Annotated in this window: 48 protein-coding genes and 1 tRNA gene (1 of these 49 running past the window's edge); 37 read left to right on the forward strand and 12 right to left on the reverse strand. The window is 68.9% G+C overall.

What is annotated here, in order from left to right:
- Both JCR33_RS08050 and JCR33_RS08055 read right to left on the reverse strand, forming a co-directional pair.
- Positions 1 to 532 (reverse strand): ABC transporter ATP-binding protein (locus tag JCR33_RS08050; protein WP_198881539.1); only part of this gene is annotated, 532 nt, incomplete at its 3' end.
- Entirely contained in the window at positions 525 to 1,616 is a 1,092-nt protein-coding gene (locus tag JCR33_RS08055) for an ABC transporter substrate-binding protein (RefSeq protein ID WP_198881540.1), read from the reverse strand. The genes JCR33_RS08055 and JCR33_RS08050, both read right to left, overlap by 8 nt.
- 277 nt (positions 1,617 to 1,893) lie before the next feature.
- Here JCR33_RS08055 and JCR33_RS08060 point away from each other — a divergent pair, with 277 nt between their 5' ends.
- Both JCR33_RS08060 and JCR33_RS08065 read left to right on the forward strand, forming a co-directional pair.
- Complete coding sequence (locus JCR33_RS08060) at positions 1,894 to 2,637, forward strand: GntR family transcriptional regulator (protein ID WP_269751158.1); 744 nt, start codon at positions 1,894 to 1,896, stop codon at positions 2,635 to 2,637.
- Positions 2,638 to 2,767: 130 nt separating this feature from the next.
- Positions 2,768 to 3,688 (forward strand): ABC transporter substrate-binding protein, encoded by a 921-nt coding sequence (locus JCR33_RS08065; RefSeq protein WP_198881542.1) that lies wholly within the window; start codon positions 2,768 to 2,770, stop codon positions 3,686 to 3,688.
- Positions 3,689 to 3,711: 23 nt separating this feature from the next.
- Here JCR33_RS08065 and JCR33_RS08070 read toward each other — a convergent pair whose 3' ends face one another.
- Together JCR33_RS08070 and JCR33_RS08075 are read right to left on the reverse strand one after the other, a co-directional pair.
- A complete protein-coding gene (locus tag JCR33_RS08070; RefSeq protein ID WP_198881543.1) occupies positions 3,712 to 4,491 on the reverse strand; it encodes an SDR family oxidoreductase in 780 nt (259 codons plus the stop codon).
- Positions 4,492 to 4,605: 114 nt separating this feature from the next.
- The gene (locus JCR33_RS08075) at positions 4,606 to 5,382 is read right to left on the reverse strand and encodes an IclR family transcriptional regulator (protein ID WP_198881544.1); all 777 of its coding nucleotides are present in this window, start codon (positions 5,380 to 5,382) and stop codon (positions 4,606 to 4,608) included.
- A gap of 195 nt (positions 5,383 to 5,577) precedes the next feature.
- Here JCR33_RS08075 and JCR33_RS08080 point away from each other — a divergent pair, with 195 nt between their 5' ends.
- The 13 genes from JCR33_RS08080 to JCR33_RS08140 all read left to right on the forward strand — a co-directional run bounded on the left by JCR33_RS08080 (position 5,578) and on the right by JCR33_RS08140 (position 19,936).
- Entirely contained in the window at positions 5,578 to 6,813 is a 1,236-nt protein-coding gene (locus tag JCR33_RS08080; RefSeq protein ID WP_198881545.1) for a pyridoxal phosphate-dependent aminotransferase, read from the forward strand.
- Positions 6,814 to 6,959: 146 nt separating this feature from the next.
- Complete coding sequence (locus JCR33_RS08085; RefSeq protein WP_198881546.1) at positions 6,960 to 8,015, forward strand: LLM class flavin-dependent oxidoreductase; 1,056 nt, start codon at positions 6,960 to 6,962, stop codon at positions 8,013 to 8,015.
- 13 nt (positions 8,016 to 8,028) lie between these two features.
- On the forward strand, positions 8,029 to 9,177 hold the full coding sequence (locus tag JCR33_RS08090) for an NAD(P)/FAD-dependent oxidoreductase (protein ID WP_211110157.1): 1,149 nt from the start codon (positions 8,029 to 8,031) through the stop codon (positions 9,175 to 9,177).
- Positions 9,161 to 9,448, forward strand: coding sequence for a (2Fe-2S)-binding protein (locus JCR33_RS08095; RefSeq protein ID WP_198881548.1), 288 nt, complete (start codon positions 9,161 to 9,163; stop codon positions 9,446 to 9,448). Before JCR33_RS08090 ends, JCR33_RS08095 begins: the two co-directional genes overlap by 17 nt.
- Entirely contained in the window at positions 9,445 to 10,827 is a 1,383-nt protein-coding gene (locus JCR33_RS08100) for an FAD/NAD(P)-dependent oxidoreductase (protein ID WP_198881549.1), read from the forward strand. The genes JCR33_RS08095 and JCR33_RS08100 overlap by 4 nt, the downstream gene beginning before the upstream one ends.
- 8 nt (positions 10,828 to 10,835) lie before the next feature.
- Positions 10,836 to 11,129, forward strand: coding sequence for a hypothetical protein (locus JCR33_RS08105; RefSeq protein ID WP_198881550.1), 294 nt, complete (start codon positions 10,836 to 10,838; stop codon positions 11,127 to 11,129).
- A complete protein-coding gene (locus JCR33_RS08110; RefSeq protein ID WP_198881551.1) occupies positions 11,126 to 11,839 on the forward strand; it encodes an aspartate/glutamate racemase family protein in 714 nt (237 codons plus the stop codon). The genes JCR33_RS08105 and JCR33_RS08110 overlap by 4 nt, the downstream gene beginning before the upstream one ends.
- 71 nt (positions 11,840 to 11,910) lie before the next feature.
- On the forward strand, positions 11,911 to 13,989 hold the full coding sequence (locus JCR33_RS08115; RefSeq protein ID WP_232372441.1) for a hydantoinase/oxoprolinase family protein: 2,079 nt from the start codon (positions 11,911 to 11,913) through the stop codon (positions 13,987 to 13,989).
- On the forward strand, positions 13,986 to 15,527 hold the full coding sequence (locus JCR33_RS08120; RefSeq protein ID WP_198881553.1) for a hydantoinase B/oxoprolinase family protein: 1,542 nt from the start codon (positions 13,986 to 13,988) through the stop codon (positions 15,525 to 15,527). Before JCR33_RS08115 ends, JCR33_RS08120 begins: the two co-directional genes overlap by 4 nt.
- 392 nt (positions 15,528 to 15,919) lie before the next feature.
- The gene (locus tag JCR33_RS08125; RefSeq protein WP_198881554.1) at positions 15,920 to 17,083 is read left to right on the forward strand and encodes an ABC transporter ATP-binding protein; all 1,164 of its coding nucleotides are present in this window, start codon (positions 15,920 to 15,922) and stop codon (positions 17,081 to 17,083) included.
- 8 nt (positions 17,084 to 17,091) lie between these two features.
- Entirely contained in the window at positions 17,092 to 18,018 is a 927-nt protein-coding gene (locus JCR33_RS08130; protein WP_211110158.1) for an ABC transporter permease, read from the forward strand.
- Between the two features lie 9 nt (positions 18,019 to 18,027).
- On the forward strand, positions 18,028 to 18,804 hold the full coding sequence (locus tag JCR33_RS08135) for an ABC transporter permease (RefSeq protein ID WP_198881556.1): 777 nt from the start codon (positions 18,028 to 18,030) through the stop codon (positions 18,802 to 18,804).
- A 55-nt stretch (positions 18,805 to 18,859) separates the two neighbouring features.
- A complete protein-coding gene (locus JCR33_RS08140) occupies positions 18,860 to 19,936 on the forward strand; it encodes an extracellular solute-binding protein (RefSeq protein WP_198881557.1) in 1,077 nt (358 codons plus the stop codon).
- A 102-nt stretch (positions 19,937 to 20,038) separates the two neighbouring features.
- Here the strand turns inward: JCR33_RS08140 and JCR33_RS08145 are convergent, their stop codons facing one another.
- A complete protein-coding gene (locus JCR33_RS08145) occupies positions 20,039 to 21,373 on the reverse strand; it encodes an adenylate/guanylate cyclase domain-containing protein (RefSeq protein ID WP_198881558.1) in 1,335 nt (444 codons plus the stop codon).
- A gap of 370 nt (positions 21,374 to 21,743) precedes the next feature.
- Between JCR33_RS08145 and JCR33_RS08150 the strand changes: the two genes are divergently transcribed.
- The 6 genes from JCR33_RS08150 (at position 21,744) to JCR33_RS08175 (ending at position 30,266) form a co-directional block, all read left to right on the forward strand.
- Entirely contained in the window at positions 21,744 to 22,478 is a 735-nt protein-coding gene (locus tag JCR33_RS08150; RefSeq protein ID WP_332461145.1) for a response regulator transcription factor, read from the forward strand.
- A gap of 178 nt (positions 22,479 to 22,656) precedes the next feature.
- Positions 22,657 to 23,520, forward strand: coding sequence for a MipA/OmpV family protein (locus tag JCR33_RS08155; RefSeq protein ID WP_198881559.1), 864 nt, complete (start codon positions 22,657 to 22,659; stop codon positions 23,518 to 23,520).
- Between the two features lie 95 nt (positions 23,521 to 23,615).
- A complete protein-coding gene (locus JCR33_RS08160; RefSeq protein ID WP_198881560.1) occupies positions 23,616 to 24,851 on the forward strand; it encodes an efflux RND transporter periplasmic adaptor subunit in 1,236 nt (411 codons plus the stop codon).
- A 2-nt stretch (positions 24,852 to 24,853) separates the two neighbouring features.
- Entirely contained in the window at positions 24,854 to 27,949 is a 3,096-nt protein-coding gene (locus JCR33_RS08165; RefSeq protein WP_198881561.1) for an efflux RND transporter permease subunit, read from the forward strand.
- A complete protein-coding gene (locus JCR33_RS08170) occupies positions 27,946 to 29,313 on the forward strand; it encodes an ATP-binding protein (RefSeq protein ID WP_198881562.1) in 1,368 nt (455 codons plus the stop codon). Before JCR33_RS08165 ends, JCR33_RS08170 begins: the two co-directional genes overlap by 4 nt.
- A 173-nt stretch (positions 29,314 to 29,486) precedes the next feature.
- Positions 29,487 to 30,266 (forward strand): AraC family transcriptional regulator, encoded by a 780-nt coding sequence (locus tag JCR33_RS08175; protein ID WP_198881563.1) that lies wholly within the window; start codon positions 29,487 to 29,489, stop codon positions 30,264 to 30,266.
- A 25-nt stretch (positions 30,267 to 30,291) separates the two neighbouring features.
- On the opposite strand, the gene JCR33_RS08180 is transcribed toward JCR33_RS08175, so the two are convergent.
- The gene (locus JCR33_RS08180) at positions 30,292 to 31,185 is read right to left on the reverse strand and encodes an NAD(P)-dependent oxidoreductase (protein WP_198881564.1); all 894 of its coding nucleotides are present in this window, start codon (positions 31,183 to 31,185) and stop codon (positions 30,292 to 30,294) included.
- 823 nt (positions 31,186 to 32,008) lie between these two features.
- Between JCR33_RS08180 and JCR33_RS08185 the strand changes: the two genes are divergently transcribed.
- Positions 32,009 to 32,569, forward strand: a complete 561-nt coding sequence (locus JCR33_RS08185; protein WP_198881565.1) for a carboxymuconolactone decarboxylase family protein — start codon at positions 32,009 to 32,011, stop codon at positions 32,567 to 32,569.
- Positions 32,570 to 32,612: 43 nt separating this feature from the next.
- Here the strand turns inward: JCR33_RS08185 and JCR33_RS08190 are convergent, their stop codons facing one another.
- Positions 32,613 to 33,356 (reverse strand): SDR family NAD(P)-dependent oxidoreductase, encoded by a 744-nt coding sequence (locus JCR33_RS08190; protein WP_198881566.1) that lies wholly within the window; start codon positions 33,354 to 33,356, stop codon positions 32,613 to 32,615.
- Between the two features lie 101 nt (positions 33,357 to 33,457).
- On the opposite strand from JCR33_RS08190, the gene JCR33_RS08195 reads away from it, so the two are divergent.
- From JCR33_RS08195 to JCR33_RS08210, 4 genes are all read left to right on the forward strand, one after another.
- Positions 33,458 to 33,838 carry a winged helix-turn-helix transcriptional regulator gene (locus tag JCR33_RS08195; protein ID WP_198881567.1) on the forward strand — a complete coding sequence of 127 codons (381 nt, stop codon included), beginning with the start codon at positions 33,458 to 33,460 and terminating at the stop codon, positions 33,836 to 33,838.
- A 491-nt stretch (positions 33,839 to 34,329) separates the two neighbouring features.
- On the forward strand, positions 34,330 to 35,628 hold the full coding sequence (locus JCR33_RS08200) for an MFS transporter (protein WP_198881568.1): 1,299 nt from the start codon (positions 34,330 to 34,332) through the stop codon (positions 35,626 to 35,628).
- 12 nt (positions 35,629 to 35,640) lie between these two features.
- Positions 35,641 to 36,549 (forward strand): AEC family transporter, encoded by a 909-nt coding sequence (locus JCR33_RS08205; RefSeq protein ID WP_332461146.1) that lies wholly within the window; start codon positions 35,641 to 35,643, stop codon positions 36,547 to 36,549.
- A 231-nt stretch (positions 36,550 to 36,780) separates the two neighbouring features.
- Positions 36,781 to 37,479 carry a response regulator gene (locus tag JCR33_RS08210; RefSeq protein ID WP_198881569.1) on the forward strand — a complete coding sequence of 233 codons (699 nt, stop codon included), beginning with the start codon at positions 36,781 to 36,783 and terminating at the stop codon, positions 37,477 to 37,479.
- Between the two features lie 6 nt (positions 37,480 to 37,485).
- On the opposite strand, the gene JCR33_RS08215 is transcribed toward JCR33_RS08210, so the two are convergent.
- A complete protein-coding gene (locus JCR33_RS08215; protein ID WP_198881570.1) occupies positions 37,486 to 39,024 on the reverse strand; it encodes a sensor histidine kinase in 1,539 nt (512 codons plus the stop codon).
- A gap of 646 nt (positions 39,025 to 39,670) precedes the next feature.
- On the opposite strand from JCR33_RS08215, the gene JCR33_RS08220 reads away from it, so the two are divergent.
- The 3 genes from JCR33_RS08220 to JCR33_RS08230 all read left to right on the forward strand — a co-directional run bounded on the left by JCR33_RS08220 (position 39,671) and on the right by JCR33_RS08230 (position 44,498).
- A complete protein-coding gene (locus JCR33_RS08220) occupies positions 39,671 to 41,968 on the forward strand; it encodes a phage/plasmid primase, P4 family (protein ID WP_198881571.1) in 2,298 nt (765 codons plus the stop codon).
- Positions 41,969 to 42,235: 267 nt separating this feature from the next.
- Positions 42,236 to 42,739 carry a terminase small subunit gene (locus JCR33_RS08225; protein ID WP_198881572.1) on the forward strand — a complete coding sequence of 168 codons (504 nt, stop codon included), beginning with the start codon at positions 42,236 to 42,238 and terminating at the stop codon, positions 42,737 to 42,739.
- Positions 42,729 to 44,498, forward strand: a complete 1,770-nt coding sequence (locus JCR33_RS08230; protein ID WP_198881573.1) for a phage terminase large subunit family protein — start codon at positions 42,729 to 42,731, stop codon at positions 44,496 to 44,498. Before JCR33_RS08225 ends, JCR33_RS08230 begins: the two co-directional genes overlap by 11 nt.
- On the opposite strand, the gene JCR33_RS08235 is transcribed toward JCR33_RS08230, so the two are convergent.
- Positions 44,473 to 44,772: a hypothetical protein gene (locus tag JCR33_RS08235; protein WP_198881574.1), complete on the reverse strand. Its 300-nt coding sequence runs from the start codon at positions 44,770 to 44,772 to the stop codon at positions 44,473 to 44,475. The genes JCR33_RS08230 and JCR33_RS08235 overlap by 26 nt on opposite strands.
- A gap of 430 nt (positions 44,773 to 45,202) precedes the next feature.
- On the opposite strand from JCR33_RS08235, the gene JCR33_RS08240 reads away from it, so the two are divergent.
- The 6 genes from JCR33_RS08240 (at position 45,203) to JCR33_RS08265 (ending at position 50,812) form a co-directional block, all read left to right on the forward strand.
- Positions 45,203 to 45,748: a hypothetical protein gene (locus JCR33_RS08240; RefSeq protein WP_198881575.1), complete on the forward strand. Its 546-nt coding sequence runs from the start codon at positions 45,203 to 45,205 to the stop codon at positions 45,746 to 45,748.
- Positions 45,749 to 45,813: 65 nt separating this feature from the next.
- On the forward strand, positions 45,814 to 47,139 hold the full coding sequence (locus JCR33_RS08245) for a phage portal protein (RefSeq protein WP_232372442.1): 1,326 nt from the start codon (positions 45,814 to 45,816) through the stop codon (positions 47,137 to 47,139).
- Positions 47,129 to 48,916 (forward strand): prohead protease/major capsid protein fusion protein, encoded by a 1,788-nt coding sequence (locus tag JCR33_RS08250; RefSeq protein WP_198881577.1) that lies wholly within the window; start codon positions 47,129 to 47,131, stop codon positions 48,914 to 48,916. The genes JCR33_RS08245 and JCR33_RS08250 overlap by 11 nt, the downstream gene beginning before the upstream one ends.
- Before the next feature lie 2 nt (positions 48,917 to 48,918).
- Complete coding sequence (gene gpW / locus JCR33_RS08255) at positions 48,919 to 49,149, forward strand: gpW family head-tail joining protein (protein WP_198881578.1); 231 nt, start codon at positions 48,919 to 48,921, stop codon at positions 49,147 to 49,149.
- A 1-nt stretch (position 49,150) separates the two neighbouring features.
- Complete coding sequence (locus JCR33_RS08260) at positions 49,151 to 49,480, forward strand: DUF2190 family protein (protein WP_198881579.1); 330 nt, start codon at positions 49,151 to 49,153, stop codon at positions 49,478 to 49,480.
- A 267-nt stretch (positions 49,481 to 49,747) separates the two neighbouring features.
- On the forward strand, positions 49,748 to 50,812 hold the full coding sequence (locus JCR33_RS08265) for a tyrosine-type recombinase/integrase (RefSeq protein WP_198881580.1): 1,065 nt from the start codon (positions 49,748 to 49,750) through the stop codon (positions 50,810 to 50,812).
- Positions 50,813 to 50,902: 90 nt separating this feature from the next.
- On the opposite strand, the gene JCR33_RS08270 is transcribed toward JCR33_RS08265, so the two are convergent.
- Together JCR33_RS08270 and JCR33_RS25280 are read right to left on the reverse strand one after the other, a co-directional pair.
- A tRNA-Phe gene (locus tag JCR33_RS08270) sits at positions 50,903 to 50,978 on the reverse strand.
- Positions 50,979 to 51,091: 113 nt separating this feature from the next.
- The gene (locus tag JCR33_RS25280; RefSeq protein WP_198881581.1) at positions 51,092 to 53,578 is read right to left on the reverse strand and encodes a cation:proton antiporter; all 2,487 of its coding nucleotides are present in this window, start codon (positions 53,576 to 53,578) and stop codon (positions 51,092 to 51,094) included.
- Positions 53,579 to 54,212: 634 nt separating this feature from the next.
- Here JCR33_RS25280 and JCR33_RS08280 point away from each other — a divergent pair.
- The gene (locus JCR33_RS08280; protein ID WP_198881582.1) at positions 54,213 to 55,337 is read left to right on the forward strand and encodes a type III PLP-dependent enzyme; all 1,125 of its coding nucleotides are present in this window, start codon (positions 54,213 to 54,215) and stop codon (positions 55,335 to 55,337) included.
- Positions 55,338 to 55,611: 274 nt separating this feature from the next.
- A complete protein-coding gene (locus tag JCR33_RS08285) occupies positions 55,612 to 56,700 on the forward strand; it encodes an energy transducer TonB (RefSeq protein WP_198881583.1) in 1,089 nt (362 codons plus the stop codon).
- Between the two features lie 85 nt (positions 56,701 to 56,785).
- Here JCR33_RS08285 and JCR33_RS08290 read toward each other — a convergent pair whose 3' ends face one another.
- Positions 56,786 to 57,671 carry the 3' portion of a methyl-accepting chemotaxis protein gene (locus tag JCR33_RS08290; RefSeq protein WP_211110159.1) on the reverse strand. It continues 1,112 nt past the right edge of the window, so 886 of the gene's 1,998 nt are visible here — the last part of the coding sequence; its start codon lies off the right edge, out of view — the gene reads right to left on this strand; it ends in the stop codon at positions 56,786 to 56,788.

The raw sequence follows: 57,671 nt of genomic DNA on the forward strand, positions 1-57,671 counted from the left end.
ACAGAATGTCGGGATCGTAGACGAGCGCGCGGCAGATCGCGACGCGCTGGCGCATGCCGCCGGAGAGCTGGTGCGGCCGGGCGTTCTCGAAGCCCGCAAGGCCGGTGAGCTCGATGAGCTGGCGGGCGCGCTCGCGATATTCGCCGACCGGGCGCTTCAGGATGCGGATGGGGAAGAGGATGTTCTCCATCACCGTCTTCCACGGCAGCAGCGAGGCGTCCTGGAACATGATCCCGATGGTCTCGCGCGGTCCCATCATCGGCGTGCCGTCGACGGTGATGGTGCCGGAGGAGGCGGGCTCGAGCCCGCCCGCCATCATCAGCAGCGTGCTCTTGCCGCAGCCGCTCGGCCCGAGGATCGCGACGAACTCACCCCGCGGCACGTCGAAGGTGACGCCGCTCACCGCCTCGACGGGCACGCGGCCGCCATAGACCTTGCGGACGTCGTCGACGGTGATCGCGGCCCCGGCGGAATGCCGGGCCACGACCGTCTCCTTGGCGGCGGCCGGGGTGATGAGGGCCGCCTCAGCCACCCAGCATCTCGCGATACGTGGCGCACGAATCCCAGGCGGTCTGGAACTCGTCGGCGGTGAGCGATACGTCGCCCACATACTGCGAATCGAGCACCGCCTCGACGGTCGGGCGCGTGTCGCCCTCGGCCGAGAGGGTGGAGTAGACGAGCTCGATCATCGATTCGAAGTCGTCCGGGTTCGAGTAGCCGATCGCGTTGGTCTTCAAGGGCTCCTGCACCAGCGACTGGGAGAAGATGCCCATGCCGGCCTCCACCTGCTGGCGGCCGGTGGCGCTGAGGCCGGCCTCGGGCACCGCCTTGAAGAACAGCGACAGCGACTCCTCGGGATTGAGGAGCACGAACTTCATCGCCTTCTGCAGCCCGTCGGCCATGGCGGCGCAGGTTTCCGGATCGCTCTCGATGCGATCGGCCTGGGTCATCAGGCTGTTGTTGTAGAACTTCATCCCGTAGTGGTTGAACAGGAAGAAGCGCGTCTTGACGTTGTTGGCGAGGAACACCGGCAGGAACGAGATCGCGAAGCCGCAGATCGACTGCACCTGGCGCTCCACGAGCACGCGCTGGCGCACCGCCGGGTCGACCTGGATCACCTCGATCGAATCCCAGTCGAACCCGGCCCGCTCGGCGAACGCCGGCAGGAAGGGGAACTCGCCGGAGGTCGTGGTGGCGCCCATCTTGGTGCCGTCGAGGCCGGAGGGCTCGGTGATGCCGGAATCGGCGAGGGTGCACACGCCCATCGTCGCGTCGTAGCCGCACGAGGTGATCTGGACGACGGGCAGGCCCTTCATCGCCTGCTGCAGGCCGGCGGTCGCCGCGGCGCAGCCGAAGTCGAACTGGCCGGCGCCGATCGCCTGGGCCGCGGCGGTGGAGCCGTAGCCCCGCGAGATGGTGACGTCGAGGTCGTGCTCGGCCCAGAAGCCCTTCTCCTTGGCGACGAAGCAATAGAGATTGCTGCCTTCCGCGACCCAAGGGAGGGTGAAGTTGACCGCCTTGGTCTGCGCCCGCGCCACGTGCGGTGCGAAGACGCCCGCCGTCGCGGCGGCCCCCAGTCCCTTCAGCACCGTGCGGCGCCCAACATTCATCGCCATGCTCATCATCCCTCGTGTCATGCCGTCGTCGGCGATAGTCGGCCCGTCGCGCACTGCGCCGACTCACACTGCACACAATCATGCAGGCCTCATGCCAAAAATTATTCCAACTTCCGACAGACCACTTTTTGGGCCGAAATTCATAATTGTTTTTAGTATGTTATGTATATGAATTGACTGCGTTTTCGCGATGGACCTCGGTCAATGGCTCTGCTAGATTCTTTAGATATCAAAGAGATGAGATCATCATCGGATGCAATTTTGCGTTTCGATCCGAATGGTGTCATCTAGCGCAAAGCAAAGGGAGGCCAGGGTGGCGTCGCAGCAGGCAACCGAGGCGCGAATCCGAGAGCGCATCATGGATGCGATCTACGGCTGCCGCCTCGAGCCGGGTGCCCGGCTGACGGAGGAAGCCCTTGCCGATCTCTTCGGCGTCAGCCGCACCATCGTGCGCCAGGCGCTCGCCCGACTGGCGCAGGACGGCATCGTGGTGCACCGGCCCAATCGCGGCACTCAGGTCGCCACCCCGACGCGCAAGGATGCGCAGCAGACCTTCGCCGTCCGCCGGATGGTGGAGCCGGAGATCGTGAGCCTTCTCGCCCAGCGTAGCGACGCCGCCCTCGTGCGCCGGCTGGAGCGCCATCTCGACACCGAAAACAAGGCGCGCGAGACGGGGGCGGACACACGCCTCCTGCGTCTCACCGGCCGCTTCCACATGATGCTCGCCGAGGCGACGGGGTTTCCCGTGCTCGCCCGTCTCGTCGCCGAGCTTCAGGCCTTCACCTGCCTCTCCGTCATGCTCTACAGCCGCAGCGCGGACGACGCGAGCCCGCCGTGCGAGCACGAGGCCATCGTCGCCGCGATCGCAGGCGGCGAGGCGGAGCGGGCCGCCGAACTCATGCGCCACCATCTGACCCACGTGGAGGCGCGGCTCAATCTGTCGGCGCCGGTGGACGAGGTGGATACGCTCGCGAAGGCGCTCGGCATGCCGCCTGCCGGAGCTCTCGCCATGCGCCGCTGAGCGCACCCCCGCCGCCGTCGGAGCATCCTGCGCCCCGTCGCGCAGAAGGGATGCTCCGCCCGTTGAATGCCAGCACCCGCGTTCAAGCGATTCCCGCTCGAGCAGCGGTGCTCCAGCCAGGATCTCTTCCGTGAAGCTTGTCGTTCCGGACGTGGTGTCCCCGTCCTACTTCCCGGCGCTCGCCGCGGAGGCGCTCGGCCACTACCGCCGAGAGGGGGTGGACATCGAGGTCGGTCTCCTCGCCCCCGTCGAGGACGCCTATGCGGCGATGCGGGCGGGCGACGTCGCCTTCGTGGCGGGCTCGGCTCACTCCGCGCTGTCGGCCTTTCCCGAGTGGGAGGGGGCGAGCCTCGTCTGTGCCCAGTCGCAGGGGCTCTACTGGTTCCTCGTTCTCCACGCCGACTTCGGGGCGGCGCCCGGCGACTTCATGGCGGTCGCGGGCAAGCGGATCGGCGCCGCGCCTTGGGTGGGCAAGGCGTTCTCCGGCCTGCTCCTCGAAGCGGGCATCGACCTCGCCGCGACCGGCACGCGGATCGTGCCCGTTCCGGCGGGCCACGGCACCAATTTCGGCCTCGCCGCCGCCGACGCGTTGCGCCGGGGCGAGATCGACGGCTTCTGGGCGAACGGCATGGGCGCGACGCTCGCCGTGAAGGGCGGCTACGGCACCATCGTCTACGACGCGCGACGGGCGGCGGGTCCGCCGAACGGCTTCGACTTCACCATGGCGACGGTGGCGGCGAGCGACGCGCTGATCGCGGCGGAGCCGGAGGCGGTGGCGGCCGTCGTCCGCGCCATCGTCGCCGCTCAAAAGGACCTCAGGCGCGATCCGGCGCTCGCCACCGAGGTCTCCCGAGCCTACTTCCCCGACGACGCCGTCGATCTCATCGCCGAGCGCATCGCCGCCGACGCTCCCTTCTACGACGCGAGCCTCTCGCCTCGCTTCGTCGCGGGCATGAACGCGTTCTGCCGTCGGATCGGCATCCTCGACGGCGACCCCGCCTACGACACGGTGGTCGCCACCCGGTTCGCCCCGCTGTGGCGGACCGCCTGACCGGCATGCCGGCCGGGTTCTCCTCAGACGAGGTTCACCGCGCCGCCGTCGATGAGGATGTTCTGGCCGACGATGAAGCCCGCCTGGGCGGAGCAGAGGTAGGCGCATAGGGCGCCCACCTCGCTCGGGTCGCCGAAGCGGTGCGCGGGAACCTGGGCGGTGCGCTCCTCAGTGAACTCGGCGAGATCGCGGTCGGCGAGGGCAGCGAGGCGCTGAAGCCCCTTGGCCTGCGTGGCGGTCGCGAACGGGCCGGGGAGGAGGTTGTTGATCGCCACGTTGTCCTTTGCAACCTTGCGCGAGACGGTGGCGACGAAGCCGGTCAGTCCCGCCCGCGGCGCATTGCCGAGCGTCATGTACTCCATCGGCGCGCGGATCGCGCGGGAGGTGATGTTCACGACCCGGCCGAAGCGCCGCTCGCTCATGCCGGCCACATAGTGGCGGATCAGCATGATCGGAGCGATCATGTGGTGATAGGTCGCCCTCTCCCAGGCGGCGGCGTCCCACTCGAGCTCTTCGCCCTTCGGCGAATGGCCGGAGTTGGTGACGAGGATGTCGGCTTGCGGCCGGCCCGCGATGATCGTCTCGACGCCGGCGAGCGTGCCGACGTCGGCCGGAAGGGTGGTGACGGTCGTCGAGGGGGCGGCCGCGGCGATCGCTTCGGCGGCGCTCTCAAGAGTTTCCGGCGTGCGGGCGACGAGGGTGACGTCGACCCCTTCGCGGGCGAGAGCCTCGGCGCAGGCCCGCCCGAGCCCCTTGCTCGCCCCGCAGACGATGGCCGTCCGGCCCGCCAATCCGAGATCCATTCGCCCATCTCCCTGCTTCGAGCCGGGAAGGGCGCGAGAAGGCCCGCCCCGGCATCGCTGTCGGGTGACGATCGTTACACTAGGCGGACCTCTGTAACAAGATTGAAGCGAATGTCAGATCTCGCTGCTCTGCGCGTCGACCAGGCGGGGGCGGCGGCCGAGGCGCTCGCGCGGCCCGCCGAGCATCGTCGACAGGCGGTCGGCGGCCTCGCTGAGGAGAGGGAGCAGGCGCTTCTTCTCCTTCACCGTGAAGCGGTTGACCGGGCCGGTGAGGGCGATGGCGCCGGCGCATCCGCCGCCCGCCGTCAGCACCGCCGTCGCCATCGAGGCAGTCTGCGCGTTGCGCACGCCGGCGGAGCTGAAGACCGTCCGCACACTGTTGTCCTGCCCCTCGTCGGCGCCCGACAGGATCATCCCCATCGAGGAGTCGTCGATCGGGAAGGCGATGGCGAGGTCCACGAAGTCGCGCACCGACTGGGGCGATTCGATGCGGAAGAGGCAGAGCCGCTTGTCGTGCTCGCGCACGTGGAAGGAGGCGCTCTCGCCGCTCGACTGGGCGAGCTCGCGCAGGATGGGCACGGCATAGTCGTCGAGGCGGAAGCTCGCGCGGTAGGTGCGCCCGAGCTGCATCACCTTGGCGCCCAGCACATAGCCGCCGCTCGGGCTGCGCACCACGTAGCCCATGTGCTCGAGCGAGACGAGGCAGCGCAGCACGGTCGGCTTGACGAGGCCGCTCGCCTTGCTGAGCTCGGCAAGGCTCTTCGGACCCTCGCTCGCGATGAACAGATCCAGGATGCCGAGCGCGCGCTCGACCGCATTGATGCCGGCTCGCCGCGACGGCTCGGCGGCTCCGGCTGCGGGGTCGAGGTCAGATACGTCGCTCTTGGACACGCGCCATGGCCTTCGCTGCTGTGGTGTTCCAGTCGCGGACGTCTAGCATTTCCGTTGTCGGGGTCAATCTGCGGATTGACATGGCATCATGCTCGTTTCACGATGCGTATCATCGTTTCAAAATAACGATCCCATCGTGGCACTTCTCCCCTCCCACATCCTGGCCCATCCATGTCAGCCCGGAAGGATGACTGCATGAACCTGTCCGCAGGCCTCGTCGCCGACGAGGCGAGCGCCTTCGCCGCCCGCACCCGGCGGATCAGCCCGTCGGCGAGCAACGTCGCTTCCCAAAAGGCGCGCGAGGCGAGCGCTGCGGGCCGCAGCATCCTCAACCTGACGGTGGGCGAGCCGGATTTCGAGACGCCGGACCACATCAAGCAGGCGGCGACGGACGCGATCTGGGCCGGCCAGACCCGCTATACGCGGGCCGACGGGACGCCGGAGATGAAGGATGCGGTGGCGCAGAAGTTCCGCCGCGAGAACGGCCTCGTGTTTGCGGCCAACGAGATCACCGTCGGCTGCGGGGCGAAGCACACCATCTTCAACGCCTTCCTCGCGACCGTCGACGACGGCGACGAGGTGGTGATTCCCTCGCCCTATTGGGGCACCTATCCGGAGATGGTGCGGCTCGCGGGCGGGATGCCCGTAATCGTGCCGACGGACGAGGCGAGCGGCTTCAAGATCACCCCGGCGCAGCTCGAAGAGGCGCTCACGGAGCGCACGCGCTGGCTCGTCATCAACTCCCCCGGCAACCCGGCGGGCGGGACCTACAGCAAGGCCGAGCTCGAAGCGCTCGCCGACGTCCTCGAGCGCTTCCCGAGGGCGTGGGTGCTGAGCGACGACATCTACGAGCACATCCTCTACGACGGGCGCCCGTTCGCGACCTTCGCCGCCGACGTGCCGGCCTTCGCCCATCGCACCTACACGGTGAACGGCGTGTCGAAGGCCTATTGCATGACCGGCTGGCGGATCGGCTTCGGCGCGGGGCCGCGGGCGCTCATCACCGAGATCGCCAAGATCCAGTCGCAGAGCACCTCCAATCCCTGCACCATCAGCCAGGCCGCCGCGATCGCGGCGCTCAACGGGCCGCAGGACCACGTCTTCGCCCACCGCGACGAGTTCGCCCGGCGCCGGACGCTGATGCTCGAGGGCCTCTCCGGGATCCCCGGCCTCAGCGTCGCCGCACCGGAGGGGGCCTTCTACGTGTTCCCCGGCGTCGCCGCGCTGCTGGGGCGCTCGGCGCCGGGCGGCGGGACCATTGCGAACGACGTCGACGTGGTCGCCCATTTCCTCGACCACGGCGTTGCGAGCGTGCCGGGATCGGCCTATGGCGCGCCCGACCACGTGCGCCTCTCCTTCGCCGCCTCGGACGAGACGTTGCGGGAGGGATGTCGCCGGATCGCGGCCGCCTGCGAGGCGCTTTCCGGCTGACGAACGTCGCGAATTTGCCCTAATTTTGGGCAATTCGGCAAGCTGTCGTGATTGACAGCAATTCGCGCGCATTTCACAATGCGTACCGTTGTTACGATATTGGGCGGTCTTCTCGAGCCGCACCGCAGCAAAGGACGGAGGGCGCTGTGAAGTTCGGAAACTTCCTGTTCCCCGAAAGCCGCGAGCCCGATCAGGACGCGGCCCGGATCACGGAAACTCTCGCGGAGGCGAAGCTCAGCGAAGCCCTCGGCATGGACGCCTTGTGGCTCGGCGAGCACCACTTCGACGGCGGCTGCGCCTATGTCGATCCGGTCACCTTCGCCGCGTCCCTCGCGACCGCCACCGAGCGCGTGCGGATCGGCTTCTCGGTGATCCAGACCTCGCTGCATCACCCGGTCCGCCTCGCAGAACAGCTCTCGCTGATCGACATCGTCAGCAACGGGCGGCTGATCGTCGGCCTCGGCCGCGGCACCAACATCAACATCTACGAATATCTCGGCTACGGCATTGCGCCCGAGGAGGCGCAGCCGCGCTACGAGGAGGCCGACGCGATCATCAACCGTCTGTGGACCGAGGAGCGCGTCCAGCACGAGGGCGACTTCTGGACCATCGACGTGCCCGTCCTGCGGCCGCGGCCGATGACGCGGCCGCATCCCTTCGTGATCCGCGCCGCCTCCGGCGAAGCCTCGATGCAGGGGCTCGCCTCGCGCGGTCTGCCCTTCCTCATGAACGTGCAGTCCAACGCCACGACGGCGGACCGCATCGCCCTCTACCGCGACACCATGCGCAAGGCCGGCTACTCGGAAGAGGAGACGCAGCGCAACGTCGGCGAATGCTGGGTCTGGCGGAACGTCTTCGTGGCGGAGACCGACGCGGAGGCCGAGAAGATCGCGCTTCCCGCCTTCGAGGCCATGCGCGAGCATCGCGCGGCGATGCGCACCCGCGTCTACAAGGAGCGCGGCCTCGCGATGAGCCACGCCGGCAACGAGGGCGCGCCGCCCAAGGTCGCCCCCGAGGACGCGATCGTCTACGGCTCGCCCGCCACCGTTGCGGAGAAGCTGTCGGGGGTCGAGGCGACGGGCGTCGGCGGTGTTATCATGACGATGCGGCTCGGTCCGATGCCGCATGAGGTGGCCTGCTCCAGCATGGACCTCTTCATGAACAAGGTCGCCCCGGCCCTCGACCGACGGGCCGCAGCCTGAGAGAGCGCCCCCGATGCCGTCCCGCCAGCCTCCGACCTCCTTGCCGTCCGAACGGTTCGCGGTGGATGTTGCGGTGGTCGGCGGCGGCCTCGTCGGCAGCGCCATCGCGTGGGGCGCGCTCGAGGCGGGCGCCACGGTCGCGCTGCTCGATGAGGGGGACGTCGCCCACCGGGCCTCGCGCGGCAATTTCGGGCAGATCTGGGTTCAGGGGAAGGGCGAGGGCCATCCGCCCTATGCGCGCCTCACCCAGCGGTCCGCGACGCTGTGGCCGGAGTTCTCCGCCCGCCTCGGCGTGCGCACCGGCATCGATGTCGGCTTCAGCCAGCCCGGCGGGCTGACCCTCTGCCTCAGCGAGGAGGAGCTTGCGACGCGCGCGGCGATCGCGAGCCGCCTCGATGCGGAGGGCGGCTCGGCCGGAATGGCGATCCTCGACCGCGACGCGGTGGCGCGCATGACGCCGCTGCCGCTCGGCGACAGCGTGCGGGGCGCCTCCTTCTGCCCGGCCGATGCCCACGCCAATCCGCTCGCCCTGTTGCGCGCCTTCCATCTCGACATTCAAGCGCAAGGCGGCGCCTTCATCCCCCACACGAGCGTCGAAGCGGTGAGGGCGGTGCGGGGCGGCTTCGCGATCGCGACGTCCGCGGGCGAGATCGTGGCCGGCAAGGTCGTGGTGGCGGCCGGGCTCGGCAGCGCGGGGCTCGCCGCCTCGCTCGGCCTCGACATGCCCGTGCGCCCGGTGCGCGGGCAGGTGATGGTGACCGAGCGCGCCGCCCCGCTCGGCGACTTCCTCTTCACCGGCCTGCGCCAGACGCGGGAAGGGAGCTTGATGATCGGCGGCACGCAGGAGGAGGTGGGCTTCGACGACGGCACCGCCAACGTCGCGATGCGCACGATGTCGCGCCGCGCGGTCGCCTCCTTCCCCGACATCGCCCGTCTCGACGTGGTGCGCTGCTGGGGTGCCCTGCGGATCATGACGCCGGATGGGCGGCCGATCTATCAGCAGTCCCGGCGCTATCCCGGCGCCTTCGCCGCGACCTGCCATAGCGGCGTCACCCTCGCCGCGGCGCATGCCCTGGTGGTCGCGCCGTCGATCGTGGCGGGCGACCTGCCGCACGAGCTCGCCACCTTCAGCGCGGATCGCTTCCATGTTCAAGCGGCTTGAGCGCGGCGGACCGACGGTCCGCTTCCGCTTCGAGGACGAGGAGATCGAGGCGGTGGAAGGGGAGAGCGTCGCCGCCGCCCTTCTCGCCGCCGGCATCGATACTTTTCGGACGAGCCCGCTCGGCCCCGCCCGGGCGCCCTATTGCATGATCGGGATGTGCTTCGACTGCCTCGTGAGCATCGACGGGGTGGAGAACCGCCGGGCCTGCCAGGTCGCCGTGGCGCCGGGCCTCTCGGTGCGTCGCCAGAGCGGGGCGAGGCGGGTCGGATGAGGAAGGTCGACGTCATCGTGATCGGCGCTGGGCCTGCCGGCATGGCGGCCGCGACGCACCTTGCCGAGCGAGGGCGGGACGTGGTCGTGGTCGACGATCAGCGCACCCCCGGCGGGCAGATCTATCGCGGGGCGGAGCGCAATGCCGCCTCGCCGGCGCGGGCGCGCATTCTGGGTGCCGACGCGGCGCGCGGGGCCGCGCTGATCGCCGCCTTCCGTGCGAGCGGCGCGCGCTATTGGCCCGAAAGCCGCGTCTGGCGTGTGACGGCTGAGCGCGAGGTTTCGCTGACCCGAAACGGGCGGAGCGAGACCCTCGGCACACCCGTCGTCATCGCCGCGACCGGGGCGATGGAGCGGCCCGTTCCCGTGCCCGGCTGGACGCTCCCCGGGGTGATGACCGCCGGCGCGCTGCAGACGCTTCTGAAGGGCGACGGCCTCGTACCGGCCGAGCCGCCGGTGCTCGTCGGCAGTGGGCCGCTGCTTCTCCTCCTCGCCAACCAGCTCATCGCGGCGGGGGTGGCGCCGGCGGCGATCGTCGAGACCTCGGTTCGGCCATGGGCGGCGCGCGGCGAGCTCTCGCTGGTGCTCGAGCCCGTCGCGCGACGCGACCTGTGGCGCGGCCTCGCAATGCTCGCGAAGCTGCGGCGCGCGCGCGTTCCGCACTACCGGAACGCCACGGAGATCCGCATCGAGGGCAGCCGCCGCGCCGAGGCGGTGTCGTTCGTCGCGGGTGGACGGCGCCAGCGGATCGCGGCATCGCTCTTTGCCCTCCACGAGGGGGTGATCCCGGCCCAGCAGCTCAGCCGCTCGCTCGGCATCGCCCATGATTTCGACGAGCGTCACCATGCCTTCGGTCCGCGCGTCGACGGGCGCGGCGAGAGCCCCATCCCCGGCATCCTCTTCGCCGGTGACTGCGTGCGGATCGCCGGCGCCGCCGCCGCCGAGCATGCCGGGCGCATCGCCGCGATCTCGGCGTTGCGGATGCTGACGGCGGACCCCGCGCTCGACGCCGCGGCGCTCGCGGACGAACAGCGCCAGTTGCAGGCGCACGCGCGGATCCAGTCGCTCGTCGACGCCGTCTACCCGCCGCCCGCGATGCTCGCGGCGACGCCCGACGAAACGGTGATCTGCCGCTGCGAGAACGTGACGGCGGGCGAGCTGCGGGCGGCGGTTGCCGCCGGCTGCGCGGGTCCCAATCAAGCGAAGAGCTTTCTGCGCGTCGGGATGGGGCCGTGCCAGGGCCGGCTCTGCGGGCCGACCGTCGCCGGCCTCATCGCCGAGATGCAGCACCGCTCCGTGGGCGACGTCGGCTACTTCCGCATCCGCGCTCCCCTCCAACCCGTAACGGTCGGCGAGCTCGCCGACATGCAGGACGCATGATCATTGTCGTGACATCCGATCTTCGGCTGACGCTTGAGGATCCCGAGGATTTTCGCCGCTTCAAGGTCAAGGTCGACGCCGCCGCGGAGCCCGAGACCGTCGCCGCGGCGCTCGCCCCGCTCGCCGGGCTGGAGGATCGCGACACGGCCTGGGTCGACGAAGCCGCCTTGCGCCGCCTCGGCCCGGAGGGCGACGCGTGGCAGGCGGGCCTTTCCAAGATGATCGCCGCCGCCGCGCCGCACGGCTGGGTGCACCCGCAGACCGGCGCGATCCGCGCCCACGTCGAGTGGACGGCGGCGTGAGCGAGCGCCACCGCACGGTCCACGGGGTGACGGTGGGCATCCTGATGCTCGACACCGGCTTCGAGCGGTTGCCGGGGGATATCGGCAACGCGGTGACCTTCCACTTTCCCGTGCAGTACGCCGTGGTGCGGGGCGCGACGTCGGCGCGCGTCGTGTCGCGCCGGCCGGACGCGGAGCTGTTGCCTCTCTTCATCGAGGCTGCGCGGGGGCTCGTCGCCCTCGGCGTCGACGGGATCGCCACGAGTTGCGGCTTTCTCTCGCTGTTTCACCCGGAGCTGAAGGCCGCGCTGCCGGTCCCGGTGGCGACGTCGAGCCTCCTGCAGGTTGCGCTCGTCGACCAGGTGCTCCCCGCCGGCCGCCGCGCCGGGGTTCTCACCATGGATGCCGAGGCGTTGACGGCGGACCACCTGCGCGCCGTCGGCGCGCCCGTCGACGTGCCGGTCGCCGGGATCGCACCGGATTCGAAGTTCCGCCGCGGCCAGCGCGGCAACGCGACGTCGGTGTCGTTCGCCGACCACGAGGCCGACACGATCGCTGCCGCCGAGCGCCTCCTCGCCAGCCATCCCGAGGTCGGCGCGCTGGTGCTCGAATGCACCAACATGCCCCCCTACGCACGCTCGCTCGCCCGGCGCTTCGACATGCCGGTGTTCGACGTCGCGACCCTCATCAACTGGTTTCACGCCGGGCTGCGGCCCCGCGTCTACGACTGATCCGCCGGACACGAAGAGATAGCTCGATGAATGCGCCCGCTTCCCTACCCGCAGCAGGCACCGCGCCCCGGTTGAGGATCGCGGTCGATATCGGCGGCACCTTCACCGACGGGATCGCCGAGGAGAGCGGCACCGGCCGCATCTGGGTGGGCAAGTGCCTCACCACCCCGGCCGACCCCGGCGAGGGGGTGTCGGAGGTGATCGCCCAGCTCCTCGACAAGATGGCCGCCGACGGCGAGCGGGTGGAGGAGGTGGTGCACGGCACGACGCTCGTCACCAACACGCTCATCGAGCGGCGCGGCGCGCCGACCGGCCTCGTCGTCACCAAAGGCACGCGCGACACGCTCGATATCGCCCGTGAGGTCCGCTACGACCTCTACGATCTGCGCCTGGAGCTGCCCGAGCCGCTGGTGCCCGGCGAGGCGCGCGCCGAGGTGGGGGCGCGGATGGACCGCACCGGCGCCGAGATCACCCCGCTCGACGAGGCGATGGTGGAGGCGGTCGCCGACGCGATCGGCGCGATGGGGGTGAGCGCCGTCGCGGTGTGCCTCCTCCACGCCTACGTCAACGAGGCGCACGAGGAGGCGCTGGGTAAGGCTCTCGCGGCCCGCTTCCCCGACCTCGCGATCAGCCTCTCCTCGCGCGTCGCGCGCGAGATCCGCGAATATGAGCGGATGTCGACGACGAGCGCCAACGCCTACGTGCAGCCGCTGGTGCGCGACTATCTCAACGCGCTCGGCGAGCGGATCGGCGGGGCGGGCATTGCCGGGCTTCTGCGCATCATGCTGTCGAGCGGCGGCTTCACCTCGGCGGAGGCGGCGGCCGACACGCCCATCCTTCTCCTCGAATCGGGGCCGGCCGCGGGGGTGATCAGCGCGCTCAACACCGGGATCGAGGCGGGGTTCGACACGATCCTCGCCTTCGACATGGGCGGCACCACGGCGAAGGCGTGCGTCGCGACGGGCGGGGCGCCGGACATCGCCCACACCTTCGAGGCGGCCCGCGTCAAGCGCTTCAAGAAGGGGAGCGGCCTGCCGATCCTCATCCCGAGCATCGATCTCATCGAGATCGGCGCCGGGGGCGGCAGCATCGCCACCATCGACGCGCTGGGGCTTCTGAAGGTCGGGCCGCGCAGCGCCGGATCGGTGCCGGGTCCCGCCGCCTACGGGCGCGGCGGCGAGGAGGCGACGGTGACCGACGCCGACCTCGTGCTCGGCTATCTCGACGCCAACAGCTTCCTCGGCGGCGAAATGAGCCTGCGCACCGACCTCGCCGAGGCCGCCCTCGGCCGGCTCGGCGCGCGGCTCGGCCTGTCGGTGACCGAGGTCGCCGCCGGGATCGCCGACATCGTCAACGAGAACATGGCGGCGGCCGCCCGCGTCCACATCGCCGAGAAGGGGCTCGATCCGCGCGCCTTCACCATGGTGGCGACGGGTGGCGCGGGCCCGGTGCATGCGGTGGAGGTGGCGCGGCGGCTGAGGGTGCGCCGGCTCCTCTGCCCCATCGCCGCGGGGGCGGGCTCTTGCCTCGGCCTCCTCGCCGCGCCGCCGCGGGTCGATCGGGCCTGGTCGAAGCCGACCCTTCTCGAAGCGCTCGACTGGGACGAGGTGACGGCGATGCTGTCAGGCCTGCGGGTCGATGCGGAGACCGAGCTCACCTCGGCCTCCGCCGACCTCGGAGCGATCGCGTGGAGCGTCCTCATCGAGATGCGCTACGCGGGGCAGGGGAGCGTCATCTCGATCACCCTGCCGTACGACGAGATCGCGTCGCGCCCCGTCGCGGCGATGCGCGAGAGCTTCGAGGCCGCCTATCGCGACCTCTACGGCAACACCGTCCCGAACGCCCGCATCGAGGTGGTGACGTGGCGCCTCACCGGCCAGAGCGGGGTGGAGAGCCGCCGCTTCTCCTGGGCCGAAGGCCGCGGCGGTGGGGCGGCGACGCCGAAGGCTCACCGCGAAGTCTATCTGCCGGCCGAGCGCCGCTTCGCCTCGGCACCCGTCTACGATCGCTACGCGCTGCCTCCGGGCACCCGGCTCGATGGCCCGGTGATCCTGGAAGAGCGCGAATCGACGCTCGTTGTCCCGCTCACCGCCGCCGTCGAGATCCTTCCCGACCTCGCCGTGTGCGTCGATTTTGGAGAGCCCGCATGAGCCGCAACGATCTCGACCCCGTCACGCTGGAGATCCTGTGGACGCGCCTCGTGAGCGCGGTGGACGAGGCGTCCGCCGCCTTCGTGCGCACGTCGTTCTCCACGCTCGTGCGCGAGGCCAACGACTTCGCCGTGGTGCTGACCGACAAGGAGGGGCGCTCGGTCGCCCAGTCGTCGATGAGCATTCCCTCCTTCATCGGCACGCTGCCGGCGACGGTGAAGCACTTCATCCGCCACTTCCCGCCCGAGACGCTCGCGCCGGGCGACGTGCTCATCACCAACGATCCGTGGATGGGGACGGGCCATATCCACGACATCACGGTGGTGATGCCGATCTTCCGCGACGGCAGCATCCACGGCTATGCCGCGGTGACGAGCCACATGCCGGACATCGGCGGCCGGCTGCGCTCCTCCGGCACGCGCGAGATCTTCGAGGAGGGATTGCAGATCCCGATGCTGAAGCTCGTTCGCGCCGGCGTGGTCGACGACACGGTGGTCGCCTTCATCTCGCAGAATGTGCGGGTGCCGGAGCAGACGATGGGCGACGTCTGGGGCGAGGTGGCCGCCTGCCGCATGCTCGAAGGTCGCCTCAACGAGCTGCTCGACGATTCCGGGCTCGACCTCGACCGGCTGAGCGGCGAGATCCGCGGCCGCTCCGAGGCGGCGATGCGCGCCGCCGTCGCCGCCTTGCCGGACGGCGACTATCGCTATCGCCTCGAGCACGACGGCTTCGAGGAGCGGATCGTGATCCAGAACCGGGTCGAGATCCGCGGCGACCGGGTGCACATCGACTATACGGGGACGTCCGAGCAGCTGCCCCGCTCGGTGAACACCGTGCCGATCTACACCTTCGCCTACACCGCCTTCGGGGTGAAGGCGCTGCTGTCGCCCGACATTCCGAACAACGAGGGGAGCTTCCTGCCGATCTCGACCTCGGCGCCGGAAGGGACGATCCTCAACCCCCGCTACCCCGCCGCGAGCGGTGCCCGCGGGATGATCGGCCATCTTCTGCCGGTCGCCTTCATGGCCGCCCTCGCCGATGTCCTGCCCGACCGGGTGATGGCGCCGGGGTCGGCCAACTCCTCCTTCACCATGGCGGGCGAGGACGAGGGGCGGCGCTACGCGACGGCGAACTTCCTGAACGCCGGGCAGGGAGCGTTCGCCGACCGCGACGGCCTGTCGGTGGTGAGCTTCCCGTCGAACCTCGGCAACACGCCGATCGAGGTGATCGAGGCGGGGGCGCCGGTGCGCGTGCTGCACCGGGCGGTGCGCCCGGGCAGCGGCGGCGGCGGCGCCCATCGTGGCGGCGACGGGCTCGACTTCGCCTTCGAGTTCGTCGGCGACACGCCGGCCGTCTGCTCCTTCCTGATGACGCGCCTCAAGGCGGCGCCGCCGGGGCTTGCGGGGGGCGATCCCGGCGTCGTCGGCCGCCTCACGCTGAACGGTACCGACATCGACCCCGCCGACCACTGGATCCTCAAGAAGGGCGATCGGGTGGTGATGCAGACCGCGGGCGGCGGCGGCTACGGCAAGGCCTAGCCACGCCGCCGACGCCCATCGAGCGGGCTCGTCGCGCGACCGCTTGCCTTCGTGGCGGGCAGCGACGCCGGGCCCCGCCGATCCGGCCGGTCGACGTCGCCGTCGGGCGGTCGCGGGCCACGTCGACCGGGCGGGCGAAGACCCCAGAAGATAAGACGGAGTTCGGACGTGGCGGGGTGAGGGGGCCGCGCCGCGGGGCTGGTCGTCGGCCGTGAGGTGCGACATTGATCATGCTCAAAATTTGGACAGAAACGCCCGATTTCGAGCGTTGACCGTCGAGCCCCTTCGTTACACCATTCGGACCGTCATTACGTTTTTCGACGGTTCGCCGACACAACGGACACCCATCGCCGCGGAACGCCAGGCGATACCAGCAGGAGGGGCGGAGAGTTTTGGCATCGGACGCGAACGCCGTGGTGTCCTTCAAGGACGCATTCAAGCCCCGGACCTCGCCGCCGCCGGAGCCGACGACACGCACGGCCCATCTCGAAGTCATCAACGTGACGATGGACTACGGCAGCTTCCGCGCTGTCGACAACGTGTCGTTCGCGCTGAGCCGCGGCGAGCGGCTCGCGCTGCTCGGGCCGTCGGGCTGTGGCAAGACCACGCTGATCAACGTCATCGCCGGCTTCAACAAGCACGCCGTCGGCCATGTCCGGATCAACGGCACCGACGTGTCCCGCCGGCCGGCCTACCGGCGCGACATCGGCGTCGTCTTCCAGAACTACGCGCTGTTTCCCCACCTCACGGTGGAGGACAACGTTTACTTCGGTCTCAAGATGCGGCGCGTCTCGAAGGCCAAGGCGAAGCCGGCGATCGATCGGGCGATCGAACTCGTACGGCTCGAGCCCTTCCGCGGCCGATATCCGCACCAGCTCTCGGGCGGCCAGCAGCAGCGCGCGGCGATCGCGCGGGCGATCGCCATCGAGCCGGAGATCCTGCTTCTCGACGAGCCGCTCAGCAATCTCGACGCGAAGCTGCGCGAACAGATGCGCACCGACCTTCTGGAGATCCTCGACGAGCTGTCGATCACCACGATCCTCGTCACCCACGACCAGGCCGAGGCGCTGGCGCTCGCCGACCGCGTCGCGGTGCTCAACGCCGGCCACGTCGAGCAGATCGCCCGCCCGATCGACGCCTACGAGAACCCGAAGACGCAGTTCGTCGCCGGCTTCCTCGGCGAGAGCAACGCCTTCGACGGCACCGTGCAGCACCGCCCCGACGGCACGGCGGCGATCCAGATCGGCCCGCAGGAGCTGACCTTCGCGCCGCGTGTGGAGATGCCTTCCGGCACCAAGGCGCGCGTCTTCATCCGCGCCGAGCGGCTGCGCGTCTCGCGCAGCCGGCTCGCCACCGACAACCTGATGGAGGCGCGGCTCAAGCACGCGATCTATCTCGGCGGCGAGCATCGCTTCGTGCTCGAGAGCCCCATCGGCGTGCTGATGGCGGTGTCGTCCAGCGAGTCGGACCTCTCCAACACCTACAAGACGGGCGAGAAGGTGATGGTGGGGTGCTCGGCCGCCTCCCTCATCGTGCTGCCCGACGACGAGGGCTGACGATGTCCATGGCGACGACGGCCGCGCCGCGCCTTGCCTTCCTGCGCGAGATCACGCTCGACCGCATCATCACGGCGATCCTCTTCGTCAGCCTCGCCGCCTTCTTCTTCGTGGTGCTCGTCATCCCTTTCGGGCTGCTGCTCTCCACCGCGTTCCGGCAGATGGACCTGATGACCTATCAGTTCCAGGACGGCTACAGCTTCCATCAGTTCCTGCGCTTCTTCAGCGACGCCTACTATCTGCGCATCCTGTTCGACACGGTTGTGCTGGCGCTCGAGACCACCTTCGTCACCTTGGTGCTCGCCTATCCGCTGGCGCTCTACATGTCCCGCGCCGGGGTGCGCGAGCGCCAGATCCTGCGGCTTCTGTCGGTGTCGCCGATCCTCATCAGCATCGTGGTGATGAACTTCGGTTGGGTGATCGTGATGGCGCCGCAGGGGCTCGTGAACAACACGCTGATGGGGCTCGGCCTCATCGACGAGCCGCTACCGCTCCTCTATTCCCACGTCGTCGTGGTGCTCGGCCTCGTCCACGTGCACCTGCCGTTCATGATCCTCGCCATCGACAACGGGCTCGGCTCGATCCAGCCGGAGGTCCTGAAAGCGGCCGAGTCGCTCGGCGCGAGCCGCTGGAAGACCCTGCGCAACGTCATCTGGCCGCTCTCGATCAACGGCGTCGTCTCCGGCTCGATCGTCGTCTTCGCCCTCACCGCGAGCTCCTTCGTGACGCCGATGCTCCTCGGCGGGGCCTGGACGAAGACGCTCGCGACGGTCGCCTACCAGCAGATCCTCTTCACCCTCGACAGCCCGTTCGGGGCCGCGATCTGCCTGATCCTCCTCAGCGTCACCGCCACCTTCAGCATCGGACTGACGCGGCTCGCGATCCGTCTCCAGCCCCATCGCGCCGCCCCCGCGGCGCCCGCCCCCCGGCCCTAGGAGAGCGTCATGGCCCGCATCATCGCCTACTGCGTGGTCGGCTTCATCCTCCTGCCGAACATCATCATCATCATCGCCTCGTTCAGCGAGCTGCGCTTCATCACCTTCCCGCCGTCGGGCTTCACCATCGACTGGTATGTCGAGGCGCTCCACCGCCAGGAATTCCTCGCCTCCTTCCGCACCAGCCTCCTGCTGTCGGCGACCGTCACGGCGATCGGCACCGTGATCGCCCTGATGACGGCGCTCTCGCTGCGCGTCCTGACCGGCCCCGTGCGCAACTGGGCGGTCGGGGTGGTGATGTCGCCGCTGATGCTCCCCGGCATCGTGATCGGCATCGCGCTCCTGCAGTTCTTCAGCCTGCTGCGGGTGCCGACGTCGGGGTGGACGCTCGTCCTCGGCCACCTCGTGATCACCATTCCCTATGCGGTGCGCCTCATCACCGACAGCCTCTCGGCGCTGCCGCGCAATCTCGAGGCCGCCGCCTCGAGCCTCGGCGCCAATCCGCTGCGCACGGTGCTCGCCGTCGTCATCCCCTGCATCAAGCCCGGGGTGATCGCGGGGGCGTTGTTCGTCTTCATCGTCTCGTTCGAGAACATCACCATCTCGATCTTTCTCGCCGCACCGCAGACGATGACGCTTCCGGTTCGAATATTCGGCTACACCGAGCAAGGTGTGGAGACGTGGCTTGTTGCGATCTGCAGCATGACCATTCTGTTTACGCTTCTTCTGATGGGGATTATCGAGCGTTTCATTGGTGTGCGTCGGATCATCTACGCCACCAAATGAGGCTGCCGCGTCCTCAGGCCACCCCCACTGCACGATACGATGGAAGGCTTTGACTATGAATGGCATCCCTCTGCTGACCGGCGGTTCAGGTGACCGGGGCGCGGGCCGAAAACGACTGCGAACCTTCGCCGCCGCTCTCGCCCTCGCCGCGTTGCCGGCTCTGGCGATCTCGGACCGCGCCGCGGCCGAGGACTTCGTGGTGGCCGCCAACGGCGATCCCTACCTCAGCATGTGGCGCGAATCGCTGATCCCGGAGTTCGAGAAGGAGACCGGCCTCACCGTGGTGTGGTCGCCGGGCCTCTCCTCCCAGAACCTCGCCAAGGTGATGTCGCAGCGCAACAACCCGCAGATCGACCTCGTGCTTCTCGACGAGGGCCCGTTCGTGCAGGGGAGCGCCGCCGGGCTCTGGGAAACGCTCGACCGGTCGAAGCTCGGCGATCTCTCGACGATCACCCCGGCCGCCCTCGAGTTCGACGACGGCATCGCCTACGGCTTCTCCGCGGCGGGGCTCTTCTACAACACCAAGATCTTCGAGGAGAACGGCTGGGAGCCGCCCACCTCCTGGCTCGATCTCCTCCGGCCGGAGCTCGATAAGAAGATCTCGATGATCAGCATCAACAACAGCATCGGCCTCAACTCGCTGATGGCGTTGACCGCCGTCGGCGGGGGCAGCGTGCCGGACGACATGGACCCCGGCTTCGAGCTCGCCGCGAAGATCGCGAGCCACGCGCTCACCGTCGACGCGGCCGGCGAAACGCCCCAGCTCGTCCAGCAGGGCGCGAGCGTCGCGGGGATCTGGGTCTATCAGCGCGTCGTCGGCATGGCGGCGGAAGGGGTGCCGATCGAGTTCGTCGCGCCCACCGAAGGGGTCTGGGGCCATCGCTTCATGGCGGCCATCCCGAAGGGCCGTCCGCCGGAGGCGGTCGCCGCGGCGCACAAGTTCCTGGAGCTGCTCCTGACCGAGCGCCAGCAGCGCCACGCGCTCACGTTGAACCCGTTGCCGGTCAACTCGGCCGTGCCGATGAGCGACCCGACGATGCTCGACCGCACCCACGTCTCCGATCAGATCGCCGTGCAGCGCAACCGCCCGGCCTGGACGGAGCGGTGGGCCCGCGAGGTGGAGAGCCGCTGACGCCGCAACGCCGCGGGCGGATGACGAAACGAAGGCGGCCGGCGCGTCCCGGCCGCCTTTTTTCGTGCCCCGCCCATGCCGGATGGCCTGCCGCGCGCGAGCTCAGGCCGCCGGAGCCGGCGTGGCGGGGGGCGGGCTCAGGGTGTAGCGGCGGATGCAGGGCGGGTTGCGGTGGCCCTTGAGGGGAAGCGTCTCGGTGCCGATTACGGCGAGGGCACGCGAGACGGGTGCGGGCATCGTGGCCGTCGCGACGATCTCGCCCGCTCCCGCAGCCGAGCACAGCCGCGCACCGAGATTGACGGTGCGGCCGAGGATGGTGGCGTCGGCCCGATCGCCGGCGACGATAGTCGCCTCGATCACCTCGCCGTCGATGAGGCCGATGCCGACCCCGCGCGGCGTGCGGGCGTGCGCGATGCGGGCGAGGATCTCCTCGGCCGCGGCGAACGCCCGCTCGTCGCGATGAGGCCCGTCGAAACGGGCGACGAAGCCGTCGCCGATCAGACGGTCGACGTCGCCGCCCTGCTTGAGGATGGCGGAAAAGCCGATCTCGCCGACCGTCTTGACGAGTGCTGCCGCCTCTTCCGGGGCGACGATGTCGGCGAAGCTCGAGAAGTCGCGAATGTCCATGAAGAGCACGGTCGTCTCGCAGCGTCGGGCGTGCGCCCCGCCGCGCGCGCTCGCCCGGACGTGGCGCGACACGAACCGCGCGAGCGCCGCGTGGGCGCTGTTGAGGGCTTCGGTCCGCCGGTCGATCTCCCGCTGCGCCCGGCCGACGAGGACGATCGCGAGCCCCAGTGCGGCCGCGAAGATGGTGGCGAGCCCGCCGACCCAGGCAACGGTGCTCGCGCCGATCACGTGCTTCTGCGCGGCGGCGTCCACCAGCGTGGCGACGACGATCGGATGCTCGGCGTCGTGTGAGGGCACGCTCGCGACGAGCCAGGAGGTGACGGGGTCGTCGATCTCGCGAAACAGCGTGGTGCCGGAGGTTTGCAGCTCGCGCCGGATGCGGCCTCGCTCGCCTTCGTCGAGCTCGGGGCAGCTCGCTCCGCCGATGAGGAGCGAGCTGCCGTCGGAGGCGGCGACGGCGGCGCAGGAGAGGCCGGCCTCGCGGGCGACGTCGCCGAGGATCGCGCGCACCGTCGCCGCCTCGCCTGGCGTCGGCGCCTCGCCTCCGGAGAGAGCGGCGAAGGCGGCCGGCGCCCGCACGGCGACCGAGGTGATGATCTGCGCATGCCGCCGTCCGGCCTCGGCCTGATAGGCGCGCTCGACGATCGTCGAGAGCGCGATCGTCGCGGTGACGAGGAGGCCGACGAGGGCGAGGGCGAGCACCGGCAGCACGAGCACCACGAAGCGGCGCAGCAGCGGATAGGACGCCTCCTCAGGGAAGGCCTCCGCGCTCGTCTCGTCTGTCGGCGCGTTCTCGTCGTCGGCGGTCAACGGGCGGTTCCAGTCTGGGCGATGCCGGCAGTGTCCTCGCGGGCGACGCCGGTGCGGGTGGAGGCGGACAGGAAGGAGGGCCTCACCGGTACGTCCGTCGCTCCGGCGCGGCGCGTTCGCCTTCTAGACGAGGCCTCGGGACAGGTCCACGCGCCCGGCGACCCCGCCGGTCGCCGGGCAGACCCGGGGCCCGTCCCGGCGTTTGCGCGCACGGCGCGTCGAAAGTCCAGCGACGGCGGGGGGAAGAGAACAGTGGCGGCGTGGTCGGCGATCCGCCCGCGGCGGCGGCTTGTTCACGTGACTTAACATATCCAAATCTGGCGTGCTGATTCGTTGCCCTAGTCCCATATGGTGGGTCGGAGAGGGTCGAGTGTCGGAAGCAAGTCCAAATCGGAGCGACGGAGCGCGCATCCTGGTCGTTGAGGACGATCCGGAGATCGGCGGCATGCTCGTCGACGCGTTGGCGAAGAGCGGGATGCAGCCCGAGCTCGCCGGGTCGGGGCCGCAGATGGACGCCCTGATGCACCTCCATCGGTTCGACCTCGTGATCCTCGACATCATGCTGCCCGGCGAGGACGGGTTCAGCATCTGCCGGCGGCTGCGGGCGCAGCACACCATTCCGATCATCATGCTGACGGCGGTCGGCGAGGAGGTCGACCGGATCATCGGCATCGAGATCGGCGCCGACGACTACATCACCAAGCCCTTCAGCACCCGCGAGCTCGTGGCGCGCGTCCGGGGCCTGTTGCGCCGTGCCTCCTATGGGGCGACGGCGTCCGATCGACACACGCCGCTGCGGTTCGACGGCTGGCGGATCGATCCGGTGCGCCGTCAGGTCTACGATCCCCAGGCGACGCGGATCGCCATGACGTCGGCCGAGTTCGATCTCCTCTACGTGTTCTGCCAGAACCCCGGCCGCATCCTCAGCCGCGAGGAGCTTCTGCGGCATACCCACGCCGGCCTTGCGGGGCCGATCGAGCGCAGCGTCGACGTACACATCAGCCGCATCCGCCAGAAGATCGAGGAGAACCCCCGCGAGCCGGTTCTTCTGAAGACGGTCCGCCTCGGCGGCTACCTGTTCACCGCGACGGTCGAACCGGCCTAGAGGCTCCGCCCACTCCGTCCGCCGTCGGGACGGGAGTCGCTGCCGTGGCAGCGTACGTGATCCGTAACATAACTTAACCTGACTTTGCCCAACCGGTGTGGCGCGATCGCTATCTCCGGGGTCGACCAGACGCCAGCGCAGCTTGCGACGGTCCGTCTCATCGACCCCGGAGTTCACAATGATTGCGTCGTCATCTCACGTTGTTCGGTGCTGCTCGGTCAGTATCGGCGCGCTTTTCGCCGTCGCGCTATGGGGACCGCCGACCGCCTCTGCCAGCGACCTTTTCTCGCAGTCCCTGCAGGACGACACGAAGGACGACGTCGCGGAGCTGTCCCGCCTGCAACGACTGAGACAGCGGCTGCACGACTGGGACACGGTGGTCGGCGCCGGCGCCAAAATCAGCCCGGAGTACGAGGGGAGCGACAATCTCAGCATCAGCCCGATCCCCTATGTCTCGATGACGTTCTTCGACCGTGTGACGGTCGACCCCACCGGCGTCGTCGGCAAGCTCTACGAGGCGGGTCCCTTCACCCTTTCCGCCAAGGTCGGCTACGAGGACGGCCTCACCGAGGACGACGCCGACGAGCTCGAAGGCCTCGGCGACGTCGACTTCGGCGCGACGGTCGGAGGCCGGATCAGCGCCGCCTTCGGCGCCGTCACGATCTATGGCGATGTCGAGAAGACGCTGGGCGGCAGCGACGGGCTCCTCGGCGTCGCGGGTGTCGACGTCAGCTACGCGGTGAGGCCCTGGCTGCGTCTCGGCGCCGGCGCGTCGGCGACGTTCGCCGACCAGAACCACATGGAGGCCTATTTCGGCGTCGACCGGAGCCAGTCGGCCCGCTCGGGCTACCCTGTCTACAAGCCCGACGCCGGCCTGAAGCGGCTCGACCTCACCGCCACCGCGACGGTCGCCTTCAACGAGCACTGGTTCGTCCGTGGCGAGGCCGGGCTCGGCTTCCTCGTCGGCGACGCGGCCGACAGCCCGATCGTCAAAGACGAGCTCCAGCCCTCGGCCATGCTGGTCCTCGGATACCGGTTCTGACGTGGGGCGCCCCGTGGAGCGCCTCCTTCGAACGTGCAGCTTCCTTCGAACGTCCAGCTTCCTTGGGCCCTCAACCGCGTGGAGCGCCTTTCATCATGCCATCGTCGAATGTCGCGCTCAGGATCGCCGCCTTTCCGTTGATCGTCGCCGCTGGGGTGATGGTCTTCGCGTTCTGGCCCGGCACGGCGAGCCCCTCCGCCGATCCCCACGTGGAGACGAAGTTCCCGTCGATCAGTGTCGTCCGCGCGGACACTGGCGCGATCGCGAGCCGCGTGCGCGTCACCGGAACGCTCGTCGCGCGAAGTCTCAGCATGGTGCGGGTCGAGCTCGACGGCGCTCGGGTCGTGGAGCTCGCCGCCGAGGTGGGGGACGTCGTCGCAAAGGGCGATCTCCTCGCCCGTCTCGACGGCACGACCATCGAGATCGAGCGGCAGGGGAACGAGGCCCGGCTCAATCGGGCGAATGCCGCCATCGATCAGGCGCAGAGCGCCATCGAGGATGCCGAAGCGGCGCACGAGCGGTCGCGGTCGGATCTGGAGCGGGCCCGCAAGCTGAGCGCCAAAGGGGTCGTGTCCGACGCGACGCTGGAGGAGAAGATCTACAGCGAGCGCAGCACCGGGTCGGCCCTCGAAGCCGCCCGTCACGGCCTGCGCCTCGCCAAGGCCGATCGCGACATCCTCCTCAGCGAGCGGCGCGATATCGAGACGCGGCTCGCCTGGACCACGGTCAGCGCCCCGGTCGACGGGCTCGTCCTCCAGCGCAACATCAATTTCGGCTCGCCGGCCGCCCGCAGCGGCGACGACCTCTTCGTGATCGCCGATCACGGCACCGTCGAGATGGAGGGGCGCATTCCCCAGATGGACCTCGCCCGGATCGGGCAGGGCGCGGCGGCAGAGATTCACGTGCCGGGCTATCGGCAGGCGTTCGCCGGCACCGTGCGCCTCATCAAGCCGGAGCTTACGAGCGCGGGACGGATGGGGATCGTCCGCATCGCGCTCGAGGCCGACGTGCCGCTTCCCATCGGCGCGTTCGCACGCGGGGAGGTGGTGGTCGGCCATCACGCGGCCGTCCTCGTTCCCTCCTCGGCGGTCATCTCGAAGGACGGTCGGGCGGAGGTCTACGTGGTCGAGGGGGATGTGGTGCATCCGCGCGCGGTGGCGACGGGGCTGCGCTCGGGCGAGATGGTGGAAATCGTCTCGGGTCTCGACGCTGGCGAGACCGTCGTCCTCAAGTCGGCGCGCTTCCTCGACGACGGCGATCGGATCGAGCCCGTCGATAGCCTCGCCGGGATCGCCTCCGCCGGTGCGGTGTCGATGGCGGCGGGAGAGTAGCCATGCGTTGGAACATCTCCGCCTGGGCGATCCGCAACCCGATGCCCTCGGCCCTGCTCTTCATCGTGCTGACGGGGCTCGGCCTCATCAGCTTCCGCGCGCTGCCGATCACCTACTTCCCGACCATCGACGTTCCCGAGGTGAAGATCACCATCGAGGATGCGGGGGTCGCTCCGTCGCAGATGGAGACGGACGTCACCAAGCCGGTGGAAGATGCGGTCGCCACGCTGACGGGCGTGAAGGAGATGAAGTCGTCGGTGGTGGAGGGCGAGTCGCAGACGTCGGTGGAGTTCGAGCTCGGCGTGCCGATCGACCGGGCCGTCGCCGACGTGAAGGACGCCATCGCCCGCATCAGCTCCGACCTGCCGGCGAGCGCCGACGAGCCCGTTACCGAACGGGTCGAGGCGGGGGCGCAGGCCGTCGTCTCCTACGCCATCGCCAACGCGGCGATGACGCCGACGGCGCTCTCCTGGTTCATCGACGACACCGTGATTCGCGAACTGCAGGGCATCGCCGGGATCGGCCAGATCGAACGGGTCGGCGGCGCGGAGCGGGAGGTTCAGATCCGCCTCGACCCCGATCGGCTCTTCGCCTACGCCATCACGGCGGTGGAGGTGACCGACCAGCTGCGCCAGACGCATGTCGACGTTCCCGCCGGTCGCTCCACCGCCGACGGCCGCGAAAGGGCGATCACCGCGATCGGCACGACCACGACGCTCGCCGACCTCGCCGCCATTCCGATCGCGCTCGACGGTCTGCCCCCGCTCACCCTCGGCGATCTCGGCACGGTGGCGGACGCGTCGGCAGAGCCGACCGACTTCGCCCTGCTCGACGGGGCCGAGGGCGTCAGCATCTCGGTCTATCCGGCGCGGGGGGCGAGCGACGTGACGGTGGCCGCGGAAGTGGCGCGTGTCCTCACCGAGATCGCCGCCGCTCACCCGGGGCTCGTGTTCGAGCGGGTCGACAACAGCGTCGACTTCACGCTCGGCAACTACGACGCGGCGCTGCATACGCTTCTCGAAGGGGCGGTGCTCACCGTCGTCGTGGTCTTCTTCTTCCTGAGGGACTGGCGGGCGACGCTGATTGCGGCGATCGCGCTGCCGCTCGCCGCGATCCCCACCTTCTGGGTGATCGACGCGCTGGGCTTCTCCCTCAACATGCTGAGCCTCCTCGCGATCACGCTCGTGACCGGCATTCTCGTCGACGATGCGATCGTGGAGATCGAGAACATCGTCCGCCACGCCCAGATGGGCAAAACCCCCTACGATGCGGCGATGGATGCGTCGGACGAGATCGGCCTCGCCGTCGTCGCCATCTCGGCGACGATCATCGCCGTGTTCGTGCCGGTGGGTCTGATGGGCGGCGAGATCGGTCAGTATTTCCGCCAGTTCGGGCTCACCGTCGCGATCGCCGTGTTCTTCTCGCTGCTCGTGGCGCGGCTCGCGACGCCCGTGTTCGCGGCCTATCTCATGCGCTCCCACCCGATCGAGACGGCGGGGCCGTCGCGCTTGCAGCGCGCCTATGTGCGCTTCGTCGCCCTCGCGGTGCGCCGGCGCTGGATCGTGATCCCTACCGCGCTTGGCGTCTTCGCCGTGTCGCTCTCGCTGGCGACGACGATCCCCACCGAGTTCCTGCCGAGCGAGGACACCGGACGTCTCGCCGTGTCGATCGAGCTGCCGCCGGGCTCGCCCCTCGCCGAGACGAAGCGCGTCGGCGAGGACATCTCCGCCCGCCTCGCCGACGTGCCGGAGGTGCGCACGGTCTATATCCAGGGCGGCACCGATGCGACCGGCGCGCGCGGGTCGCAGCGGATGGCGGTCATCCTCGATGTCGGGCCGGCGGGGGAGCGGGTGCGGACGATGGCCGAGATCACCGCCGACGTCGCCGCGATCCTCCTCGCGGTTCCCGACATCCGCTTCGAGACCATCAACGACCGCGGCAAGCGGGACGTGTCCTTCTCGGTCCTCGGGCGCGACGGTGCGGCGGTCGAGGATACGGCCGATCGGATCCTCGCGGCGCTCTCGGGCTCCGACGTCGCGGTGAACCCGACGGCGGGTGCGCTGCTGGAGCGGCCGGTCATCACCATCCGCGTCGATCCGGAGCGGGCCGCCGATGCCGGCGTCGCGGCGAGCGCCGTCGGCGAGACGGTCCGGGTCTCCACCGTGGGCGCCTCCGATTCCGATCTTCCGGGTTTCGTCGACGACGCGCGCCGGGTTCCCATTCGGGTTCAGCTCGAGGAGCGCGCCCGCGACGATCTCGCGACGATCGGCGACCTTCGCATTCCCGCCAACGACGGGAGCACGGTGCCCCTGTCGCAGGTCGCCGACATCGAGTTCTCGATGGATGTCGGAACCATCGAGCGGATGGATCGGAACCGGCGGATCGACATCGGCTTCGACGTCCCGCCCGGCCTGACGGCAGGGCAGGGGCTCGACGCCGTCTATGCCCTCGAGGCCGTGCGTACCCTGCCCACCGGGGTGCGGGTGCAGGCGACGGGCGACTCCGACAACGAGGGTGAGGTGTTCGCCGCCTTCGGCACCGCGATGGCCGCGGGGTCGACGCTGGTGATGATCGTCCTCATCCTCCTCTTCGGCGGACCTTTGACGCCGATCACGATCCTCGCCACGCTGCCGCTTTCCGTGGCGGGCGTCGTGGCGGCGCTGTTCATCACCGAGATCGCCGTCTCGCTGCCCGTCGTCATCGGGATCTTGATGCTGATGGGGATTGTGACCAAGAACGCGATCATGCTCGTCGATTTCGCCATCGAGCGGGAGGCGGGCGGTCTGCCGCGGCATCAGGCGGTGGTGGAAGCGGCGTCGGAGCGGGTGAGGCCCATTCTCATGACCACGTTGGCGATGATCGCAGGCATGCTGCCTGCGGCGATCGGAACCGGGGAGGGCGGCGGCTTCCGCGCGCCGATGGCGATCACGGTGATCGGCGGGCTGCTCGTCTCGACCGGCCTCTCGCTCGTGGTCGTGCCGGCGCTCCACACCGTGATGGCCGACTTCGGCGCCGCCTGCACCGCCTGGTTCCGCCGTTTTCTCGTCGACGCGGCTGCCGAGCCGGGCGGCGATGAAGCCGAGGTCCCGGAGGGATGACGCGCCGGCGCAGCCTCGGCGACCGTCTGAGGCCGCGCAGCGCGCTCGGCCAGATGACGATCATCGTCTGCGTTTCAATCGTCGCGGTGATCGTGAGCGGTCGCGTCCTCGAGGCGATCCGCAAGAGCGAGCTCCTCCGCCTCGCCGACGTCGACGTGGTGACCGAGCGCGTCACCAACCTCCTGGAGCTCATGCATGCCGCGCCGCCCGATCAGCGCGCCGACCTCGTCTCCTGGGCCAACGCGGTCGAGCCGAAGGTCACTCTCGTGCGATCGGCCGAGGTGGCGGAGATCGTCGAGCGGTCGACGGAGGAAGGCACCTTCCGCCGCCTCGTCCACGATTTCTTCCCGCAGGACCAGCCGTTTCCGGAGGGCAGCCGGCTCGTCTCCGACGGCGGACGCTGGACCCTCATCGTCCCGATCGATGCCGGGTCGAGCCTCGTCGTTGCCGGCGTTCCCAATCAGATCCTGACCAACGACGTCCTCGGGCCGGTCAGCTACTACGTCATCGCCCTCGTCGTGTTCCTCATTCTGTTGCGCAGCTACTCGCGGCGCACCTTCCTGGGTCCGCTCGCCCGCATTTCCGAGGCCGCGAAGCGGGCGAACGGGCTCGAGGGCGAGAGCTTCGAGATCGAGCGGGGGTCGCTGGAGATCCAGACGCTCACCCAAGCGCTCAACGATATGCGCGACCGGGTCCGCGAGCTCATCGAGGCGCGGACGCGGATGCTGCGCAGCGTCAGTCACGACCTCAGGACGCCGTTGACGCGGCTGCGGCAGCGGGTCGAGCGGTTGGACGAGGGGGAGCTGCAGACGAAGATGCTGTCGGACATCCGGCACATCGATGCGCTGGTGGAAGAGACGCTCGACTATCTGCGCAGCGACGCTTCGGAAGAGGTCAAGGAGCGGATCGACGTCGCAAGCCTGTTGCAGACGATCCAGGCCGACTTCGCCGACATGGGCGCCGACGTCGTCTACGAGGGGCCCGACCGGATCGTGGCGCTCGCAAAGCCCAATGCCTTGCGCCGGGCCGTCACCAACCTCTGCGACAACGCCTTGCGGTTCGGGAGCCATGCACGGATCGACCTTTGCGGCGCCGACGAGGCGATCCGCATCGTGGTCTCCGACGACGGCCCGGGGATCCCGGAGGACATGCGCTCCCTCGTGGTCAAGCCGTTCTTCAAGGTCGATGCCGCCCGCCCGGTGGAGGAGGCCGACACCCACGCCGGCACGGCGCTGCGGCTCGGCCTCGGCCTCTCGATCGTCTCCGAGATCGTTGCCGCGCACGGCGGCACGCTTCGCCTCGGCGACAACGAACCCCATGGGCTCAGCGCTCAGATCGAGCTGCCGCGGTCCGAGGAGGGGTGAGAGCGGTCGCGAATCCCGAGACCGATGACGACGGTGCGTAAGGTCGCTAGGATCGCCGCCATGGGTTCCCCGAGGAGCGCCGGCGTCGTCCGGCGCGAGCATCTTTCGAGGCGCTGCCACAGACCCCCGGCTCTGCGGTCTTGAGCATGCTTGCGGCGACGAAAGAGAACTGGATGCGGACCGAGGCGGCCCAAGCCGGCTTCGAGCTTGCGGCGGCGCGCTTTGCCGACCACCAGTTCTCGCCGCATCGCCACGACACCTATGCCGTCGGCTGCACGCTCGGCGGGGTGCAGAGCTTCCGCTATCGCGGCGCCGGCCGTCACGCGCTCGCCGGCGACGTCTTCGTGCTCCACCCGGACGAGCTGCACGATGGCAGGCCGGGAACGGACGCCGGCTACAGCTACCGCATCGCCTATCTGTCGCCGGCGCTGATCCTCGCGGCGAGCGATCTCGGCCGCCTGCCGTTCGTGCCGGCCCCCGTCTCGCGGCATCCGGTGCTGGTGCGGGCCATCCGGGGCGTTCTGGCCCTCGGGCCCGGGGAGGAGGACGATCTCGCCCACGCCGAGGCGCTTGCCGCTCTCGCCGATGCCCTGGCGCTGATGTCGGATGCACCTCGTCGGCGGCTGAGCCGGGTCGACGTGGCGAAGCTCCACCGCATCCGCGATCAGATCGCCGACCTCGTGCCGCACCGGGTCGCGATCGGCGCGCTGGAGCGCGAGCACGGCATCGATCGGTTCACCCTGGCGCGGCAGTTTCGCGTGCTCTTCGGCGTCAGCCCGCGGCGCTTCATCACCTTGCGCCGGCTCGACCTGGTGGCGTCGGCGATTGGGCGCGGCTCTCGCCTTGCCGACGCCGCCCTCGCCGCCGGCTTCACCGACCAGAGCCACATGACCCGCGCCTTCCGCGATGCTTTCGGCACCTCGCCCGGTGAGTGGCGACGGCTCCACCTTTGAAGCCCCTGCCGATGCGCTCGCAAGGTTATCGCCCACCGACCGCCGACCGCGCTTCGATCGCGCGCAACACGGCGACGAGGTCGGCATCGCCGAGCCCCAAGGCGAGCGTTTCCGCGTAGAGCGCCTCGGTGACATCGAGGAGCGGCGAGGCGGCGTTCGCCGCTCGCGCGGCTTCGGCGGCGAGGCGGTTGTTCTTCAAGGCATCGGGCACGGCGGCCTGAACGGCGAAGTCGCCGGCGGCCAGCTTCTGGGCCTTGACGCGCGCGATGGGGCTCGCGAGCTGTCCGCCGCCGATCACCTCGGCGAACAGCTGCCGGTCGAGGCCGAAGCGGTCGGCAAGGTGGAAGGCCTCGGCGACGGCGACGACCGTCGGGAGCAGCAGCGCATTGCTCGCGAGCTTCATCAGCAGCCCGTTGGGGACGGGGCCGCAGGCGATCGTCTGGTGGCAGAGCGGCGCGAGGAGGGGCCGGACCGCGTCCACCGCCGCCGGCTCGCCCGCGAGCATCGCGACGAGCTGCCCGGCTTCGGCGGGCTTTCGTGATCCCGACACCGGCGCCTCGACATAGCGTCCGCCGGCGGCGCGGATGTCCGCCTCGAGCCCTTGCGAATAGCCGGGCGAAACCGTCCCCATGTGGACGATCGTGCGCCCCGCCACCCGTTCGGCGAAGTCCGCGGTGCCGCGGGCGAGCACCGCGTCGACCGCGGCCTCGTCGGCAAGCATCAAGATGACCGTCTCGGCGTGCGAGAACACCTCGTCGAGGCTCGCCGCCACCGTGGCGCCCGCGGCGCGCAAGGGTTCGCACTTTTCGGCCGAGCGGTTCCAGACGATCAGCGGCGCGCCGGCCTTCGCCAGGTTGAGCGCCATGAGCTGCCCCATCGTGCCGAGGCCGACGAAGCCGAGTGTCCTCTGATCATCCATCCGCTGGGAAACTCCTTTTGTCTTGGGTTCACGGGTCTTGAACGGGGGAGAGGGGCAGGGTCTTGAAGCTTTGTGCAGGTTCGCGCCGCGGCGATCCGGTGTCGGCGTCCGAGCGGGGATGCCGGATCGCGCAGATGTTGGACAGAGGAGCGCACCGGATGCCGCGAAGCGTTGCAGCCCCGGAGCGTCGACGTGGTCGTCTCCGAGCGTTGCCGAGGCATGAGCGCGGCAACGAGGCGATGGGGTCGGTGCGGCAGACGATCCGCATCGTCTCGACGAAACCGAGAGCGACGACGACTATTCGCGCGAGCTCCTGTTCGCCCAGCGCATCGCCCACCATGGTGCGAAACTCCCCCGACCGTGACGCGACGTCATGGCGGCACGCCGCGCAGCGCTCGGGCGTGATGCATCCCCCACGGGGTTGCAGCCGGCCTGGGCGAGGCCGACGGATGCGTCGCGGAAGCGGAGCCGGGCCCGCCCTCCGGCGCGGTGGTGCGGGATCGCCCCGATTTCAGATTGGAGGGTCAGGCCCCGTTGTGTGCGCAGCTTGCGCATGTTGCGGCCGATCGTGTTCAGGACGCCAGCCGTCCTCGCTCCAAATTTGGCATCAGACGCATCCGACACGCCACACTCTGCCTGCCCATCCGACGCGGATTTTAGTATTGCTCAACACCCCGAACGAAAACCCCGAGCCTCCGAACGGCTTCTCCAGCGTCCTGTGCGGGACGGAGGGCCGCTGGCGCGTGCGCATTCCGCTCGCACGCCAGCGATCCGGCACCGCTGCGATCGCCGTTCGGACCTCTGACCCGGAAGGCTGATCGTCATGCCCCCTTCAATGCCATCATACCCACCGCTCGACGATGACGAATGGCCCGCCGCGATCGCCGAGCTTCGATCCGGCTTCGCCGGGCGGTTGAACGTCTATCGCGTCCTCGCCCATCGTCCCGAGTTGGTGCGGGCATGGTCGGATTTCCGCAATCACGTCGTGGTGGAGACTGCGCTCGGCCGGCAGTTCAGCGAAGTCGTCATCTTGCGGACGGGCCACGCCATGGAGGCGCCCTACGAGTGGGCGCACCACGTGGTCCGCGGGCGCGCCTGCGGTCTCGACGACGCCCGTATCGCCTCGCTGCGCGGACCGCTCGACGCCATGCTGCCGGAGGACGCGGTGCTCGCCGAGGCGGTCGACGCGCTCCTTGCAGGGGGCACCTTGTCGGGGCGCCAGCAGCGGGACGTCGTGGAGCTCGTGAGCACCGAAGGCCTCTTCGACCTCATGGCGACGGTGGCCCACTACGTGTTCCTGGCGTTCATCGTGAAGTCGTTCGACGTCCCGATCGACGAGGACATTGCGGCGGAGCTTCAGAGGAACCCGCCGCCCGAGGCCTGAGCGGTGAGCAGATGTCGGCGACCCGAGGCGCTGCCGGAGGGGCTCAGACCTGGGCGAGGCCACCGTCGGCGAAGACCTCGCTGCCCGTCATCACCGCGCTGTCCTGCGACGCGAGGAACAGGGCGACCGCTGCGACGTCGGCGGGATCGGCAATCCGTCCCAGGGGCGTTTGGGCGATCAGCGTGTCGTAGATCGCGTCGCCGCCGACTTCGGCGACGCCATGCAGTCCCGGCGTCGCCGTCGCTCCCGGCGACAGGACGTTCACGCGAATGCCCGTGCCCTTGAGGTCCAGAGCCCAGCTGCGCGCGAGGTTGCGGACGGCCGCCTTCGTGGCGCTGTAGATGCTGAAGGCCGGCGTTCCCATCACCCCGGTGGTCGACCCGGTGAGGATGATGGACCCGCCATCCACCATGAGCGGCAGGGCCTTCTGTACGGTGAAGACGGTGCCCTTCACGTTGACGCCGAACGCCTGGTCGAAGGCGGCTTCCGTGATCTGCCCCAGCGGCTCCAATTGTCCGGAGCCGGCGTTGGCGAACAGCACGTCGAGCCGCCCGTGCTGGGAGCGCACCGTGTCGAACAGGCGGTCGAGATCCTCCGGCCGCGACACGTCGCCCTGGACGGCCGTCACGGCGGAGCCGATCTCCGCGACCGCCTCGTCGAGCGCCGCCTGCCGGCGGCCGGTGATGTAGACGTAAGCGCCTTCGGCCACGAACCGCTTGGCGGTCGCGAGGCCGATCCCGCTGTTGGCGCCGGTGATGACGGCGATCTTGTGGTCGAGTTTACCCATGACAAGCTCTCTCAGTTTGGAGAGCTTGAACTGTGAGGGCGTCGCCCAACATTCCAGTATGCACCATTTGGTAAGTGCGTCAGAAAGTGAGAGCGTGCGCTATGGCGAGTCCGTTCACCTGCGGTCTGGACGCGGTTCTGTCGGTCATGGGCGGCAAGTGGAAGCCGCTGATCCTCTATCACCTCATGCGAGGCACGCTGCGCTACGGCGAGCTGCGCCGCGCCGTCGGCAAGGTCAGCGACAAGGTGCTGATCCAGCAGCTCAAGGAGCTGCAGGCGGACGGGATCGTCCACCGTCGCGATCACGGCGAGATCCCGCCCAAGGTCGAGTATTCGCTCACCGACTTCGGCCGTAGCCTCGCACGGGCCCTCGTGCAGCTCTGCCAATGGGGAGAGCAGCATTCCGACGATCTCGCCGCGATCGCGGCGCGCCGGACCCCGGCCGAGGAACCCGAGCCATCCGCCACGGCGAGAGCAAGGTGACACGAGGGCGTTCGCCGAGCCGAGTTCTGCGGATGTGTGATGCCGGCTGCGGGCGGAGGGGAGGGGTGACGCGCCGCGCTCGCCGGTCCGAGCGCGCGATGTTCCGTCGGAGCCGAGCGGTGTCGGGTCCGGCTCCATCCACGCGCACTATCCACGCGCACTAGGTTTTCAGGCCAATCCCGCGTCGCTCTTTGAATAGTCGCCAAGCGTATTGGGAATTTGATACAATATTTTTCACTTTTCGGGCTGAATTTGGTTGAAGATCGCCATGGGTCACCACCCGGAACCATGCCGCGGGGTGACGTTGTGAGGGCGACTTGGATGGTGGGAGCGGGCGGGACCGATCGGCCCAACGGCGCGACGGTATGCGGGTCGAGGCTCGATCCGTGTCTTCGGCCGGAGGGCTCGCAGTCGCGCGCCGGCGGCTCCGGCCAGCGCTTTGGCGCCATTGGCCGACCCCATGGCGCGCCGTCCGCGCCCGGCGGGACGACATGACGGAAGTGGCCGGGCACGCCCCCACCGCAGCGAACGGCGTCATCGTGCGCGCCGCGGGGGCCGGGGCGGCCGGCAACGTCCTCGAGTGGTTCGACTTTGCCGTCTACGGGTATATGGCGCCGATGATCGCGCCGTTGTTCTTTCCGTCCACGGATCCGCTCAGCGCGATTCTCGCCGTATATGGGGCGTTCGCCGCCGGATACTTGGCGCGCCCGATCGGGGCGATGATCTTCGGCCACCTCGGCGATCACTTCGGGCGCAAGCCGATGCTCGTCGCCTCGGTCCTGATGATGGGGCTGTCGACCGTTTCGATCGCGCTGCTGCCGACGTTCCAGACCGTGGGGCCGATCGCGGGGGCGCTGCTCGTGGTCCTGCGCATCCTGCAGGGCCTGTCGGTCGGTGGCGAATATACCGGATCGACCGTGTTCGTGGCCGAGCACGCGCCGCCCGCCCGCCGGGGCTTCTTCTGCGCCTGGATCACCGGCGGCGCGATCGGCGGCTTCCTCCTCGGTTCGCTCGCGGTCGCCCTCCTGTCCACCATGTTCGACGAAGCCACCATCAAGGCCGGCCTGTGGCGCCTGCCGTTCCTCTGCGGGCTGTTGATCGTCATCGCCGCGCTCGTCTTGCGCCGGTCGGTGAGCGACGCGCCGGGACCCTCGCACGGGGAGCCGGTGCAGCATCCGGTGCCGCACGCCTTTCGCCATTCCTGGCGCGAGATCCTGAAGGTCGGCGCCATCGCCCTCGGGGCGTCGGCGGTGCCGTTCTACATCCTGTTCGTCTACGCGGCGACGTTCCTTCAGGAGCGCCTTCATGTGTCCACCACCATGGCGATGGACATCAACACGATTGCGCTGTGCATCCTCTTCGTCGTGCCCTTCCTGTCGGGCGCGCTGTCGGACCGGATCCGCGCACGGCGGCCGGTTCTGATCACCGGGTTCGCGCTGATGGTGCTCTTGTGCGTGCCGCTCTGGGCGCTGATGCACACGGCCGAGCCCATCCGCGTGGTGGCGGCGCAGGCCGGCTTCGCGCTGATCGTCGGCATCACCGCCGGCGTCGCGCCGGTGATCATGACGGAGATCGCGAGCACCCGCACCCGCGTGACGGTGCTGTCGATCGGCTACAACGTCACGCTGGCCCTCTTCGGCGGGACGGCGCCGATCGTGGCCGCCTATCTGATCGCCCGCACGGCCGACGACTACATGCCGGCCTACTACATCCTGGCCACCTCCGCGGTCTCGCTCGTCGTGGCGGTGTTCTTCCTGCGTGTGCCGGGGCCCAAGCCGGCACCCGGCTGAGACGGCGCCCGCGTGGAGCATCTGACGTTCATCCTGATGTTCCTCGCGATCGGCGTCGTGCTGAACGCCACGGGACGCATGCCGGAAAACGCGTCCAAGGTGCTCGGCGCCTGGGTCATCAACGTGGCCCTGCCGGCGACGGCGCTCCACAGCGTCCACGGGATCACCTTCGATCCGGGCTGGGCCTTCGCCGCGCTTACGCCGTGGATCGGCGTCGCGCTCGCCATCGTGGTGTTCGCCGTGGTGGGCCGCGCCGCGGGCTGGTCGCGCCAGCGCGTCGGCGGGCTGGTGCTCGTCGCGGGGTTCGGGAACACCTCCTTCGTGGGACTGCCCATGATCGCCGCCTTCGCCGGGACGCAGTGGCTGCCGCTCGGCCTGGTGATCGATCTGTTCGGCTCCTACCTCGCCCTTTCCACCGTGGGTCTGGTGGTCGCCACCGTCTGCAGCCGGCGCACCATCTCCGCCGGCGCCATCCTGCGGCGGATCGGCACCTTTCCGCCGTTCATCGCCATCGTCCTGGCGCTCGCGACCAACCATCTCGGCCGGCCGGCGCTGATCGACGACGGCCTCGCCGCGCTGTCGGCCACGATGACGCCCGTCGCGCTCGCCGCCGTGGGGTGCGCGCTGCGCTTCGACCGGCTCGCCGGAATGGCGCTCCCGATCACGGCCGCGCTGGTGTTCCGCCTGCTGGTCGCGCCGGCCGCCCTTCTCGGCCTCTATTTCGCCCTCGTCGGTGCCGGATCCGCGGCCGTGCGCGACGTGACGATCCTCGAAATGGCGATGCCGCCGATGCTGGGAGCCACCATCATCGCGCTGGAGTACGACCTCGACAGCGACCTCGTGGCCCTCGTGATCGGCCTCGGCATTCCGCTTTCGCTGCTCACCACCGCGCTGTGGTGGCACCTTCTTTCGCTGGTCTGACGCCGGGAACGGATGGCCCCCCGCCGGCCGATCCCCCAGCGGCCCGACGAAGGCGCGCGCGGGAGCGCCTTTGGAACGCCCCTATTGTTGCTCCCCGAACTTGATGAACGTTGCCGGTGTGTTACGCAGACGATGTGCGGGGGCGTTGCGGGGTATCCGAAAAGCGTACGGCGGAGGCTCCGGGACCGCGGATCGCTCGGTGTGGGGTACTGCAGCAGGATTGCGCCTCTCGTGACGCCTCTCCAGAGCCGGATTCTCTTCGTCGACGACGACATGGCTCTCGCGCAGGCGACGGCGGAGTTCCTGCGTGAGCGGGGCTTTGCGGTCGCCCACGCGGCGACGGCGGCGCAGGCGCGCCAGATGGTTGCCAACGAGACCTTCGACGTGTTCCTTCTCGACATCGTGATGCCCGGCGTCAGCGGCAAGGTGCTGTGCCGCGAGATCGCCGCCACCCAGCGGGCGGGCATCATCATGGTGTCGTCGCTGGAGAGCGACGCGGAGCGCATCGCGCTGCTCGAGATGGGCGCGGACGACTATATCGTGAAGCCCTTCAACCCGCTGGAGCTCCTGGCGCGGATCCGCGCCTTCCTGCGGCGCCGGGCGGGGGATGGGCCGCCGGCGCGGGCGACCCGTCTCGGGCCGTGGTCCATCGGCGAGGGCGGGCGGCTCCTCAAGCACGAGGATGGCCGCGTCGTCACGCTGACGCCCAGCGAGGCGCAGGTCTTGCGCCACTTCCTGGCGAACCCGGGCCTCGTCTGCTCGCGCGAGGAGATCCTCGCCATCTCGCGCCTGCGCCAGCACGCCGGGCTCAACGACCGCAGCGTCGACAACCTCATGAAGCGCCTGCGCCGCAAGATCGAGCCGGATCCCGCCCATCCGACCTACCTGCAGACCGTTTGGGGTCGGGGCTACGTCTTCGTGGAGGGGTGAGCGCCGTCAGAGCGGCAGCATCACGGTGACGCGGAGGCCGCCTTGGGCGCGGTTGCGCAGCGTCACCGTGCCGCCATGGTCGACGACGATCGTCTTCGCGATGGCGAGCCCGAGCCCGGTGCCGGAGGGCGTGTCCGAGGCGCGGGCGAACGGCTCGAAGAGATCGTCGATGTCGCCGAGCGGAATGCCGGGGCCGCAATCCTCGACCTCGACGACGGCATAGCGCTGGTCGCACCGCAAGGTGACGGCGACGCTGCCGCCATATTTCGAGGCGTTGTCGATGAGGTTGCGCAACGCCCGCTCCAGCGCGTTGTAGCGGGCGGGCACGCAAGGTTCGTCGACGACCGTGAGCGTGATGTCCGCCTCCAGCATGGCCGCCTCCTCGACGAGCGCCTCCAGCAGGGAGATGAGGTCGACCGATACGATCTCCCCGTCGCGCATGGTGGCGCGGGTGTAGGTCATGATGGCGGTGGTGATGCGCTCGGCCTGGGCGAGGCACGTCTTCAGGACGTCGCGCGTCGGTGGCGGCTCCACCGCGTCGACATAGGCCGACATTGCCGCGAGCGGCCCGCGCACGTCGTGTCCGAGGCTGCGCATCAGCGTGACCTGATAGTCGATCGCCTGGTTGATCCGATGGCTCATCGTGTTGAACGCGTGGATGGTGGAGCGCATGTCGGGACCGCCTTCCTCGGGGATGTCGCCGGCGGGCTCGCCACGGCCGAGCCTGTCGGCCTGGACGGTGATATGGCGCAGCGGGCGCATGATCCGCCACAGGACGATGAGCGAGGCGCCGACGAGGACGAGGGCGATCGGCAACGTCAACAGGCTGGTGAGGAAGAGCGGGCCGAGCGGCGGATCGAACGGCTGCAGGGTGGCGAGGTTGTACCACGTCGGATCGCCCTCGAGCCGCAGCGCCAGCACGTGGGAGGTCGCCGCGCGCAGGGCGCGCGAGGGCGGCGTCGGGTCCAGGCCGCCGGGGACGGCCCAGCGCGGTGGGTTGTCGGGCTCGTTGGCGAGGGCGAGCATTCTCGTGCCCTCGCCGAGGTGGACGATGTTGCGATCCTCCAAGGCGAGACCGGGGGGGCGGATCGGGATCATCGTGGTTCGGCTGCCGGCGACGACCTCGGCGACGGGAAGGCCGAGCCCGCGCAGGAATTCGCTCACCACCGCGGCGCGTTGGGGATCGCGAACGTCGCCGAGGGCGGGATCGAGCGCGGGGGCCTCGTCCACGGTGAAGTGGCGCATCGGGTTGCGGAACGAGCGGGCGACGGCCTGGCGCAGTTCCGGCGGCGCGCCTTGGACGGACGGCACGGCGACGCGGAAGAAGCCGGCGGACCGGTCACGCGTGTCGAGCTCCATGCGCGCCTTGAGATAGGCGAAGTTCACGCCGATCGAGATGGCTTGGGTCAGGAGCACGGTCGCGACGATCAGCAGCGTGACCTGGATGCGCAGCGAGAGGCGGTTGAGGCGGGGAAGGCGCTCGAAGAGGCGGAGCGCGCGCACCGGCGGCGCCGCCAAGGCCTCGGTGTTCGGCTCGACACTCATCGCGCCGCCGTCCGGTCCGCCGCGCACGGGCGCATCGGGTCAGGCGCGAGGGGGCTGCCGGGTGAGCGACTGATGATCATGTCCGCCACGGTAAGCGAACGCCGCCGCTCGATGAAGGGTTCGATCTGTTGCGCGGCAGAGCCTCGCTTGCCGGCATCGACCCCCGGCCGACCGGGACGCGATCACCGCCGGCGGCGCCACCCGCACGGACTTCGAGCCTACCTCACGCGGTGCCGGCAAGCGTGCGCGGCAAGGGTTCTCTCGGGCGTGTTCGAGGCGCCCGAGCGCCGACACCCCACCGCACCCCACCACATCCCGCGAGAGCGCAGGGACGCGCCGGAAGCCTGGCTCAGCGCCCGGGCTTTTTCATCGCCGGCGTTCACTGGCGGGAGAGAGAGGTGCCAAAGGGGGGAATGGTGCCCAGGGGCGGAATGCAGAAACCGCCCAAAAACAATAGCATAACGGAAAGTGGGACAGTCAAAAGTCCCATGAACTTTCAGGGTTTTTCGGGAAAAGTGTCCCACCGAAAAGCCCGCTGATCCACCGAATTCCCATCTGAAACGAGAACCGCCGCCCAGGGTGATGACCTGGACGGCGGAAGGCGAACTTGTGCTCTCTCGCCAGCCATCGAAGGAGAACCAAAACCATGACCGGCGCGGTATTAAAATACCACAACAAACCTAGAAAGGGCAACCCTGCCGTCTCCCTGGGCGACCTGAAGGAAGCCCCGATCTGGGTGGCGTGGAGGGAGAACAGCAACGGGCGAAAACTGCCCGTGAACCCCTCCACGGGGTGCGCGGCGAAGTCCGATAGCCCCGACACCTGGGGCAGCCGGAAAGCCGCGCACAAGCGCGCCCAGAATGCCCGCTGGCAGCGCGAGAAGGTGGGAAAGGTCGGCGTGGGCGTCATGTTCGCGCCCGTTCCCCAAGCGCGCGGCTGGCGGCTGTGTGGCGTCGATCTGGACGGGTGCCTGGACGGCGACAAGCTGGCCCCCTGGGCGTCCGCCGTGGTGGACCGCTTCAACAGCTACACCGAACGGTCCCCGAGCGGCACGGGTGCCCACATCCTGTTCCTTTGTCGGGAGTCGGACATGGCCGCTTTGCGGGACGCGGGGCTGGTCACGCCGAAAGGCGGTGCCGAATTCTCCCTGGGCGGTCATACTGAAATCGCCCTGTTCCTGGGTGGACGATACTTCACCGTCACCGAAGACCAGCTTGGCGACGGGTCGACCATCCGCACCGTGAAGCGCGCCGATCTGGAATGGCTGGTCCGCGAGCACGGTCCCGCGTTCAAGCGGGCCGCCGGGGAGAGCGGGCCGAAGGGTGGCGACGAGTCCGGGTCTGGCATCGCCTTCAAGTTCCTCTGTGACCGATTCCGCGAGGGGAAGGGCGAAGAGGAAGTCCGAGACGACATCGCCCAGGATGACGGCGACGCGGGCGACTGGTGGCACCGCGCGGGAGACCGGCAACAAGACCGTGCCGTCCACAACGCAAGCGCGCGGATTACCGGCGAAGGGGCGAAAGTCATCGCGCTCTTCGACGACCTGGACGACCCCGACGTGGAAGCCGCCTACATCCTGGGCGAAGACCCGCCGGGGACGGACGACGACTTCGAACTGGACGAAGACGGCGTGATCCGGGCCTTCACGGCGGCCTACAAGGATGAACTGCGGTTCGACCATGCGGCGGGAAGCTGGTTCCGCTTCGACGGCAATTCCTGGCGGCGGGAGGAAACCAAGCTCGCCCACCACTACGCCCGCCGGCTTGCGACCGACATGGCGGACAACGATCCGAAGGCGAAGGCGCTTCGGAAGGTCCACACCTGGGAAGCTATCGAGCGCGCCGCGCGGACGGTTCGGGAATTTGCCATCGCCGGGGGCTGGGATCCGGACCCGTGGCTTCTGGGGACCCCCAGGGGGGCGGTGGACCTTCGCACGGGCGTTCTTCGCCCCGGTGATCCGGCGGACCACATCGCCCGCCTGACCGCCGCCGCGCCCATCCCTCGGGAGCGGTTCGACCCGTCGCGGGACTGTCCCCGGTGGCTGGCCTTCCTCGACGAAGCCCTGGGCGGCGACGCGGACGCCATCCGGTTCTTCCGCACGTGGTGCGGCTATGGGCTGACCGGCGAGACCAAGGAACACGCGCTGGTCTTCGTCTACGGGCGCGGCGGTTCCGGGAAATCGACGGCCATCAACACGGCGGCGGACATCCTGGGCGACTATTCCATCACCGTGGACACGTCGACTCTGACCGCCCAGAAGCATGAAGCCCACAAACAGGAAATAGCCCGCCTGGACGGCGCACGGTTCGCCTGGGCGTCGGAGACCGAAAAGGGGCGGGCCTGGGCCGAGAGCCGTATCAAGTCGCTCACGGGCGGCGACAAGATCACGGCGAACTTCATGCGCCAGAACAGCTTCGAATTCGTCCCGCAACTGAAGCTCACCATCGTCGGGAACAACGCACCGACCCTGAGCAACGTGGACGAAGCCATGCGGCGGCGTTTCATCATCCTGCCGTTCGATCATCCCCCGGCGACGAAGGACGCCGATCTGCCGGAGAAGCTGAAGGTGGAATGGTCCGGGATTCTGTCGTGGATGATCGAAGGGTGTCTGGACTGGCAAGCGTACGGTCTCATTCGCCCGGAAGTCGCGGTGCGCGCAACGGAAGCCTACTTCGACGAACAGGACATCTTCGCCCAATGGATTGAAGAGTGCTGCGAGACCGGGGAGCACATCGCGGACACGACGGCAAATCTCTGGAAATCGTGGAGTGACTACGCTTTCGACAACAGGGAACACCCCGGAACGAAGGTGCGGACTTTCCCGGAGACGCTTTCTCAGCGTGGATTTGACGCGATCAAGGACACTCTGGGAATTCGGGGGCGTGGGTATCGCGGACTCCGGGTGCAGAAGGAGGACTTCACCGATGACTTCGAAATCCTCTAACCCTTTGAAATCCCTTGATCTGCGACATGTGCGACATGTCGTCCAATTATCGCCTTACGCGCGCGAAAACACCAAAAATCCCGGCACTAGGGGCTCATATGGAACACATGTCGCACTTGTCGCACGGGTCCCTCCTGGGGGCGGCGCGTCGCGGGGGACGCGGAGCCCCGGCTTTTCACGCACTCCAGAATTTCTGGAATCGGGAATCCAATTCCCGCGTTCCGGCTCACTCTGGAATTTCCAGAAATCCTAGAAAACGGGGCGCGCATGACTGCCTATGACGCCGAAATCGAAGCCGTCCTGGGCGGTGGCACTGAAGCCCCTTCCGGCGAGACCGTGACCGCCGCCGAACTGTCGGAATGGCTGAACCTGTCCACCGCCCGGATTCATGCGCTGGCCCGCGAAGGCGTCATGCCCCGGACGGACGGACGCTTCGATCTGCAACTCACCATCCGCGCCTATGTGGAGCACCTGCGCGCGGGGCAGCGGGGGCGGCAATTCACGGACCCGGACCTGAACGCCGAAAAGCTGCGGCTGGCCCGCGCCAATGCCGAGAAGATCGAACTGGCAAATGCCAAGACCCGCGCGGCGCTGGTCCCCGTGGCCGAAGTCGAGTCCGCCTGGGCATCGGTCCTTCGGGACGTGCGCGCCGCCATGCTCGCAATTCCCGCCCGCGTTCAACAGCGGCTTGGGCATCTGACCGCCCATGACGTGCAGATGATCGACCGCGAAGTCCGCGACGCGCTCGAAGAGGCAAGCCATGACGACTGACATCCTGACCGCCACCCGCGCCCGTGCTCTGGCCGCCCTGAAGCCCCCTCCGCGCCTGTCCCTGGGGGATTGGATGGAAGCCCACATGCGGCTTCCCGAAGGCGTCTCTGCCCTCCCTGGGCGCGTCACCCTCTGGCCCTATCAACGCGGCATTGCCCAGGCAGTCAGCGACCCGCTGGTCGAGCGTGTGACGCTGGTGAAGCCCGTCCGCGTCGGGTTTACGACCTTGCTCACCGGGGCGCTGGCGTCCTACGTCGCCAATGAGCCGTCCCCGATCCTGGCCCTTCTGCCCACGGAAGCGGACGCCCGAGACTATGTCGTCTCCGATCTGGAACCGATCTTCGACGCGACGCCCAGCTTGCGGGGGCTTATCTCTGCCGACGCGGACGAAGGCGGGCGGTCCACGCTTCTGTCGCGCCGCTTCCCCGGCGGGTCCCTGAAGATCGTCGCGGCCAAAAGCCCCCGGAACCTGCGCCGCCACAACGTCCGAGTACTGCTGATCGACGAAGCGGACGCCATGGAACCGTCCGCCGAAGGCAGCCCGATCACCTTGGCCGAACGGCGGACCCTCAGCTTCGCCAATCGCAAGATCATCCTGGGCAGCACCCCGACGCTTCTGGACACGTCGAACGTGCTGCGGTCCTACGCCCAATCGGACCAGCGGGTCTTCGAAGTCCCGTGCCCGGATTGTGGGGCCATGGCCGAAATCCAGTGGCGACATATCGAATGGCAGCCTGACCAGCCCCAGACGGCGGCTTTCCGCTGCCCCCATTGCGAGTCCCTGATCGACGAACGCCACAAGGCGGGCATGGTGGAGGCGGGGGCGTGGCGGGCCATGCGGCCCGAAATCGAAGGCCATGCGGGCTTCCGGCTGAACGCCCTTGTTTCGACGCTGGCAAACGCTTCCTGGGGCAAGCTTGCGGCGGAATTCATCGCGGCCAAGGGGCACCCGGACCAGCTTCAAACCTTCGTCAACACGATCCTGGCCGAAGGCTGGCGAGAGGCGGTGGAAGAGATCGACGAAACCGCCCTGGCATCGCGGCGGGAACGGTTCGGCCTGGACGCGCTGCCCCGTGACGTGCTGGTCCTGACCGCCGGAGTCGATGTGCAAGGGGACCGGCTGGAAATCGTGATCCTGGGGCACGGGAAGACCGAATTCTTCGTCCTGGGGCAGCATGTCATCTGGGGCAGCCCCCATGAAGATCACAACTGGGCGGAACTGGACGACTTCCTTCGGGGGCAATGGCCGCACCCCGGCGGCGGGACCATGCGCTTGGACGCCGTGGCGGTGGACGCGGGCGACGGGGGGACCATGGACGCGGTTCTGGCCTTCTGCCGTCCCCGCTTTGCCCGCCGGATCGTCGCCATCAAGGGGGCACCGGGGGCGCGGCCCGGTATCAAGGCTAGCGAGACGCGCGGGTCCCGCCTGTTCATCCTGGGCGTGGACGGGCTGAAGGCCACGCTTGCCAGCCATCTGTCGCGCGGGCGGACGGTGAGATTCAGCGACACCCTGGAAGACAGGTTCTTTGAAGAACTGGCGGCGGAACGGCGGCTGGTCCGATACAAGCGGGGGGCACCTGTCCGGGTCTGGGAACGGATTGCGGGGCGGCGGGCCGAGTCCCTGGATTGCATGGTGTATGCCCTAGCCGTCCGCCCGCTTGTCGGGGTTGACCTGGACAGACGGGAAGCGGAAATTTCGACGAAAGCCGCCCCCGCGCGAACTCCGCCTGTCGTCAGGTCCGCTTGGCTTGATCGTTGATGTTCAAGAGCGACCCGACGCTGGCAAACTTGGAAATGTCTTCGCGCGCGAACCGTCGCTTGTTGTCCCCACGGGGGCCTTTCTGTCGCAGGGCGGCGCGGACGGACGTGATCGCCTTGTGCAGATAGTCCCGTTCGGTCTGGACCAGCCCCATGGCGTTGGCGTCGATCTGGATCGCGGCCAATTCACCTTCGGCCCGCTGCGCGAAAGCCGCGCCGCGAAGAACGTCGCTCAGGCGGTCTGCAATCTGCTGGTGTTCTTCACGGGTGGCCATGCCACCTGAATAGCAGGCTGACGGCTAATCCGTCCACTTCTTGGGCGCGGCCTTGTCCACATAGCGTTCAACGTCCCCGATCTGGTGAGCCCACCAGACGAGTCTACCGTCTTCGGTGACGACGCGGTATCTGGGCACCCCACGCGCGGGATTGGGGCACGATCGGAAGAACAGGCCGCACCGGTGGACCTTGTAGTAGACCCGCGCCTTCGCTCTTTGATGCTTTGATCTGTCCGGCATCCTCGAATGGCCGGGGGCGGCTCTCGCAAACCGCCCCCGACTCCCCTTCAACGTCTGAGAAAAGCGACGCGCGTCCAACGCGCCGTGCCCCACTTCTACATGAGGAGATAAAACCCTGCAAATTTACTTGCAGATTTTAATCTCCTAATGTATGTTTTGGGCCGACCGAACCGCCGCGAAGGGACCCAACATGGCTGAAACACTAACGCTTCGAGCGATCGCCGACCATCTGGCGGACCAAGATGGAATCGCCGACCTGCAAGAGCGGGAAGCCCGCTATCAGCGCCTTCGGGCCATCGTGCAACAGGGCATGGTCACGTCTGACGTGGAAGTATCGAAAGGCAAGACCGCCACGTTTGGCGCGGTCAAGATCGCCCAGCTTCGTGTCCTGCAAGCCCTTATGGAAGCGGGCTTCAAGGGGCCGGTCCTATGGAAATTCAACGCCCATCTCAACAAGACACCGATCACGGGGGAGGCTGGCCACCAGCCGGGGACGATGATCGCCAAAGCCGTTGCCGGAACTGCGGCGGGCGAAGACTGGCAACTGGACATTCGGATCACGCGCCGCCGGGACGCCGACGAACCGGAATATCTGGGCGGCCTTCGCCGCGCGGATGAACCCCGAAACCCGGTGAGCGACCAAATCCTCATGGCGGGCCGCGTCCTCTATGCCGCCGTGTCTTTGCCCGTGTCGGACTTGATCTGGCCCGTCCTGTCCGTTCTGGAGGCCGAATAGTCATGGCCTTCCGCCTTCCTCGACTCCCGAAACTGTTTCGGACAACTGAAACCCCGGCGCGTCGCATGATCGACGCCGCCGCTGGCGGGCGTCGGGGCGGCGGCTTCGGCACCTTCGGGCCGATCAATCCCGAAGTGGCGGCGGGGGCGACGCTCACGCGGTCCCGCGCCCGTTACCTCGCCGCCAACAATCCCTTCCTGTCCAATGGCGTGGACAACTGGTCCGCCGCGCTGGTGGGGGCTGGCATCCGTCCGACGCCCCGCGCTGAAGATGCGGACACCCGCCGCGCCGCAAGTCGTGCTTTCGAGACCTGGGCGGACGACGCCGACGCGGCGGGGCGGACGGACTTCTGGGGGCTGCAACGGGACATCGCCCGTCACCTGATCGTGGACGGCGAAGCCCTGGTCATTATTCACGACGACGGGGACGGGCTGCGGCTTCAGACCGTCGCGCCCGAACAACTGGACGAAGCCAAGACGGCGGAACTTGGTGGCGGGCGGATGATCGTGAGCGGCGTGGAATTCGACGCCCAGGGCCGCCGTGTCGCCTATTGGCTTCTGCCCCACCGTCCGCATTCCACCTTCACCGATTACGCCCCGTCGATCCGCTTCGACGCCGCCGACGTGCTGCACATCATGCGCCCTCTGGGCGCGGGGCAGGTGCGCGGCTTGTCCTGGCTGGCCCCGGCGGTCCTGTCCGCTTCCGAACTGGACCAGTTGATGGACGCCCTGCTGGTGGGTGCGAAGACCAGCGCCATGTTCGCGGGCTTCCTCACCGATCTAAACGCCACGGGCGGGCTGCCCTTCGACGGCGACCAAGCCGGAAGCATCATGGACACGGGCCTGGAACCCGGAACGCTGAAGGTCCTGCCCGCCGGGATCGACGTGAAATTCTCTGCCCCCGACGCGGCCAAGGACTCGCCTGCCTTCCTGCGGATGAACCTGCAAGCCTTGGCTGCCGCCCTGGGGCTGCCCGAACACCTTCTGTCCGGGGACCTGACAAACGCCAACTATTCCAGCCTTCGGGCGGGCCTGCTGCCATTCCGGGCGCGGGTGGAACAGACGCAATACGGAACCCTCGTCCCGCAATTCCTGCGGCCTGTCTGGCGGCGGTGGATTGTTGCCGAAGTCCTGTCCGGGCGCTTGGACCTGACCCCCGATCTGGCGGCGGAATGGATCATGCCCCGCCCGATGCAGGTGGACCCCCAGAAGGACTTGGCGGCCATGAAGGAAGCCTTGGCCCTGGGGCTGACCAGCCGAACGAAGGCGGTCAACGAATTGGGCTGGAACGCCGACGATCTGGACGAGGAAATCGCCGCTGACCATGCCCGCGAACGCGACCTGGGGCTGACCTTCAGCCCCAGAACCCCGGAGTCCCCCAATGACGACTGACGCCTTGACGCGGGCCGCCCAGACGCGCCCGAACAGCTTCGATCCGGCAACGCGAACGGTGTCCGCCGTCATCGCGTCGCCGACTCCCGTGCCCCGACGCGACTCGCGGGGGCCTTTCCTTGAAGTGTTGATGGCTGCCACCCTGGACCTGTCCGCCGCTGACCTTCCGGTCCTCGACTCTCACCGGACTGCCAGTGTCCGGGACCAGTTGGGCCGGGTCCGGTCCATCGCCGTGGAAGGCGACTCTGTCGTCGCCGTCCTTTGGCTGTCGTCCGCCGAAGATGTTGCGCCCGTGGTGCAGCGGATCGCGGACGGCACGGTGACGGGGGTGTCCATCGGATACCGCGTCGCCGGGTGGACCGAGAAACAGACTCAGGCGGGGCGGGTGAAGAGCCCGACCGCATGGACGATTACCGAAGTCACCCTGACCAGCAATCCGGCGGACCCGTCCGCTCGTCTGAGGCATCAAGAGGAGTCCCCCATGCCCGAAGCTACCGAAACCGTTTTGCGGGATGTGGCGGAACAGACCCGCCGCCACGACATCCGCGCCCTGGTCCGAACCGCTGGCCTGGACGCCCAGGTGGCGGACGACCTGATCGACGCGGGCGCGGACATGACCCGCGCCAAGGCGGAAATCGTCGACGCCGTGCAGGACCGCCGCCGCGCGGCCCCGATCATCCGGTCCCATGCCCCCGCGAACGACGATCCGGCGACGATCATCCGCCGCCAGTCCGACGCGCTGGCCTTCCGCATGGGCGGCGGCGGGGAACCCGCCAAAGACGTGCGTCCCTTCCTGAACCTCAGCCTTCGGGACATGGCCGTCGACTCCCTGACCCGTGCGGGGGTGTCCACGCGCGGCATGTCGGCGGACGAAGTGTTCACGCGGGCCGGTGAGCACACCACCAGCGACTTCGCCCTGACCGTAAGCAATGCCATGGGCAAGGTGGCGCTGGACACCTACAAGGCCGCCGAGTCCCCGCTCAAGACGCTTTGCCGCCAGCGGACGCTTCCCAACTTCAAGGACTCCACGTCCATCCGCCTGGGCGAAATGGGCCGCCTGGAAGAACTCGCCGAGTCGGGTGAGATCACCCACACCAGCCGCGCCGAAAGCGGCGAGACCATGCGCCTGAAGACCTTCGCTCGGGGCGTCACGGTTTCCCGGAAGCTGATGATCGACGACGATCTGGGCCTTCTGGGCGACATGACGGCGGCCCTGGGCGAAGCGGCGGCCCAGACCGAAGCGGACATCCTAGTCACGCTGCTGACCGGCAATCCGAACCTCAGCGACGGGACCCCGGTCTTCGACGCCACCCGTGGCAACCTGGGCAATGCTGGCGGCGGTTCCGCCGGGGCCATCGGTTCGGCGGGCGTGGACGTGTTCACGGACGCGCGGCAAGCCATGCGGACGGTCAAGGGCATGGACGGCAAGACCATCGTCGGCGCGGCCCCGCGCTTCATGATCGTCGGGCCGGAAATCGAGACCCTGGCCGAAAAAATCCTGGCGGAAACCTACCCGACGAAATCGGACGAAGTGAACGTGGCCGCTTCGAAGATGACGCTTCTGGTGGAACCCCGCCTGGAAGGGGATGCGGTCTACATCTTCGCCGATCCGGCGCGGTTGGCGGCCATGCAATACGCCTATCTGTCGTCCGCCCAGGGCATCCAGATTCAGCGGACGGAAGCCTGGGACACCCTGGGCATGAAGTATCGCGCCTTCCTGGACTTCGGCGCGGGCTGGCTCGACTGGCGCGGCGCGTATCTCCACGAAGGAAGCTGACCGTGGCCGTGTTGACGACCTCTGAACGGCTGGAAGAGGCGCAAGAGGCGCTTCACCAGCTTCTGACGGGGACGCAAGCCGTCGCTGTTACCGACCAGAACGGCGAGCGGGTGGAGTATCGCCCCACGAACCGCGCCGCGCTGGAACGGTATGTGGCGGACCTCGAAGCCCAACTGGCGGGGGCGCACAAGCCCCCGCACACCATCCGATTCCAGACCTCGAAAGGACTCTGAAATGAAGAACTTCGTTCAAGCCGGTGAGAATATCACCGTGACCGCCGCCGCCGCTGCCACCAGCGGGGATAGCGTGAAAATCGGCAGCCTGTTCGGCATCGCGGCGGGTGACGCCGAAACCGGGGACCCGCTGGTACTGGTGACGGCGGGCATCTTCGACATGCCCAAGGTGGCCGCCGACGACATCACCCTGGGCGCTGCCGTCTACTGGCGCTCCAGCGACGGGCTGGTGACGACGACGGCGAGCGGGAACACGAAAGTCGGCGTGGCCGTCACCGCCGCCGGCAATGGCGCGGCGAGCGTCCGCGTCCGCCTGAACGGCGCGTTCTGACGCGTCCCCCTTGGGCGTGGCCGATCATACCCAAAACCGGGAACTGGCAGTCCTACCGCCCACGAAGCGGGGGCTGTCGCGTGTCCTGGCGGCCGGTTACATCGACGTGAGCCCGACCAAATTCGATCAAATGGTGGCTGATGGGCGAATGCCCAAGCCGAAGAGGATCGATGGACGGAAAGTCTGGGACGTGCGCGCTCTGGACCGATGCTTCGAAGCCTTGCCCAGCGACGGGGACGTGAACCACAATCCCTGGGACGAATGACGATGACCAGGGACGCCATGAAGATACGCTTGAAATACGTTGTGGAGGACGTGGACCGCCACGGCAATGTCCGCCTCTATTTCCGCCGAAATGGCAAGAAAATCAGGCTTCCCAGCCCTATAGGCTCCCCGGAATTTCTTGCCGCCTACAAGACCGCATTTGCGGGCGAATCGAAGGCCAAGTCCGCGCCCAAGGTGGGGCAGGTCATTCCCGGTTCGGTGCGGTTCCTTTACGCGGAATACTACAAATCGGCCATGTTTCGGGAACTCGACCCCCGGACTCAGAAGGTCCGCCGGGGCATTCTGGACCGCTTCTGTCAGCACAAGAACGACGGGGACAAGCCCTTCGCTTTGCTCCAGCCGAAGCACATCCGGGCGCGGCGCGACGAAATGATGGACCGCCCCGAAGCCGCGAACGGCATGGTGAAGGCGCTTCGCCAACTCTACAAATTCGCCGTCCGCTATGATCTTCACGACCGGAACCCGGCAACCGAAATCGAATATCTCAGCCCAAAGAACGCCGACGGATTCCATTCTTGGACCTTGGCCGAAATCGAGAAATTCGAAGAAACGCACCCGGTGGGGACCATGGCGCGGCTCGCGCTCGCTCTGGCGCTCTACACGGGCCAGCGGCGTTCCGATCTAGTGCAGCTTGGCAAACAGCACGTCCGCGACGGGTGGCTGGTCTTCACCCAACACAAGAACCGGAACCGCTCGCCTGTCCGTCAGGAAATTCCCATTGTGCAGGACCTTCAGCGGATCATCGACGCCAGCCCTACCGGGGACCTGACGTTCCTGGTCACGGCGTTCAATCGGCCCTTCACGTCGAACGGTTTCGGCAACCGCTTCCGCAAATGGTGCGACGAAGCGGGCTTGCCCCAATGCTCAGTCCACGGACTCCGCAAGGCCGCCGCCGCGCGGCTCGCAGAAATGGGCTGCACCGAATTCGAGATCATGGCGATAACGGGTCATCGGACTTCGAAGGAAGTCACCCGATACACTCGCGCCGCCAGCCAGAAGACCCGCGCGGAAAGCGCCTTGAAGCGCATGACGGCGGAACGGAAGTAGGACAAAAGTGTCCCACTTTTCGAAGTGTTGGCAGACGGTGGGACAAAACCGCCACCTAAGCCCCTGAAAACACTGAGGTAGGAAAATGAATGGTGCCCAGGGGCGGGATCGAACCACCGACACTGCGATTTTCAGTCGCATGCTCTACCAACTGAGCTACCTGGGCGACGCGCCGAGGGGCGTCGAGGCCGGGTTTATAAGGGGCATGGGCGGGGCTGTCCAGCACCGTCGTGCCGCTTTTCTGACGCGCCCCCGTATGCCGCTGCGCCGGCTCGACGCTCAGGACGCCAGCGCCGGCACCAGCGCGCCTCGGCCGGCCTCGCCGCCGCCACGTTCGGCGACGATCGCCTCGATCTTCTGACGCATGGCGGCGTTGCGCTCCAGAAGCGTGCGGAAGGCCCGGCCCTGCAGCACCAGAAGCTCGCCGTAGCCGAGCATCGTCACGTGGGCGCTGCGCGGGGCGCCGGAGAAGGCCGCGAGCTCGCCTACGCACACCCCACGGCCGAGCGGGATGCGCTGGTTGCCCGTGTCGACCTCGACCGCGCCGGAGGCGACGAAGAACACCGTGTCGCCGAGGTCGCCGCGGCGGATGATGCGCTCGCCGGGCACCACGAAGCGCGTCCGCAGCACGCGGGCGATCTCGGCGAGCTCGCTGTCGGAGAGATCGGCGAAGATCGGCAAACCCGCGAGCAGGGTCCGCTTGTCGATGCCGAGATCGAGCTTCAGCGCGCCGGCGAAGCGCCGGCTCGCGGCGGCAAGATGCGCGTCGAGGGCCGTCGAGATCTCGGCGCCGATCAAGCCCTCCTCGCGCAGCATGCGGTACTCGTGCTCCTCGGCCCGTAGTGCGACGCGCTCCAGGAAGCGCTGCTCCATGGCGGCGGCGTAGCGCGGATATTGGAGGGAGAGGGCGTCGAGAGCGTTGCGGACGGCGCGGCTGCGCCGGTCGAGGATCCGCCGGCACACCGTCGCGACGCGACGGCCGAGCACGGGGGCGATGCGGTCCTCGCAGAAGGGGCGGAGCTCGTTGAGCACGATCCGCCGCACCAGCAGCCGCTCGAAGCGCTCCGCGAGCACCGTCGAGAGCGGTCCACGCAGGCCGAGGATGCGCTGGAGGCGAAGGGCGAGGCGGAAGTCGGCGGAAAAGCCCAGCGTGCGGGCGGACGAGCGCAGATAGCCCGATCGTCCCGACTGGCGGGCCGCCTCGCGGATGCGCTGGGCCTCGCGGTTGAGGATCTCGGCGACGCGGGGCGTGACGAAGCCGTTCTCGCCGTGCCGGGTGAGGGCGGCGCGCTCGGCCTGGGCGAGTACCACGAGGGCGAGCGCCAGGCGCTGGCGCGCCGATACCGGCACGGCGCCGTCGCTGGTGGCCGCCTCGTCGTATGCGGCGAGCGCCTCGTCGACCACCGGGGCGGCGATGCCGTAGCTCGTGGCGGCGGAGGCGACGGTGGCGCGGGCGGTGTTGGTCGCGAGCGCGCGGGCACCCTCGCCGAGGCTGCGGTCGAACGGGCTGAGGCGGTGGAGGCCGAGGAGGCGGGTGAGCCCGCGCAGCGTCAGCCCGTTGACGAGGATGGTGAAGAGGGTGAAGGCGGTGGCGAGCACCGCGATATATTCCTGCGCGTCGGCCGGGATCGTGGCGTGTTCGGTGACCGAGAGGGCGAGGACGAGGGTCAGTGCCCCGCGCAGTCCGCCCCACCACAGCAGCGTCTTCGCCCGGTTGGAGATGCGCTGGGCGAGCGCCGCCTTCTGGAGAAGCGGCAGAAAGCCCCACAGGACGAGCGCCCGCGCTCCGAACGCCGCGACCACGAGGACGACGACGGCGAGCGCCATCGTCGCGTCGAAGCGGGTGAGGAGGGTCGGCACCAGGAAGGCGGCGAGCACGAACACCAGCGAGTTGGACCAGAAGGCGAGCTGCTCCCAGATGTCCTTCACGTGCCGCCAGGTGGCGGGGGCGCGGCCCGACTGCCCGCGCTCCGCCGTGACGAGGCCGGCCGTCACCACCGCCATCGCGCCGGAGATGCCGAGGAGCTGCTCGCAGGCGATGTAGCTGAGATAGGCGAGGGCGAGGCTGATCGACATCGTCGCCGCCGGATGGTGGCGGGTGAGGGCGGACAGCATCGAGCCGACCACGCCCATCGCGAAGCCCGCCGCGATGCCGCCGAGCCCGGTGAGGAGGAACACCACGATGCCGTCGGTGAAGCTCACCGTGCCGGTGGAGGCGGCGGTGACGAGGATGGTGAAGAGGGCGATGGCGGCGGCGTCGTTGAGGAGGCTCTCTCCCTCCACGATGCGCACGAGGCGGGCCGGGGCGCCGACGTCGCGGAAGATCGACAGGACGGCGAGCGGATCGGTGGTGGAGACGATCGCGCCGAGGAGCAGGCAGACGACGAGCGGCTGGGCCCCGAGCGGGGCGAGGGCGAAGCCGACGGCGAAGGTGGATACGCACACCGCGACGACCGCGAGGAGGAAGATCGCGGCCGCGTCGTCGAGCATGCGCCGCGCATCGATGCGCAGGGCCGCGTCGAAGAGCAGCGGCGGCAGCAGGATGAGCGTTATCGTGTCGGCCGAGAGCGGCAGATCGCGGAACAGCAGCGCGACGGGGGCGAGGGCGCCCACCTCGTCGCCGAAGGTGGCGAAGGTGCCGAGAAGCATGCCGAGCCCGGCGAGCATCACCGACTGGGGCAAGGCGAGGCGGCTTGCGGTCGCCTCGGTGACCGCAATGAACACGACGAGGATGGCGAGTGCCGCAAGCACCAGTGAGAGGGTCATGGCCGTCTCTTGCCGCAAAGGACGCCGGCCCGCAAAGGGACTTGAGGGGGGCTGGCGAAATAGCGCACTTTTCACATGGCCCCTCTTGCAATTCGGGGTCCGCCAATGCATATCCGGCCTGCCCAATTTCGCACGTGCCTGTGGTCGCGTGCCGGTCACACCGAGCGGTCGGGAGGGATCCTCAGTCCGCAAAGTGGGGCATGACCGGTCTTCCGGATTGAACCGGACCCTGCGTCGGAAGGTTGGCGGTGAGGAGCCGCCGGTTTCACCGAGCGCAGCGCGACTTGAAGCAACGACGTAGAGGGCTTCCTTGGTCTCTTCCGGCTGTCCAAAAGCCGGGGTCACTGAAGAGGCGACTACATCCTTGCCAGGCGTGCGGTTCGGGCCGCAGCCGTCCCCGCGATCGGGCACGGCTCCCCCCAGACCAAAGCGCTAGCATCACGGGACGCGAGGCTTCGTGCCGACCGTCCAATCGCCCCGCCGTTCGGCTATCCGAGCGCGCGGATCGTGTGACGCGAAGCGTCCCCGCCAGAACCGCGGGGGCCATCGGAACGGAAGACGACGGTGCACGCCTCCAACGCGCGCCCGACGAACGCCGCGCCGACGCCGTAACTTTGACTTTGGGGTTACTGCGATGACCGACCGCATCCTCGACTTTCTCCGACGCACCCGTCCCGAAGGCCCCTGCCTCGTCGTGGACCTCGACGTGGTGCGCGACAACTATCTCGCCTTCGAGCGGGCGATGCCGGACAGCCGCATCTTCTATGCGGTGAAGGCGAATCCCGCGCCGGAGATCCTCCATCTCCTCGCCGGGCTCGGCTCCAACTTCGACTGCGCCTCGGTGCAGGAAGTCGACATGGCGCTTGTCGCCGGCGCCTCGCCCGACCGCATCTCCTTCGGCAACACGATTAAGAAGGAGCGCGACATCGCCGCCGCCTTCGCGCGGGGCGTGCGCCTCTTCGCGGTCGACTGCGAGGCCGAGGTCGACAAGGTCGCCCGCCAGGCGCCCGGCGCCCGGGTGTTCTGCCGCATCCTGTGCGAAGGCGAGGGCGCCGAGTGGGCCCTCTCGCGCAAGTTCGGCTGCGACCCGGCGATGGCCGTCGACGTGCTCGATCATGCCCATCGGGCCGGCCTCGTGGCCTACGGCGTGTCCTTCCACGTGGGCTCGCAGCAGAAGAACCCGCACGCCTGGGACGCGGCGCTCGCCTCGGCGGCGGAGATCTTCCGCATCCTCTCCGACCGCGGCATCGAGCTGAAGATGGTCAACCTCGGCGGCGGTTTCGCCACGCGCTACCTGGAGGCGATCCCGGGCGAGGGCGAGTACGGCCAGGCGATCAACGACGCGATCCGCAGCCACTTCGGCAACCGTCTGCCGGAGACCATCATCGAGCCGGGCCGCGGCATGGTGGGTAACGCCGGCGTGATCAAGTCCGAGGTCATCCTGATCTCGCAGAAGGCCGAGGGCGACATCCGCTGGGTGTACCTCGACATCGGCAAGTTCAACGGCCTCGCCGAGACGATGGACGAGGCGATCCGCTACCCGATCCTGTCGCATCGGGACGGGGAGGCGACGCCGTGCGTGCTCGCGGGCCCGACCTGCGATTCGGTCGACGTGATGTACGAGAAGAAGCCCTATCCGCTGCCGGTGAACCTCGAGATCGGCGACGAGCTCCTGATCGCCGGCACCGGGGCCTACACGACGACCTATTCGTCCATCGCCTTCAACGGCTTCCCGCCGCTGCAGTCGTACGTGATCTGAACTCTGGTCGGCGCGGTCGGTCACCGCCCTTTCGCCGGGCTGCTCGTGGGAGCGGCCCGGCTTTTCTGCGTTGGGCGCCCGCCTTTTCGGCCCGCAGCGGCGCTCCGGTCGCGCTGACGTGAGACGGTTCCCTTCCCGACTCGGGCTCGCAAGGCGCGGCCCGACGGGCTCGCCCGCCGAACCCCCGACGGATCGTCGCTCCGCCGCGTTGGCGGTTGGCAGGGCGGGCCCGCGCCCTGTAGAGCGGGACGAGCCGGTGGCAAGGAGGACCGTCATGAAGCGCGGTGGGATGACCGCCGCGATCGTCGTCTCCGTGCTGTTGCACGTGGTGCTGGTGGTAGCGGTCCTATGGGAGGGTGACGCCGTTCCGCAGACGCCGGAGGTGGAGCCCGTCCCGATCGAGATCGTGGAGCTTCCGCCGGAGGACGGCGAAGAGGGCGAGGAGGCCCCGCCTCCCGCGCCCGCGTCGGCGCCCGAGGGTGAGGAAGCGGAGACCGAGACAGGTCAGGCAGGCGCGCCCGCCGGTCTCCCCGACACCATGGCGCCGGCGAGTCCCGTCCGGTTCGACCTCGGCACCCCCAACGCGCTCGAAGGGAGCGACGCGGCGGGCCCGGAGGGTGGCGCCACCGAGAGCGACGCCGACACGCCCCCGACCGACACGCCCCCGACCGACACGGCCGCAACCCCCGAAGCGACGGCGGCGCCGGCGGAGAGCGAAACCACCAGCGAGGCGGCGCACGATCGGGAAACGGACGAGCCCGCGTCCGACGACGCCGCGAGCGAGACGGAGGCGGCCGAGGGCGCCCCGAGCGAGACGGACGAGCCGATGCCGCTCGCCGCGCTCGACCCCGAGGCCTCGAGTTGGGACGGCCCCACCAGCGGCACGGCGACGGAGCCGCTTCAGGATCCGGCCGAGCATTCCCCGGCGGCGGACGAGCCGTCCGACGACACCGAGCCCCTCTCGGAGCGGACGCCACCCGACGAGACCGTTGCCGAGACCGTGGTCGTGCCGATGCCCAACCCGCAGCGTCAGGCGGCGGTGGAGGGAACGGCGTCGGAAAGCGGCGAGAGCGATGGGGCGTCCGAAGCGGCCCAGGTCGCCTACACGGAGGCCGTGCGCCGTGCCATTGCGCCGGGCTTCTTCAGCGCCATGCGCACCGTCAGCGGCTCGGGGGTGGTGGTGATCGAGGTGGCGATCGAGCGCAGCGGTCGCGTTCAGTCGGCGGAGCTGATGCAGAGCTCCGGCAGTCCGGCCCTCGACGCGGCGTCGCTGAAGGCGGCGCGGGAAGCGCCCTATCCGCCGCTTCCCCCGGCGGTTGTGCAGGATCCCTTGCGGGTCCTCATCCCGCTGCGCGCGCGCTGAGGCGGACGGCAAGTCCCGCGCGGCATCGGCTCGTCCGTCTCGCTCCGGGCGCCCTCGCTCCGGGCGCCCACGAGCGACGGCCCGTTCAGGCGGCCTTGCGCACGAAGGACAGAAAGCTCTGGGCGCGGGTGCCGAGCTCGCGGCCGGCCCGGTCGAGATCGTCGGTGACGCGGCTCACCTCGCCCGCGGCCTCGCCGGTCTTGCCCGAGGCGGTGTTGACGTTCTGCGACAGGCGCTGCACGCGGCTCGCGCTCTCGGCGACGTTGTGGACGGTGCGGGCGATCTCGTCCGTCGTCACCTGTTGCTCGTTGACGGCGGCGGCGACGGCGGTGCTCACCTCGTCGACGTTGCGGATGGCGACCTGCACGTTCTCCACCGCCTTCAGCAGGCTGTGCCCGGCGGCGTTGACGCGCGCCACCTCCGTCGAGATCTCGGTGGTGGCGTTGGCGGCGCGTTCGGCGAGGTTCTTCACCTCGCTCGCCACCACGGCGAAGCCCTTGCCGGCCTCGCCGGCGCGGCTCGCCTCGATGGTGGCGTTGAGGGCGAGAAGGTTCGTCTGCGCCGCGACGTCGGCGATGAGGCTCACGACGTCGGAGATCCGCTGTCCCGCCTCCTCCAGCGCCCGCGCCGAGGCGGAGGCGCCTTCGGTCGCCGATGCCGCCTCGCGCGCCATCGCGGCGTTGACGCTGATGCGCTCGGCCACCTCGGCGAACGAGCCGTTGAGCTCTTCGACCGCGGAGGCGACCGTCTGCACCGCTTCGGAGGTCTGGGTGGCGACCTGGGCCGCTTCGCCGCTGTCGAGCGTGCCGGAGTTCGCCGCTTCCTCCAGCGCCGCCGTGCGTGCCTTCAGGGTGTCGAGGGATTCCTCCACGTTGCGCAGCAGCGAGGCGACGTCGGTCTCGAACTGGGTGGCCGTGCGCTCCTGCTGGGTGGCGGGGATCACGGTGAGCTTGGGGCCGGCATAGGTGCCG

This window comes from Acuticoccus mangrovi, from assembly GCF_016411865.1.
Classification (GTDB): domain Bacteria; phylum Pseudomonadota; class Alphaproteobacteria; order Rhizobiales; family Amorphaceae; genus Acuticoccus; species Acuticoccus mangrovi.

Bases quoted from the DNA above. Each gene is read 5' to 3' on its own strand.
- JCR33_RS08055 (WP_198881540.1), bottom strand. From the start codon at position 1,616: ATGGCGATGAATGTTGGGCGCCGCACGGTGCTGAAGGGACTGGGGGCC.
- JCR33_RS08060 (WP_269751158.1), top strand. From the start codon at position 1,894: ATGGTGTCATCTAGCGCAAAGCAAAGGGAGGCCAGGGTGGCGTCGCAG.
- JCR33_RS08070 (WP_198881543.1), bottom strand. From the start codon at position 4,491: ATGGATCTCGGATTGGCGGGCCGGACGGCCATCGTCTGCGGGGCGAGC.
- JCR33_RS08080 (WP_198881545.1), top strand. From the start codon at position 5,578: ATGAACCTGTCCGCAGGCCTCGTCGCCGACGAGGCGAGCGCCTTCGCC.
- JCR33_RS08090 (WP_211110157.1), top strand. From the start codon at position 8,029: ATGCCGTCCCGCCAGCCTCCGACCTCCTTGCCGTCCGAACGGTTCGCG.
- JCR33_RS08095 (WP_198881548.1), top strand. From the start codon at position 9,161: ATGTTCAAGCGGCTTGAGCGCGGCGGACCGACGGTCCGCTTCCGCTTC.
- JCR33_RS08100 (WP_198881549.1), top strand. From the start codon at position 9,445: ATGAGGAAGGTCGACGTCATCGTGATCGGCGCTGGGCCTGCCGGCATG.
- JCR33_RS08120 (WP_198881553.1), top strand. From the start codon at position 13,986: ATGAGCCGCAACGATCTCGACCCCGTCACGCTGGAGATCCTGTGGACG.
- JCR33_RS08130 (WP_211110158.1), top strand. From the start codon at position 17,092: ATGGCGACGACGGCCGCGCCGCGCCTTGCCTTCCTGCGCGAGATCACG.
- JCR33_RS08135 (WP_198881556.1), top strand. From the start codon at position 18,028: ATGGCCCGCATCATCGCCTACTGCGTGGTCGGCTTCATCCTCCTGCCG.
- JCR33_RS08140 (WP_198881557.1), top strand. From the start codon at position 18,860: ATGAATGGCATCCCTCTGCTGACCGGCGGTTCAGGTGACCGGGGCGCG.
- JCR33_RS08155 (WP_198881559.1), top strand. From the start codon at position 22,657: ATGATTGCGTCGTCATCTCACGTTGTTCGGTGCTGCTCGGTCAGTATC.
- JCR33_RS08160 (WP_198881560.1), top strand. From the start codon at position 23,616: ATGCCATCGTCGAATGTCGCGCTCAGGATCGCCGCCTTTCCGTTGATC.
- JCR33_RS08165 (WP_198881561.1), top strand. From the start codon at position 24,854: ATGCGTTGGAACATCTCCGCCTGGGCGATCCGCAACCCGATGCCCTCG.
- JCR33_RS08170 (WP_198881562.1), top strand. From the start codon at position 27,946: ATGACGCGCCGGCGCAGCCTCGGCGACCGTCTGAGGCCGCGCAGCGCG.
- JCR33_RS08175 (WP_198881563.1), top strand. From the start codon at position 29,487: ATGCGGACCGAGGCGGCCCAAGCCGGCTTCGAGCTTGCGGCGGCGCGC.
- JCR33_RS08180 (WP_198881564.1), bottom strand. From the start codon at position 31,185: ATGGATGATCAGAGGACACTCGGCTTCGTCGGCCTCGGCACGATGGGG.
- JCR33_RS08185 (WP_198881565.1), top strand. From the start codon at position 32,009: ATGCCCCCTTCAATGCCATCATACCCACCGCTCGACGATGACGAATGG.
- JCR33_RS08190 (WP_198881566.1), bottom strand. From the start codon at position 33,356: ATGGGTAAACTCGACCACAAGATCGCCGTCATCACCGGCGCCAACAGC.
- JCR33_RS08195 (WP_198881567.1), top strand. From the start codon at position 33,458: ATGGCGAGTCCGTTCACCTGCGGTCTGGACGCGGTTCTGTCGGTCATG.
- JCR33_RS08200 (WP_198881568.1), top strand. From the start codon at position 34,330: ATGACGGAAGTGGCCGGGCACGCCCCCACCGCAGCGAACGGCGTCATC.
- JCR33_RS08215 (WP_198881570.1), bottom strand. From the start codon at position 39,024: ATGAGTGTCGAGCCGAACACCGAGGCCTTGGCGGCGCCGCCGGTGCGC.
- JCR33_RS08220 (WP_198881571.1), top strand. From the start codon at position 39,671: ATGACCGGCGCGGTATTAAAATACCACAACAAACCTAGAAAGGGCAAC.
- JCR33_RS08225 (WP_198881572.1), top strand. From the start codon at position 42,236: ATGACTGCCTATGACGCCGAAATCGAAGCCGTCCTGGGCGGTGGCACT.
- JCR33_RS08230 (WP_198881573.1), top strand. From the start codon at position 42,729: ATGACGACTGACATCCTGACCGCCACCCGCGCCCGTGCTCTGGCCGCC.
- JCR33_RS08235 (WP_198881574.1), bottom strand. From the start codon at position 44,772: ATGGCCACCCGTGAAGAACACCAGCAGATTGCAGACCGCCTGAGCGAC.
- JCR33_RS08240 (WP_198881575.1), top strand. From the start codon at position 45,203: ATGGCTGAAACACTAACGCTTCGAGCGATCGCCGACCATCTGGCGGAC.
- JCR33_RS08245 (WP_232372442.1), top strand. From the start codon at position 45,814: ATGATCGACGCCGCCGCTGGCGGGCGTCGGGGCGGCGGCTTCGGCACC.
- JCR33_RS08250 (WP_198881577.1), top strand. From the start codon at position 47,129: ATGACGACTGACGCCTTGACGCGGGCCGCCCAGACGCGCCCGAACAGC.
- JCR33_RS08260 (WP_198881579.1), top strand. From the start codon at position 49,151: ATGAAGAACTTCGTTCAAGCCGGTGAGAATATCACCGTGACCGCCGCC.
- JCR33_RS08265 (WP_198881580.1), top strand. From the start codon at position 49,748: ATGACCAGGGACGCCATGAAGATACGCTTGAAATACGTTGTGGAGGAC.
- JCR33_RS25280 (WP_198881581.1), bottom strand. From the start codon at position 53,578: ATGACCCTCTCACTGGTGCTTGCGGCACTCGCCATCCTCGTCGTGTTC.
- JCR33_RS08280 (WP_198881582.1), top strand. From the start codon at position 54,213: ATGACCGACCGCATCCTCGACTTTCTCCGACGCACCCGTCCCGAAGGC.
- JCR33_RS08285 (WP_198881583.1), top strand. From the start codon at position 55,612: ATGAAGCGCGGTGGGATGACCGCCGCGATCGTCGTCTCCGTGCTGTTG.